Source organism: Vibrio sp. RW, from assembly GCF_027587105.1.
Taxonomy (GTDB): domain Bacteria; phylum Pseudomonadota; class Gammaproteobacteria; order Enterobacterales; family Vibrionaceae; genus Vibrio; species Vibrio toranzoniae.
In genome coordinates, this window is record NZ_JAPPTM010000001.1 from 288,357 (window position 1) to 346,027 (window position 57,671).

50 protein-coding genes (1 of these 50 only partly in view) are annotated in these 57,671 nt (G+C 43.0%); 18 read left to right on the forward strand and 32 right to left on the reverse strand.

Annotation, left to right across the window (positions count from 1 at the left end; translation table 11 throughout):
- Positions 1-171 precede the first annotated feature (171 nt).
- A complete protein-coding gene (gene nfsA, locus OCT63_RS01215) occupies positions 172-894 on the forward strand; it encodes an oxygen-insensitive NADPH nitroreductase (protein WP_269983043.1) in 723 nt (240 codons plus the stop codon).
- Between the two features lie 89 nt (positions 895-983).
- Here the strand turns inward: nfsA and OCT63_RS01220 are convergent, their stop codons facing one another.
- The 4 genes from OCT63_RS01220 to OCT63_RS01235 all read right to left on the reverse strand — a co-directional run bounded on the left by OCT63_RS01220 (position 984) and on the right by OCT63_RS01235 (position 5,996).
- Positions 984-2,516: a phospholipase D family protein gene (locus tag OCT63_RS01220; protein ID WP_161684970.1), complete on the reverse strand. Its 1,533-nt coding sequence runs from the start codon at positions 2,514-2,516 to the stop codon at positions 984-986.
- A gap of 203 nt (positions 2,517-2,719) precedes the next feature.
- Positions 2,720-3,271 (reverse strand): sugar O-acetyltransferase, encoded by a 552-nt coding sequence (locus OCT63_RS01225; protein WP_161684972.1) that lies wholly within the window; start codon positions 3,269-3,271, stop codon positions 2,720-2,722.
- A 176-nt stretch (positions 3,272-3,447) separates the two neighbouring features.
- A complete protein-coding gene (locus tag OCT63_RS01230) occupies positions 3,448-4,446 on the reverse strand; it encodes a LacI family DNA-binding transcriptional regulator (protein WP_161684974.1) in 999 nt (332 codons plus the stop codon).
- Between the two features lie 110 nt (positions 4,447-4,556).
- Positions 4,557-5,996 (reverse strand): 6-phospho-beta-glucosidase, encoded by a 1,440-nt coding sequence (locus OCT63_RS01235; protein WP_161684976.1) that lies wholly within the window; start codon positions 5,994-5,996, stop codon positions 4,557-4,559.
- A gap of 431 nt (positions 5,997-6,427) precedes the next feature.
- Here OCT63_RS01235 and OCT63_RS01240 point away from each other — a divergent pair, with 431 nt between their 5' ends.
- From OCT63_RS01240 to OCT63_RS01255, 4 genes are all read left to right on the forward strand, one after another.
- Positions 6,428-7,327 carry a homocysteine S-methyltransferase family protein gene (locus tag OCT63_RS01240; RefSeq protein WP_269983044.1) on the forward strand — a complete coding sequence of 300 codons (900 nt, stop codon included), beginning with the start codon at positions 6,428-6,430 and terminating at the stop codon, positions 7,325-7,327.
- A gap of 127 nt (positions 7,328-7,454) precedes the next feature.
- Positions 7,455-8,465 carry a Gfo/Idh/MocA family protein gene (locus OCT63_RS01245; protein WP_060469210.1) on the forward strand — a complete coding sequence of 337 codons (1,011 nt, stop codon included), beginning with the start codon at positions 7,455-7,457 and terminating at the stop codon, positions 8,463-8,465.
- Positions 8,466-8,474: 9 nt separating this feature from the next.
- Positions 8,475-9,980 carry an SgrR family transcriptional regulator gene (locus tag OCT63_RS01250; protein ID WP_161684980.1) on the forward strand — a complete coding sequence of 502 codons (1,506 nt, stop codon included), beginning with the start codon at positions 8,475-8,477 and terminating at the stop codon, positions 9,978-9,980.
- Positions 9,981-10,116: 136 nt separating this feature from the next.
- Positions 10,117-10,515 carry a DUF1090 domain-containing protein gene (locus OCT63_RS01255; RefSeq protein ID WP_060469208.1) on the forward strand — a complete coding sequence of 133 codons (399 nt, stop codon included), beginning with the start codon at positions 10,117-10,119 and terminating at the stop codon, positions 10,513-10,515.
- A gap of 156 nt (positions 10,516-10,671) precedes the next feature.
- Here OCT63_RS01255 and OCT63_RS01260 read toward each other — a convergent pair whose 3' ends face one another.
- Together OCT63_RS01260 and OCT63_RS01265 are read right to left on the reverse strand one after the other, a co-directional pair.
- Positions 10,672-11,799 carry an HDOD domain-containing protein gene (locus OCT63_RS01260; protein WP_161684982.1) on the reverse strand — a complete coding sequence of 376 codons (1,128 nt, stop codon included), beginning with the start codon at positions 11,797-11,799 and terminating at the stop codon, positions 10,672-10,674.
- A 272-nt stretch (positions 11,800-12,071) separates the two neighbouring features.
- Positions 12,072-13,193 (reverse strand): multidrug effflux MFS transporter, encoded by a 1,122-nt coding sequence (locus tag OCT63_RS01265; RefSeq protein WP_269983045.1) that lies wholly within the window; start codon positions 13,191-13,193, stop codon positions 12,072-12,074.
- A gap of 97 nt (positions 13,194-13,290) precedes the next feature.
- Between OCT63_RS01265 and OCT63_RS01270 the strand changes: the two genes are divergently transcribed.
- A complete protein-coding gene (locus OCT63_RS01270) occupies positions 13,291-14,064 on the forward strand; it encodes an AraC family transcriptional regulator (protein WP_161684986.1) in 774 nt (257 codons plus the stop codon).
- Positions 14,065-14,144: 80 nt separating this feature from the next.
- On the opposite strand, the gene OCT63_RS01275 is transcribed toward OCT63_RS01270, so the two are convergent.
- The gene (locus OCT63_RS01275) at positions 14,145-15,080 is read right to left on the reverse strand and encodes a LysR substrate-binding domain-containing protein (protein WP_161671840.1); all 936 of its coding nucleotides are present in this window, start codon (positions 15,078-15,080) and stop codon (positions 14,145-14,147) included.
- Between the two features lie 129 nt (positions 15,081-15,209).
- Between OCT63_RS01275 and add the strand changes: the two genes are divergently transcribed.
- Positions 15,210-16,208 (forward strand): adenosine deaminase, encoded by a 999-nt coding sequence (add, locus tag OCT63_RS01280; protein WP_060469203.1) that lies wholly within the window; start codon positions 15,210-15,212, stop codon positions 16,206-16,208.
- Positions 16,209-16,509: 301 nt separating this feature from the next.
- A complete protein-coding gene (locus OCT63_RS01285; RefSeq protein ID WP_269983046.1) occupies positions 16,510-17,085 on the forward strand; it encodes a sugar O-acetyltransferase in 576 nt (191 codons plus the stop codon).
- Between the two features lie 165 nt (positions 17,086-17,250).
- Here OCT63_RS01285 and OCT63_RS01290 read toward each other — a convergent pair whose 3' ends face one another.
- The 3 genes from OCT63_RS01290 to OCT63_RS01300 all read right to left on the reverse strand — a co-directional run bounded on the left by OCT63_RS01290 (position 17,251) and on the right by OCT63_RS01300 (position 19,391).
- Positions 17,251-18,309, reverse strand: a complete 1,059-nt coding sequence (locus OCT63_RS01290; RefSeq protein WP_161671842.1) for an AI-2E family transporter — start codon at positions 18,307-18,309, stop codon at positions 17,251-17,253.
- Between the two features lie 309 nt (positions 18,310-18,618).
- Entirely contained in the window at positions 18,619-19,107 is a 489-nt protein-coding gene (locus OCT63_RS01295; RefSeq protein ID WP_161671843.1) for a hypothetical protein, read from the reverse strand.
- A gap of 35 nt (positions 19,108-19,142) precedes the next feature.
- Positions 19,143-19,391 carry a hypothetical protein gene (locus OCT63_RS01300; RefSeq protein WP_017057779.1) on the reverse strand — a complete coding sequence of 83 codons (249 nt, stop codon included), beginning with the start codon at positions 19,389-19,391 and terminating at the stop codon, positions 19,143-19,145.
- Between the two features lie 290 nt (positions 19,392-19,681).
- Between OCT63_RS01300 and OCT63_RS01305 the strand changes: the two genes are divergently transcribed.
- Together OCT63_RS01305 and OCT63_RS01310 are read left to right on the forward strand one after the other, a co-directional pair.
- Positions 19,682-20,110, forward strand: coding sequence for a DUF2383 domain-containing protein (locus OCT63_RS01305; protein WP_161684990.1), 429 nt, complete (start codon positions 19,682-19,684; stop codon positions 20,108-20,110).
- A 120-nt stretch (positions 20,111-20,230) separates the two neighbouring features.
- Complete coding sequence (locus OCT63_RS01310; RefSeq protein ID WP_161678731.1) at positions 20,231-20,641, forward strand: hypothetical protein; 411 nt, start codon at positions 20,231-20,233, stop codon at positions 20,639-20,641.
- Between the two features lie 265 nt (positions 20,642-20,906).
- Here OCT63_RS01310 and OCT63_RS01315 read toward each other — a convergent pair whose 3' ends face one another.
- The 4 genes from OCT63_RS01315 to OCT63_RS01330 all read right to left on the reverse strand — a co-directional run bounded on the left by OCT63_RS01315 (position 20,907) and on the right by OCT63_RS01330 (position 24,023).
- The gene (locus OCT63_RS01315) at positions 20,907-22,520 is read right to left on the reverse strand and encodes a diacylglycerol kinase family protein (protein ID WP_161684992.1); all 1,614 of its coding nucleotides are present in this window, start codon (positions 22,518-22,520) and stop codon (positions 20,907-20,909) included.
- Positions 22,521-22,640: 120 nt separating this feature from the next.
- On the reverse strand, positions 22,641-23,069 hold the full coding sequence (locus OCT63_RS01320) for a hemerythrin domain-containing protein (protein WP_161679541.1): 429 nt from the start codon (positions 23,067-23,069) through the stop codon (positions 22,641-22,643).
- 71 nt (positions 23,070-23,140) lie between these two features.
- On the reverse strand, positions 23,141-23,338 hold the full coding sequence (locus OCT63_RS01325; protein WP_161671847.1) for a hypothetical protein: 198 nt from the start codon (positions 23,336-23,338) through the stop codon (positions 23,141-23,143).
- A 139-nt stretch (positions 23,339-23,477) separates the two neighbouring features.
- Positions 23,478-24,023 carry a BON domain-containing protein gene (locus OCT63_RS01330; RefSeq protein WP_161684994.1) on the reverse strand — a complete coding sequence of 182 codons (546 nt, stop codon included), beginning with the start codon at positions 24,021-24,023 and terminating at the stop codon, positions 23,478-23,480.
- A gap of 328 nt (positions 24,024-24,351) precedes the next feature.
- Here OCT63_RS01330 and OCT63_RS01335 point away from each other — a divergent pair, with 328 nt between their 5' ends.
- On the forward strand, positions 24,352-25,692 hold the full coding sequence (locus OCT63_RS01335; protein ID WP_269983047.1) for a sigma-54 interaction domain-containing protein: 1,341 nt from the start codon (positions 24,352-24,354) through the stop codon (positions 25,690-25,692).
- Positions 25,693-25,844: 152 nt separating this feature from the next.
- Here the strand turns inward: OCT63_RS01335 and OCT63_RS01340 are convergent, their stop codons facing one another.
- From OCT63_RS01340 to OCT63_RS01360, 5 genes are all read right to left on the reverse strand, one after another.
- Complete coding sequence (locus tag OCT63_RS01340; protein ID WP_017057771.1) at positions 25,845-27,269, reverse strand: aspartate kinase; 1,425 nt, start codon at positions 27,267-27,269, stop codon at positions 25,845-25,847.
- A gap of 77 nt (positions 27,270-27,346) precedes the next feature.
- A complete protein-coding gene (locus OCT63_RS01345) occupies positions 27,347-27,733 on the reverse strand; it encodes an ectoine synthase (RefSeq protein WP_017057770.1) in 387 nt (128 codons plus the stop codon).
- A 13-nt stretch (positions 27,734-27,746) separates the two neighbouring features.
- Positions 27,747-29,012, reverse strand: a complete 1,266-nt coding sequence (gene ectB / locus OCT63_RS01350; RefSeq protein WP_269983048.1) for a diaminobutyrate--2-oxoglutarate transaminase — start codon at positions 29,010-29,012, stop codon at positions 27,747-27,749.
- A 10-nt stretch (positions 29,013-29,022) separates the two neighbouring features.
- Positions 29,023-29,580, reverse strand: a complete 558-nt coding sequence (gene ectA, locus OCT63_RS01355; protein WP_161684998.1) for a diaminobutyrate acetyltransferase — start codon at positions 29,578-29,580, stop codon at positions 29,023-29,025.
- 531 nt (positions 29,581-30,111) lie between these two features.
- Complete coding sequence (locus tag OCT63_RS01360) at positions 30,112-30,372, reverse strand: DUF5062 family protein (RefSeq protein ID WP_010431978.1); 261 nt, start codon at positions 30,370-30,372, stop codon at positions 30,112-30,114.
- Positions 30,373-30,814: 442 nt separating this feature from the next.
- Here OCT63_RS01360 and OCT63_RS01365 point away from each other — a divergent pair, with 442 nt between their 5' ends.
- A complete protein-coding gene (locus OCT63_RS01365) occupies positions 30,815-31,030 on the forward strand; it encodes a hypothetical protein (protein WP_060469189.1) in 216 nt (71 codons plus the stop codon).
- A gap of 144 nt (positions 31,031-31,174) precedes the next feature.
- Here OCT63_RS01365 and OCT63_RS01370 read toward each other — a convergent pair whose 3' ends face one another.
- The 8 genes from OCT63_RS01370 to betI form a co-directional block, all read right to left on the reverse strand.
- Positions 31,175-31,831 carry a Qnr family pentapeptide repeat protein gene (locus OCT63_RS01370; protein WP_060469188.1) on the reverse strand — a complete coding sequence of 219 codons (657 nt, stop codon included), beginning with the start codon at positions 31,829-31,831 and terminating at the stop codon, positions 31,175-31,177.
- A 426-nt stretch (positions 31,832-32,257) separates the two neighbouring features.
- Positions 32,258-32,740: a MarR family winged helix-turn-helix transcriptional regulator gene (locus OCT63_RS01375; protein ID WP_060469187.1), complete on the reverse strand. Its 483-nt coding sequence runs from the start codon at positions 32,738-32,740 to the stop codon at positions 32,258-32,260.
- 363 nt (positions 32,741-33,103) lie between these two features.
- Positions 33,104-34,333 (reverse strand): choline ABC transporter ATP-binding protein, encoded by a 1,230-nt coding sequence (gene choV, locus OCT63_RS01380; protein ID WP_269983049.1) that lies wholly within the window; start codon positions 34,331-34,333, stop codon positions 33,104-33,106.
- A 2-nt stretch (positions 34,334-34,335) separates the two neighbouring features.
- Positions 34,336-35,178 (reverse strand): choline ABC transporter permease subunit, encoded by an 843-nt coding sequence (gene choW / locus OCT63_RS01385; protein ID WP_029627173.1) that lies wholly within the window; start codon positions 35,176-35,178, stop codon positions 34,336-34,338.
- A 65-nt stretch (positions 35,179-35,243) separates the two neighbouring features.
- Positions 35,244-36,245 carry a choline ABC transporter substrate-binding protein gene (locus tag OCT63_RS01390; protein WP_161679547.1) on the reverse strand — a complete coding sequence of 334 codons (1,002 nt, stop codon included), beginning with the start codon at positions 36,243-36,245 and terminating at the stop codon, positions 35,244-35,246.
- A gap of 120 nt (positions 36,246-36,365) precedes the next feature.
- Entirely contained in the window at positions 36,366-38,078 is a 1,713-nt protein-coding gene (gene betA / locus OCT63_RS01395) for a choline dehydrogenase (protein WP_060469184.1), read from the reverse strand.
- 31 nt (positions 38,079-38,109) lie between these two features.
- Entirely contained in the window at positions 38,110-39,570 is a 1,461-nt protein-coding gene (betB, locus tag OCT63_RS01400; RefSeq protein WP_269983050.1) for a betaine-aldehyde dehydrogenase, read from the reverse strand.
- Positions 39,571-39,644: 74 nt separating this feature from the next.
- Positions 39,645-40,253, reverse strand: a complete 609-nt coding sequence (betI, locus tag OCT63_RS01405; protein WP_017057752.1) for a transcriptional regulator BetI — start codon at positions 40,251-40,253, stop codon at positions 39,645-39,647.
- Between the two features lie 622 nt (positions 40,254-40,875).
- Here betI and OCT63_RS01410 point away from each other — a divergent pair.
- The 5 genes from OCT63_RS01410 to OCT63_RS01430 all read left to right on the forward strand — a co-directional run bounded on the left by OCT63_RS01410 (position 40,876) and on the right by OCT63_RS01430 (position 48,058).
- Entirely contained in the window at positions 40,876-41,580 is a 705-nt protein-coding gene (locus OCT63_RS01410) for a response regulator (RefSeq protein ID WP_060469182.1), read from the forward strand.
- 36 nt (positions 41,581-41,616) lie between these two features.
- Positions 41,617-42,936 carry a sensor histidine kinase gene (locus tag OCT63_RS01415; RefSeq protein ID WP_269983051.1) on the forward strand — a complete coding sequence of 440 codons (1,320 nt, stop codon included), beginning with the start codon at positions 41,617-41,619 and terminating at the stop codon, positions 42,934-42,936.
- A 221-nt stretch (positions 42,937-43,157) separates the two neighbouring features.
- Positions 43,158-43,433, forward strand: coding sequence for a hypothetical protein (locus OCT63_RS01420; protein WP_161671860.1), 276 nt, complete (start codon positions 43,158-43,160; stop codon positions 43,431-43,433).
- A 547-nt stretch (positions 43,434-43,980) separates the two neighbouring features.
- Positions 43,981-46,365 carry a M4 family metallopeptidase gene (locus tag OCT63_RS01425; RefSeq protein WP_269983052.1) on the forward strand — a complete coding sequence of 795 codons (2,385 nt, stop codon included), beginning with the start codon at positions 43,981-43,983 and terminating at the stop codon, positions 46,363-46,365.
- Between the two features lie 157 nt (positions 46,366-46,522).
- Positions 46,523-48,058, forward strand: coding sequence for a M28 family metallopeptidase (locus OCT63_RS01430; protein WP_269983053.1), 1,536 nt, complete (start codon positions 46,523-46,525; stop codon positions 48,056-48,058).
- Between the two features lie 182 nt (positions 48,059-48,240).
- Here the strand turns inward: OCT63_RS01430 and lhgO are convergent, their stop codons facing one another.
- The 4 genes from lhgO to OCT63_RS01450 form a co-directional block, all read right to left on the reverse strand.
- Positions 48,241-49,455 carry an L-2-hydroxyglutarate oxidase gene (gene lhgO, locus OCT63_RS01435; protein WP_161679552.1) on the reverse strand — a complete coding sequence of 405 codons (1,215 nt, stop codon included), beginning with the start codon at positions 49,453-49,455 and terminating at the stop codon, positions 48,241-48,243.
- 26 nt (positions 49,456-49,481) lie between these two features.
- The gene (locus OCT63_RS01440; RefSeq protein ID WP_161679553.1) at positions 49,482-51,659 is read right to left on the reverse strand and encodes a TRAP transporter permease; all 2,178 of its coding nucleotides are present in this window, start codon (positions 51,657-51,659) and stop codon (positions 49,482-49,484) included.
- Positions 51,660-51,854: 195 nt separating this feature from the next.
- Positions 51,855-52,868: a TAXI family TRAP transporter solute-binding subunit gene (locus OCT63_RS01445; RefSeq protein ID WP_017057743.1), complete on the reverse strand. Its 1,014-nt coding sequence runs from the start codon at positions 52,866-52,868 to the stop codon at positions 51,855-51,857.
- A gap of 322 nt (positions 52,869-53,190) precedes the next feature.
- Complete coding sequence (locus OCT63_RS01450) at positions 53,191-54,531, reverse strand: sigma-54-dependent transcriptional regulator (protein WP_269983054.1); 1,341 nt, start codon at positions 54,529-54,531, stop codon at positions 53,191-53,193.
- A 231-nt stretch (positions 54,532-54,762) separates the two neighbouring features.
- On the opposite strand from OCT63_RS01450, the gene OCT63_RS01455 reads away from it, so the two are divergent.
- The gene (locus OCT63_RS01455) at positions 54,763-56,829 is read left to right on the forward strand and encodes an ATP-binding protein (RefSeq protein WP_269983055.1); all 2,067 of its coding nucleotides are present in this window, start codon (positions 54,763-54,765) and stop codon (positions 56,827-56,829) included.
- A 199-nt stretch (positions 56,830-57,028) separates the two neighbouring features.
- Here OCT63_RS01455 and galM read toward each other — a convergent pair whose 3' ends face one another.
- Positions 57,029-57,671, reverse strand: partial view of a galactose-1-epimerase gene (galM, locus tag OCT63_RS01460; protein WP_269983056.1) — the 3' portion only. 446 nt of this gene lie beyond the right edge of the window; the window shows 643 of its 1,089 coding nt (coding positions 447-1,089); its start codon lies off the right edge, out of view; the stop codon is at positions 57,029-57,031.

Below are 57,671 nucleotides of genomic sequence, written 5' to 3' on the forward strand. Positions count from 1 at the left end.
TCTGATTTTCCACTTATAAACACTATAACCGATACTTATTTGTCAGTAGGGCCACAGAGATCCAACATTCAATCTTTCGCTCAAACATGATCGCGTTGAGGTTTACCCCAACCTCAAATGTCGTTATGGTGATTTGTAATACATCATAAAAACAAGGAAAGTCTGAGAGCTATGAATAGTACGATTGAGACCATTTTGGGGCACCGCTCCATTCGCCAATATACGGACCAACCAATAGAACAACAACACCTCGACTTAATTATTCAAGCAGGCCTTGCCGCCTCATCTTCTAGCTTACTGCAAGCTGTTTCTATCGTCAGAGTGACAGATAAAGAGAAGCGTAAGCTGCTAGCGGAATACGCAGGCAATCAAGCTTATGTAGAAAGTGCTGCTGAGTTTTTGGTGTTCTGTATCGACTATCAACGCCACGCTCAGATTAACCCAGAAGTAAAAACCGACTTTACTGAGCTAACCCTGATTGGCGCTGTTGATTCTGGAATCATGGCACAAAACTGTATGCTGGCTTCGGAATCTCTTGGTTTAGGTGGTGTGTACATTGGTGGCTTGCGTAACAACGCACAACAAGTCGATGAACTACTGGAACTTCCACAACACACGGCTGTGCTATTTGGTATGTGTTTAGGTCATCCAGCGCAGCAGCCTGAAATCAAACCTCGCCTTCCAGCTCATGTGGTCATGCACGAAAACCAATACCAACCGTTGAGCCTAGACGAAATTGCTCGCTACGATGATTCAATGCAGAGCTACTACGCAAACCGCTCAAGCAATCAAAAGCAAAGCAGCTGGTCACAGCAGATCACGCAAAAGCTGTCTGGTGAGTCTCGCCCGCATATCCTGCTTTACTTGAACAACAAGCAGCTGACCAAGCGTTAAGCCGTTAAGCGATTGCAGCAAACAACAGCACAAACAAAAATGTCAGCGTATATTACGCTGACATTTTTGTTTATCCGGAAGCGGCTAGCTTACAGATATTTCTCAATCGGTAGCAATTGTAAGAAGCCTGACTGCATTCGTTCCCACTTGCCGGTTTCTGGTTCGCTGTCCCAACTTTTCTCGCCTGAATACCAATACACATCACCGTCTTCAAGCTCTAATCGCCAGCTGTTTTCTTCGCTCATTGCTTGCTCAATGGTTTCTGCTAATGTTTCAGCAACCTCTTTATTCTCGATGATCAAAACCGATTCCGTGTTCAAGTAGGTAGAACGCAAGTTGAAGTTAAATGAGCCAATACTGGCAATGCGCTTATCAAATACGACCGACTTCGCATGCAAACCATAAGCTGTTGATGGTGCACATTTAGAAGCGTCTTTGGTCGATGTCTCACATAACTTAGATTCAGGCTTCAGCTCAAATAATTCAATGCCATGCTCTAGCATATCGCTACGCCTTCCTGCGTAAGCAGAGTGGTTGGTCACCAGATCATTCGAGGCCATTGAATTGGTGAGCGCTTTTATTTCAACATTGTTGTTACTTAATGAATGCCACTCATCAAGTTGGCCGTCGTCAAACACCAGGTAAGCGGATTCCAATAAGATTTCGTGTTTAGACTCGCGCGCTAAATCTGCCAGTAAAACTGCCGTAACTTTCGGTAAGTCGGTATTATCCGAGTCGATAGGCACTGGTGGATCGTATACAAAACGAGCATCGACCCAGGTCATTTGACTCAATGTACTTTTCAATAATTTAGCCGCTGATTTACCGTCTATTGGTAACTCAGGAAAATGTTGATAAGAAGGAGGTTCAGTGCCAATCAAAATAGAGATATCCGGCAACATCTCATCACCCAACATATCGATGGGATAAGACCAACGGCTATTCCAATACTCTATAAAGCTAGTTTGAATAGTGGTTACTACCGAGCCCATCACTAGCACATCGCGATCTCGGAAGTTGATTTCATCGGAAAGGTCGAAGTATTCATCCCCGATATTGCGCCCCCCCACCACAGACAAGGTGCCATCGACGGTAAACGATTTATTATGCATGCGGCGATTTAAGCGAGAAAAGTCACCAACAAAGCTCAACCATTTGCTGAAGCCACGGCGTGTTGGGGTTGGGTTAAAGATTCGGATCTCTACATTCGGGTGTGCATTCAGAGCCGACAACAGGCCTTCGCGCTCATTGAGATTAATATCATCAAGCATCACTCGCACTTTTACCCCACGATCCGCGGCTTCTAACAAACGACTGGCTAGATAACTGCCCGATTCGTCCGAGTTCCAGATGTAGTATTGAATATCGATGGTGTGCTCTGCACTTTCAACCAACGCTAATCGCTGTGCCAAGGCATCCCAACCCGATTCTTGTAAGTGAACAGCCGTCGTTCCTTGATCAATGGATTCATATTGATATTCTTCCGATAACACTGACAAAGAACTGGATGCAGGAGAGGTGTGCGGTTCTGCTGGGTGATCAATGCCTTCAGGGAGTGATGAACACCCACCTAAGATAGTCACTAAAAGTAGGGTTAAACTAATACGTTGGATAACGGGCATGCCTCTGACTTCCTCTCACGATGATGTCTTAAAACTTTTCCTTTAGCTTTGCGGTAAACAAGCCAATAGGTCTATTTATTAATTATTACTGCTAAAGCCTGATATTTATAGGTAATTATCCAGTATAAATGAAACATCACTACTCGATCGTTAGCAACACAGCACCAAAGTATCCCCTTCGCCTGTTAATCTTTGGTTCAAGATCACAACGATTTCAGCACTTTACACGGGTTACCGACTGCAACCACATTCTCTGGGATGTCTTTGGTCACCACACTGCCTGCGCCAATCACACTATTTTTGCCAATGTTCACGCCAGGGAAAATAATCACACCGCCGCCAAGCCAGACATTATCGCCAACGTTAATCGGAGTGCCAAATTCCACGCCGTCTTCAACACGGCCTTGCACATCTAGTGGGTGGCCCGCGGTCAGGATTTGAACGTTCGGACCAAGCAGCACATTATCGCCAATGGTCACTTCAGCTACATCCAAAATCACACAATTAAAGTTAGCGTAAAAGTTCTTGCCCAGCTTGATGTTCGAGCCGTAGTCACAACGAAATGGCGGTTCTAAATAGGCACCTTCCGAATCAGGGATCAGCGTATCAATCGCCGTGCGCCACTCTTCGGTATCTGGAATGCTGTTATTAAGTTTTTGCAATACCTTACGGCACTCGATTCGCTCGCCATACAGCTGCTCGTCCCATGCTAAATAAGGCTCACCAGCCAGCATTTTTTGTTTTTCTGTTTTCACGTTACTTACCTACTCTTTCACATTACTTACCTAATAATGGTCAACACATCGACCAAAAAACGCAATATCGCACATCTAATAAAACAGAGTAAGCAAGGCTTTATCACGATTTCAGAGATGTGTAGCCCATCACTTTTTGTAGGCTAACTATGAAATCGACTCTCTGTTAATTGAGCTTAAATACGCTGAGCAACTGAATCGCGAATCACTAAACTGCCCGTCGTACTCAAATCTTTCGCCTGCTCTGTTTCACCGACAATTTGCAGGATCGCCTTTTGCGTCATTTGCTCTAATGGCACACTCACAGACGTTAAGCTTGGCGTTAAAAACGCACCCACTTTGCTGTTATCAAAGCCGACGATAGAAACATCTTGAGGTAATGAGTACCCAAGTTCGGTTAACGCCTTAATCGCACCAATCGCCATGTCATCGTTTTCCGACAAGATAGCAGTGAATGTTACTTTGCTTTTTACCAGAGCCTGAGCCGCGTGATAACCGCTCTCCATCGTCCAATTACCTTGAACAACTTTGGACTCATCTAATGCAATATCCTGCTTAGTTAACACATCTTGATAGGCTTGGTAACGCAACTCATCTGTCGAAGAACCGGCTTTACCACGAATCACTGCAATATCGGTATGACCCTGCTCGATGATGTGTTCAACCATCAAACAAGCACTCTGATAGTGGTCGGTGGTAATGGCATGATTAGGCTTCGACGGCATTTCCCGGTTGAGTACCAGAATCGGTGTGTCAGTGCTTTCGATGATCTTTGCAATCTCGCTTTCGGTTAAGCATTGCGGATAGATGATGATGCCCGCGCACTTCATATCCAGCAGGAAGTTGATCGCCTTTATTTCGTCTTCAGCGCTGTGTTTGCCATCGGTGATCACCAGCTGATAATTCGACTTTTCGCTATAAGAAGCCGCGTGATACATCAAAGAAGAGAAGTAAGGGCCGTTGAACAACTCATTAGTGATAACAAAGCCGATGAAGTTGGTCTTCTTGGTCGCCAATTGCTGAGCTAACAGATTTGGTCGATAGCCCGTTTCTTGAATCGCATCAAAGACCTTTTTCACCACATCAGGGCGCACGATATTCTTGCCATTTAAGACACGAGAAACCGTCGACTTAGATACGCCTGCGCGGTTTGCAACATCAAGCATTGTGACCATTCGCTTCTTTTCCTCATATAAAAAATTAGCCGACATAAGCCGACTAATTTAATGCTAATTCATATTGCGCTTATCTTTATATTACGTAGAACGACGCAGCAAGAGGCATTCTAAATAGTGGCACCATTAGATGCAATCACGCCTTTGTACCACTCAAACGACTTCTTGCGTTTGCGCTCCAAAGAACCGGATTGATCGTTGTGCTTATCTACGTAAATGAATCCGTAGCGCTTTTTCATCTCACCAGTGGTGAACGACACCAAATCGATACAGCCCCAAGGGGTGTAACCCATCAGGTCAACGCCATCAATCGCAACCGCTTTTTTCATCTCTTTGATGTGATCGCCAAGGTAGGCAATGCGGTAGTCATCATTGATGCTGCCATCCTCTTCGATAGTATCAACTGCGCCAAAACCATTTTCAACAATGAACAGCGGCACTTCATAGCGCTCATAAAGAGATGCTAAACAGAAACGTAAACCTGTTGGATCAATCGGCCAGCCCCAATCGCTCGACTGGATGAACGGGTTATCAACCGAGTTTTCATGGCCGCCGTCCATCGCTTCATCTGTCGATTGGTGAGAAGACGAATCCAATGTGTTTGACATGTAGTAACTAAAGCCAAGGTAATCCGCTTTACCCTCTTTCAAGATCTGCTCATCTTCAGGCTGCATTTCAATATTGAAGCCTTTAAGTGCCCAATTGCGTTTTGCGTAGATTGGGTAGTGACCGCGAACCATCACATCCGAGAAGAAGTAACGATCACGCATCGCTTGTTGCGCCACCATAACGTCTTCAGGCTTTGAAGAACGAGGGTAGAAAGGCACCATCGCACACATTGCGCCGATTTGTAGATCTGGGTTGATCTCGTGACCTTTCTTAACCACCAAAGCACTTGCCACAAATTGGTGGTGAACCGCTTGATACATAGCCTCTTGCGGCTTTTCGCATTGCGGGAACTTCACGCCAGAGCACAGCCAACCAAAGATGTCTGCCGAGGTGTTCATTTGATTATTGATCTCGTTAAATGTCATCCAGTACTTCACTTTGTGCTGGTAACGCTCCATCACAATAGTCGAGTACTTAACAAAGAAGTCGATCACTTTACGGTTCATCCAGCCACCGTATTCTTTGGCTAGATGGTAAGGCATTTCGAAGTGACTCAGCGTCACCACGGGCTGAATATCATATTTCAACAGCTCATCAAACAAGTCATCGTAAAACGCTAAACCCGCTTCACATGGCTCGGATTCGTCGCCATTTGGGAAAATACGCGTCCACGCAATGCTGGTACGGAAACACTTAAAGCCCATCTCAGCGAATAACTTAATGTCTTCTTTGTAGCGATGGTAGAAATCAACCGCTACTTGGTTTGGGTAGTTTTCGCCATCAATCACCCCATCGGTGATTCGACGTTGAACACCATGAGCGCCTGCCGTTAACACATCGACCACACTCACACCTTTACCATTCGCATCCCAGCCGCCTTCTAACTGATGCGCTGCAACCGCACCACCCCATAAAAAATCGTTCGGAAATTCGTTGTTCATATTGTTACTCGCTAAGAAAAATATTCACTAAAAAGTAATTGGTTTCGGGTTAAAAATGAAAAACCGCAACTCTGAAACCGATTTCAACCAAAGAAAAGATATACGATGAAACCGATTTCAACAATACTTTAAAGATCTTTTTTGATCGAAATACTGACTCATTAACAATTGGCGTATCGACTTTACTTCAATCTAGTCTCTAAACTTGCCCCATTTTTAGTTGCTCAACAACGTCAGGGGCACGCCTTTGATCTAATACAACATCATAATCCAATGCGGTATTACATTAGTTTGGCTTAAAAAATTGGTTTGGATTGAAATATTGATAACCCATTTCGTTCTCAGTAACACATAGCTTGTAACTTCTGTCTAACTGGGTTGTCTGATATGGTGGCGTCAGAACTTCAGCAATTGTTTAGATAGTATTAAATATGAAAGCACTAACCATACTTGATGGCGGCATGGGCCGAGAACTCAAAGAAATTGGCGCGCCATTCTCACAGCCTCTTTGGAGCGCTCAAGCACTGATTGAAGCACCCAAATTTGTCAGCCAAGCGCATCAAAACTTTGTCGACGCAGGCGCTGAAATTCTGATCACAAACAGCTATGCGTGTGTACCTTTTCACTTGGGTGAAGCGCTCTTTGAACAGCGAGGTTTTGAGCTAGCGGCGCTTTCTGGCGAACTGGCTAAAGCGGTTGCTAACAATGCACCTCACACAGTACAAGTCGCAGGTGCGATTCCACCGCCATTTGGCAGCTACCGACCAGACCTGTTCAAGGTAGAAGAAGCAGCGCCAATCATTCAAACCCTTTACGATGCACAAGATCCAAACATCGACCTTTGGATCGCGGAAACCATCTGTAGTCTGCAAGAATTCGAGTCCATTCATGCGGTGCTTAAGCAATCAAACAAACCGTGTTATTACGCCTTTAGCTTGGAAGACACCAAGGGCGATGTTGCACACATTCGGTCTGGTGAGAGCGTAAATGACGCCATCAAACTAGCCTGCCAGTCCAATGCTACAGGCATTATGTTTAATTGCTCGGTACCTGAAGTGATGGATCAAGCCATTACCGATACTAAGAAAGTAATTGATGAGTTAGGCTGTGATCTAGACATCGGTGTCTACGCGAACAACTTTGCGCCGATCAGCAGCGAACATGAGGCGAATGACATTTTTCAAGAAATGCGAGAGCTGGATGGCCAAGGTTACTTAGCTTACGCAAAACGCTGGCACGCACTTGGTGCGAATATTGTCGGTGGGTGTTGTGGTATTGGGCCAAAACACATACAGGCCTTGGCAGACTGGAAGCGTTCGATACACAGCTAATCATGCACAGCGCAGCACAAACAAAACAAGCTAATTAAAAATAGAGAACAGGTTGAGAAATCTGTTCTCTATTTGTCTTGGGCAACTCTAAGTACACTTATTACAAAGCAAAGATTTGGAGTAAGTAATGAGCAACACGCAACGCAAGATCAAATGGGGCATCGCTGGATTAGGTAACATCGCTAACCGCTTTTCGACCGCACTCACCGAGCATTGCTCATATGGCGAACTCTACGTGGTGTCAGCACGAAATCACTCAAGAGCCTCTGTGTTTGCTGATAAATTTGGTTGCAACAAGGCTTATGGTTCTTATGAAGCCATGGCGCAAGATCCAGATGTTGAAGCGGTATACATCGCCACAGTTCATCCTTATCACAAGCCTTTAGCTGAACTGTTTCTAAGTCATAAAAAACACGTACTGGTAGAAAAGCCAGCCTTCACCAACCTTGGCGATTGGCTGGAGATGAAAGCCCTCGCAGAACAAAACGGTGTGATGCTGATAGAAGCGATGAAGACTGTCGTGTTTCCTGCTTATCGTGATCTCACGTCATTCTTAGCCAACAACAAGGTTAAGATTGATTCGATAGAAGCCAGCTTTGGTAACCATCACGCTTATGATCCAGATTTGTTTATCTTTAACCCGAACTTAGCAGGTGGGGCAACGCTCGATGTTGGCGTCTACGGACTGTGGTTTTTCTACGATTTGTGCCGCACGCTTGGAGTTACACCTTCCAGCCCTCAAGTAGAGATGTCGAGCCTTTATGAGGGTTCTAATGTCGATACCGATTCCTGCTTTCAGTTTTATGGCGAGATCAACGCCACCATATCGGCTTCAACGGTACATAACCTGCCACGCGCAGCGCGATTAACTGGCCCAAATATCACCATTACAATTCAAGAAAAATGGTGGAACCCAGCCTACATCGAGGTCGAATATCAGAATGAAACCTTCATCATCGAGCACCCAATTCAAGGTAATGGGTTCGAATATCAAATCGAACACTTCTCACAGCTGGTGCTAGAGGGAAAAACGCAATCTGATATCCTAAGCTCAGAGGTAAGTGCTCAGGTACTGGATACCATGGAGAAAGCACTCATTGATGCTGGCTACCAACATTTAACTCAACCTAACATTTAGGACTTCGAATTGGGCAACCTTAAGCGCAAGCTTGAACTGTACGAAAAGATATTTCAGGCTTTTGGACCTGGAGTATCACGCTGCCAAGTCAGCCAATTGGCAGCGTTACTGCATGTGAGTGAACGTCACGTTCAAACCTTACTCAAAGCGATGACAGCGCAATGCTGGATTGAGTGGCAAGCCAGTTCGGGACGCAACAAAAAGGCGCAGCTTACGTGTCTTATTGAGCCGATTGAAGCGTGTTACCAATACGCCCAAAGCCAAGCAGATTCAGGCAATATTGAGCAGGTATTTAACACCTTAAGCTTCAATGGCCGCAACGCTGGCGCTGAGCTACAAGCCTTTCTGAGCAGCAACAATCATTCAACACAGAGCGTAGCATTCATTCCCTTTCACCGAGAACTTGAAGCACTCCACCCTCAGCGTGTGCTAAGGCGTACTGAACGTTTCTTAGTGACGCAGATTTGCCAACGCCTGACCTCTATTCAACAAGGGAGGCTGAGCGGTGATTTGGCTTATCATTGGCAGCCTAATGAAGAGGCTACCGTTTGGTATTTCCAAGTTCGTAATGGTGTTCAATTCCATAACGGTCGAACGCTTGAAGTCCAAGACATAGTACGCTGTCTCTCCTTACTCACTAAGAGCAAACTCTGGCGTCGTTGCTATCAACATATTGTTGAAATGTCGGCTGTCACTGGCGATGTGATCAAAGTTACTCTGAGCGAGCCTGATTGGCATTTACCTCGATTACTGGCTAGAGCTGAGGCTTCGATATTTGAGCACACATCAGAAGATAAGCTAATTGGCTCAGGCGCTTTCGCGTTGGAGGTTTTCTCAAGCAAGATGCTGAGGTTAAACCGCAATAACGCATATTCACGCAGCGCACCTATTCTCAATCGAGTCGAGCTTTGGGTTTATCCTGAATGGTCACAAACTAAGGCATGTGCGCAAAACCAAGTGTGCGTAAAAATGCCAGAGAAAACGGTCAAGGCAAGTGGAGCGAGCTATTCAGATCTACAGAATTGCGGTTCAACCTTCTTTAAGGTTCAAAACCCGAAGTTGTCGAAAACTACTCGTGAGTTGACTGTTGAGGACACCTCTGAATGCCAAGCGCTTTTCGAGCAATTATCAGTATCTGGCGATCAAAAAACCAATGTCGAATATGGACACTATACAGCTGCCAAAGACATCGCGCTGTGCAGCATTATTGATGAAAACGACACCTTCTCCTCATGGTTAAGCTTCTTTACTCGTTTCCCTTTTGAGGCCTTATCTCTAGCCACAGAGAGGCTAAATACGATTGAGCAAAGGATAACTTCAATTCGACGCGAGCCCGACATCGTTCTGGCCATGAATAGGCTGTTAGAACTTAGACATTGGCTAGATGAAAACGGGATTGTGGTTGAGATCAAACAGGAGGCATTTAACTTGGAGGTATCAGAAAAGATACAGGGTGCACAAGTGAATGGTTTCGGTTGGTGCGATCTCGAGAAGGTATGGATTAGTCATATCTGAACCACTCCTTGATAGAGATAAATCATTAAGCACAAAGACTTATCTTTAACACTCCTCTGCCAATAACACACAACTAGAGTGATAGATTACGGTGGAAACTCGACTCAAATTCAATAGACCAATTAGAAGGTAAATCATGAATCGACATCTAAAAGGCTCAATACTGTTTCTCTATGCATTTTCATTCACCAGCATGGCAAGCACCGAATGCGACGCACTCACAGGCTGTGAGAAGAAGTTCTGTGAGATCGAATACCAAATAAAGAAAGCGGAACAGTACGACAATCAATACAAAGTCGAGCGATTGACCACCGCACTGAAAGCTGCGAAAGCTAACTGCACCAATGACGGCTTGAAAGACAAAATCGCTGAAAAAATAGAATCGAGTGAAGAAGATCTCGCTGAATACCGAGAAGATCTCAAAGAAGCGAAACAGTCTGGTAAGGCTCAGAAAGTGAAAAAGTATCAACGTAAAATTGAAGACGAGATTGAAGAGCGTGACCGTTTAGTAGAAGAGCTGGCTGAGATCCAATAAACATCGCAACGCTTCAGTGATGCATCGACTTTCTACTTGTCAGCCTAGCTTCACGCACCTGCTTCGCTTGTCTGCTGCTTGTCTGCTTAAGCAAACTTCAAATCCATCGCCTCTCAATTCGAGAGGCGATTTGCTTTATCTCTTAGAGAGATTCACCTAACCAAAAAGTGCTAACTCGGACTCTTTCAGTAAACGATTAGCCAAGAGGTTAGCGGCAGGCGTCGCTATTTGTTGGCATCTGGTTTCAAAAATTTCGGCCGTAATCATTTTTTCTTCCAATAAGTATTGCAGTTCACTCAAGTAGTTAGCCTCAAACACAGCTTGGCCAAGTGGTGTGCATTCGTATCGGCTAGACTCTTGGTAACCAATCGCGGTCAACACAGATTCTGGCAGCTCCCAGAACTTAGCAATGGTGTAAGTCAGACGAATAGAGTAGCTGTTCATCAGGCGCTTTAACGCTAATGAGTTAGGCGGAACAGAAGGGTCTACATGTTTAAAAGCTTCTACCATCATTTGGAAGATGATCATCTTGCCCAGGTTGCGAATCAACCCAACAAAGTACGCCGCCGCTTGATCTTCTTGGGATGAAGAGTCTTTCATCAACTCCTTAGAAAATGACGCCGTTTGAACGCTGTGATTCCAAATCTTCTCACCGAAATGACGCCAGTAAATGTTATTTCCCGGCGTAAAGTTCTTCATGTAAGAATTCACAACTCCTTCAATTAGCCCTTGAGAACCCATATTTAGGAATGCTGTTTTTAGGTCGGTTACCTGTTTTTCACTGCGTTTGTAGAAAGCACTGTTAGCCAACTTGATCACATCAGCTGCCATACTTGGCTCTCGCTCAATCACTTTCAGCAATGCATCGATATCAAATTCGTCGCTCTGTAGTTCTGCCATTAACGTAGTCACCGAGGCTGGCATCACTGGCAGTTCATTGAGTAAAGCTTTTGGAGAACGAATCAAACGTTCGATCTGACAAGCGACAAAATCGCTAAACGGGTCAGACTCTGTTCTTAGGCGTGATTCTCCAAACAGATAATCAAGAAACTCACCATCGTGAAGGCTTATCGTTTTATCGACAATTAATGATGATGGTTGAGCAGATGACGGCGGAACAAAGATTGAAGTGCGAGGAGTGACTTGCTCTGCTTTAACGTTTTCCTGCTCAGAGGTCGTTTGTTGGGAGGTAGCTTGTTGGGAGACACTTTCTGAAGAATGACTTTGCTTACTTTGATTAGTAACGAAAGGGGAAAATAGTGCCTGCAATACCCTTTTAAACATCAATACGGCTCCTAGATGAATACAACATAGATCGGGATAGTTAACGGCGGTGATTATCGCACAGGCAACTCATAAACCATACAGTGATAAATGAATCCTTAACTTTTCACCGATATAGGGTCTGTTACTCAACAACTTGTTAGGCCAAGCCCTCGATATTCGCCAGAAAAAAAAACGAGTAAATAAAGCTTGCTCGCTCTTACGTAGATTAGATGTATGACACTATCTAAAGTTAGCTCTGGGGTACTTCCAACACGATCTTACCGTTAAATCTAGAGTCGACAACGTATCGTCACCAACACAGATAACGCGCCACAAAGTACCAGCACCACGCCTAGGTCTTGAATCATTCCCGCTAAAGCGAGCCCTGAACCAATCAAGGTGTAATACATCAAACCAAACAGTGCGCCTGCACTTCCTGCTTGAGATTGGTAACGCACCAACGCACGGCTCAATACATTAGGGATCGCAATGCCAAACGCCATAACCACCAACATCACCGGAAGCAAGAACCAGATCGTGTGTTGTGAAAAATACACACCCACCGCACCTAATGTTTGAAGCCCTGCCGCTAAGCCAATCAAAGAGATAGATGACACTTGTCGTTTCAATAGTGCCTTATTAACCAAGCTTCCCAACAAGGTTCCGAACCCAAGCACGACGCCGCTATAACCAAACTGCTCGATACTGAATCCAAGCTGTAAGAATGTGAATGAACCCAGTTGATAATACGAAAACAACGCAATGTTGAATGACGCAACAAGCAGTGCCGATACCCAAATACCGCCGTCTTTGATCATGTGACGACTGAGTGATTTTAATTGCAACGGCTGCTTAGATTGTTGTGTTTCAGGCAGCGACCATAAGCTATGTAACAACAATGCTAATACCATAATAAATAAGGCAATAAACACATATTGATGCCCGCCAGCTTGGCTTAATTGACCACCAAGTAGCAACCCGATGATTGGGCTAATCGACAACCCCATACCCATGTAACCAAATACCTTGGCTAGCTCTGTTCCGCTAAAAGCATCTCGAAGCATGGTTTGAGTGACGACAGAGCCAACTGCAAGTCCAAAAGCACCCATCGCTCTTGCTATCATCAACCACGTGAAACTGTCGGTTTGCATAGCAATGAGTGCTGAACAAGCGAATAATCCCATCCCCAATAACATGGTAGGACGACGTCCCCATTTATCCGCTAACACGCCCCATACCACCACACCCACCGCAAATGCAGAAAAGTAAATCGATAGGGTTTGAGCAGCTTGTGTGTAGCTAACATCGAAGGATTTCGATATTGAATTCAAAGTCGGGCTATAGATGGTTTCTGCGATTTGAGGGAACATCAACAGCAGCACCATTTGCCATAAAGAAGGTTTTGTTTTCATCATTTTTCCAAGACCAGTGAACTTGACGCGAAGTCTAGAGGAAACTAACCTTGGCTCGTTAACAACATTAAAACCAAAAACAACAAGATTGGGACAAATGGCATTAATTAGGGAGACTATCGAGTTTGATGCAGACAGCTTATCCGCGCCTGTCATTGGCATTGCCGCAGAGCTAGGCAAACATGACTCGGGAATACATCACCACGTTAAGGGGCAACTTCTGTATGCTCCGCAAGGCTGTATCACCTTGACCTTAGAAAACGCCCTTTGCATTTTACCGCCGACCAAAGCCGTGTGGATCCCGCCCTATACCAAGCACCGAGCGCAGATGACTAATGTGGTTGCCTATCGCTCGCTCTATTTCGATAGCAGTATTTATACCTGCCCAGAAGCGATTGAAATTATTGAAGTGAATGAGCTTTTAAAGGCGCTGATTAATAAAATGGCCTTTTGGGATTGGAACATTGCACCAGAGCAAATCACCAATACCGCCAACCTATTCTGGGAAGAGTTTTACAGCGCCAATCAGTATTCATTCATCTTACCGATACCGACAGATCGCCGCTTTAAAAGCTTTTGTAAACGAGTTCGAACCGCTTCCTTTCTTGCACCTGCCCTCTCGACATTAGCGAACTCAGTTGGCGCAAGCCCCAAAACGATTACCCGATTATTCAAAGCAGAAACAGGCATGACCTATCAAGAATGGCGACAACAGTGGCGCTTGTTTAAAGCAATTGAATTGTTATCAGAGAGCCGACAAGTCGGTGATGTGGCACACCAATTAGAGTTTTCATCCAATAGCGCTTTTATTGCTTTTTTCAAACAGCAAACCGGACAAACACCACTGGCTTTCGTAAGACAGCAAAACTAACGCAATTTGCCTAACATCCAAATAGGAATATCAATAATAGTATCAATGACATATTTGAGCATCGATGAGACTCTCAGCCATTAACGTGTTTGATCGACAATTAACTCCCTCAACCATTTGTGACTTGGTTCAGAGTCAAAGTAACGGTGCCACAGCAAGAACAAACCACCCGGTACTAATTCTATTGGAATCGGTTTCATCACCAGCTCGCCACTCTCGATATAATCTCGTACTGAGTTATAGGGATAGCACATCAACAAATCACTTTGCTTACACAGTTTTACTGCGCTGGTGATATCCGACACGTTCGCCGCTTTATTAATTTGTAACTGCTTGGCTTGCAAGACTTCAAGTAATAACCAGTCACCTACTCCACCCGTCACAAGCTGGATATGACGATGTTTTAGAAACGCTTGTAAATTCCACTCTTCTTGAAGTACAGGGTGGTCATTACGCATTAAACACACTGAGTAATCTTGTAGCAATTCAACATAATTTAGTTCAAAAGGGATATTCTGAATATGGGTACTCGCGCGCTCATCATGCTCAAAAATCCCAATCCCAAAATCAACTTCACGCTTTAGTAAGCGCTTAAAGGTTTCACTACTCCAAGTTGTACTGTTTACCGTGATGTTCGGCGCTTCTGCCAACGCATTAGGCATAAATTTGGGGTAAATCGCGGTATAAGCGGTTTCAACAAGATCGATATTAAAAGTGCGCTCGCTGTATTTTGGCTCAAAAATGTCCGGCACGGTTAGCTGTTCAACTTGCAAAAGGATCTGATGAATTTTTGGTGCCAGAGAGGTCGCTTTCGGAGTTGGGAACAGACCTTTTGACTCACGTTCAAACAGCGGGTCATCAAACAAGGATCGTAGCTTAGTTAGTTGCTTACTTACCGCCGACTGACTAAGAAACAACCGCTCTGCTGTTTTACTCACGCTACGCTCTTCAATCAACACATGTAAACACAGCAGTAAATTCATATCACATTTGAGTAAGCTCTTAACATCTACCATGATATTCCTTGAATTCAGATTAATGATGACTTTATGTCACTTTAAATCATATCACAAACTTGTTAATTTAAGTCCATGTAACCTATGAGTTAATAACTCAAAAAAAAATAATAGACCTAAGGAATACTCATGAACTTTCTAGCACTCCCGAAGATTGATCTGCACTGCCACCTAGACGGAAGTGTTCGCCCAGATACGATTATTGACCTAGCAAAACAGTACAATATCGAACTACCTGAAGATCGCGATGCGGTTGTTCAATCTCTAACTGTGCCAGAAGATTGCAAAAACTTAGATGAGTACCTGGCTTGTTTCAGCCTGCCACTGCAAGTCATGCAAACTGAAGAGGCGATTGAGCGTATCTCTTTCGAGCTTTACGAAGACGCTGCACTAGAAAACGTTAAGTACCTAGAAGTTCGCTTTGCACCAATCCTGCACGTAAACAAAGGCCTGTCTCTTGATACGATCATTGCAAGCGCAGTAAAAGGCATGAAGCGTGCTGAAGAGAAATATGACATCAAGGGCAACTACATCATGTCTGTACTTCGTATGTTCCCTAAAGATTCTATCAAAGATGTGATCGACGCAGGTAAACCATACCTTGATAAAGGTGTTGTTGCGTTTGATATCGCTGGCGGCGAAAAGCCAGGTTTCTGTGCGGAATTCCCTGAGTACACGCAATACGCTATCGAACAAGGCTACCGTGTGACAGTTCACGCTGGTGAGCAATGGCATGGTCAAAACGTTTACGACGCAGTCACTATGCTAGACGCTGAGCGCATCGGCCACGGTGTCCACATCCAAGGCAACGAAGATGCGTACAATATCGTTAAAGATAAGCAGGTAGCGCTTGAAACCTGCCCAACGAGTAACGTTCAGACTAAATGTATTCATCAATTTAGCGACCACCCCATTGCTGAGTTCAAGAAAGATGGCATCGTTGTTACCATCAACACAGATAATCGAACGGTGTCGAACACAACCATGACTAACGAAGTGAAACGTGTGTGTGAAACGTTCGGCCTAACGAAAGAAGATTACGTAGAAATCTATAAGTACTCTGTAGAAAGCGCTTTTGCTTCAGACGAAGTGAAACAGCACCTAATGAGTTTCGTAGAGCAGATCTAATTAACTTGTATTCCTAATCTCGTTTAGTGATGAAAACCGGAAGAGAAAGGCTGAGGCTTTTCTCTTTTTTTATGTCTAAAAATCGCTAATCTTGCAGTATTCGTCATTTATACCAATCACAGTAAGTAAGTGATCATAAATAGCGCAGGAAAAAGGCTTAAGAACAAGGCAGAAATTTTCGATAAGTAGTTATTCTACAATCAAAATTTCTAACGCAGTTATTGAGCGTTTTAACCAGCTAGGATGACCAGTTATTTACTACGATTGGTATTAAACCGAGACTCTCGGAAAGTGGGCAAGCATGAGCAAAACTAACACTCAAACTGAATTAGAAAAGATGCTATCTGGACAAGTGTATGATGGCGCCGACCCAAAAATTGACATCATACGTACCAATGCAAAAAAATCGTTAATGGCCTTCAACAACCACCAAGACCCATACCAACAACACGCATTGCAAGAGCGACTATTCGGGAAGGTCGGTAGTAACAGCTTAATCCAACCTCCTTTTCATTGTGAGTTTGGTAAAACCATTGAGATCGGTAACGACACCTTCATCAACATGAACGTGGTAATGCTCGACGGTGCTAATATCAAAGTCGGTAATAATGTTTTAATTGGACCAAGCGCTCAATTCTATACGCCATCACACTCCCTTGATTATCGTAGCCGCCGTAAATGGGAAACCTTTTGTTTACCAATAACAATCGAAGATGATGTGTGGGTTGGCGGGAACTCGGTGATCAATCAAGGCGTAACTATTGGCGCTCGCTCAGTCATCGCGGCTAACTCCGTAGTCAACAGTGATATACCGCCAGATTGCCTGTATGGAGGCACACCTGCCAAGCTGATTCGAAACTTAAATACCGATAAGTAAAATAACTAACATGGTTACAAGCTCTAGAACAATGGCATATAAAAAGCATGTCCCTGATCAAACCAATAAGCCCAGTAGATGTAAATGGTGTCTTTAGAGACATGCTGTTTTTAAAGACATGGTATTTTTAAAGACTAAGTTAAAAAGGCTAATCGTGTGGGGGGGTTACCCAGTCTTTCTTTTGTCTATTTTAGTATCATATAAACTCGATTTTGGGTGGCTTAACTGATCAAAAAGTACATTTACACAAACAAGTAACGGTACGCCTATCAGCATCCCCATTGACCCCCACAGCCAACCCCAAAATACCAGCCATACAAACAAAACCAATGGGTTGAGACTAAATCTTTTTCCCAACAAAGTAGGCGTCACTAGCTGGCTCTCAATCAAGTTGATGGTTAAGAAAATCGCCGCAACGGTCAAGGCGTAACTGAATGACTCAAATTGTATAAATGAGACTAATGCGAAACACGTTACTGAAACCATTGGACCAAGGTAAGGGATGTAATTCATCAAGCCTGCAAATGCCCCCCAAAGAAAAGGGTCTTGCAGTCCCATCATATAAAAAACACAACCGACAATAAGCCCTAGGCAAACATTAACGATGGTGATCGAACCTATATAACGAGACAAATCCTTTTGCAGGACTTTAACCAACTCAACAGCCTTGCGCTTGTCTGAAAATCGTTCAAACAAAGATAAGCTTTTGGCATAAATTCTTCGGCCATAATTCATCATGAAATATGCCATAAGAAATGCCACCATTAACTGCGTGACAATAGTAGGCGTTGTTGTGAGCACCGATTTTATGATGGAAAAAGCCGTATTATTGGTAAGCCCATCATTAGCCACAGTACTACTCATAGACAACCCAGTCGCATCAGTCAGGCTACTACTTTGAGCCGCTTCACTCACTTCATTGGATACATTTTCAAGCAACATCGGCAATTTCGACCACCATTGCTGAGCAGGTTCACTTAGCATATTTAGGCTAATCACAACAAAGCCGACAAGGCCAATCAATACTGCACTTACGTTAACGACACGAGGAATTCCGAAACGAATTAGATAATTGACCAATGGGCTACATAATAAAGAAATAAAGGCGCCACAAATGATAGGCAGCAAAAGTGGCTTGGCTATATATAATGTGAAAATAGACATCATTAAGATCGCAAAGAACATAAAGCTAGCTGTCAAAAGCTCATATTTTTTTGTTGTCATTATATTCCTATATGGTAGTCGACTTGCGATTTCAGAAGTAACGAGTAAAGGCTAAATCAGATATTTAACTAAAAACTTGGGCCCAACCAGGATTAAATTAATACTTATTGTTATTTGAGCAAACCAAGTATTAATGACACGGGTTGGTAGCCAAAAATAGATGACTTAAAGTGCCTCGTTTGGCTAAGAAACGCGATCCCAAGTGTTGTTACACCTAATGCATATAAGGGGCGATTTTCAATAAACTCTTTTCCTTTATGGCGAATGAGCCCGATACAGAGTGCCGCTTGACGAGCCCTACTTTTCCCCTCAAGCCTTTTCATCTGTATTTCTCTTTGTCGTTTTCTGAGTACTGACATGTAACCCCTCCTTCAATTGTTCTTTGGTATATTCAAAGCCGACAAACTGCCTTAAGTACTTATGACAAAACACTAGGCTTATAAGAATAAAACTGAGCATCAACATGAACGCGCCGTAACCCGCCAACAGGTTTAAAGTGAAGTAGTAGATCACAACCCCAGCACCGACAGCGACACCAAGAAGAAACATCGGTAACAACACAATAAAGATAAATTGGAACACAAAAATCTTTTTACAAGCCGTAACACTATTGCGTAACTCTAATAAAAACAGTTCAAAGGTCGACTTAGACCATTGCTCTGTGTGTGCTTGCAGTAGGGTTAAGTCCTTCCATAGTCCATTTAATTCAGAAGCTGCACGTTTAAGATCATCCGCCTCTCTATCATGCGATTTACTATCGACGAAGTTCGACGAATCATTTTGACTATTTCCCTGCATAACTGTGCTCTCTCAATTGCGTTGTTAATATGTGGCTATTTGATTAACTTCGACACAGCCCAACCAGCAAGAAACGCACACCCAACACTTAACAGCGGACGCTCTTTAATTACATTTTCAGCCTTTTCTGTCGTATTTTTCATACTTTCAGAACTAGCCTCGAGCGTTTCGTGAACCGTATCTTTGATACTTCCGATTGCTTCTACCGCAGCTTCTTCAGCCTTCTCATAAGTCTCTTCAATTTGCTGTTTAGACTCTGAACTTTTAGCATTTGACCTTGGCATAAAATCTCTCCTTATTTGACTAAAAAGACCAGCAACAATATAAATTACTGGTCGCTGTAGTAATATAAGCGAACTTCATGCCAACTTTATTAATCCCGTAATTATTAGTATTAAACACCGCAATAGTTAAATCACGACCGTGAAGGTGTAATAATTTCATTGAAAATCACTTATTAATGTATTTTTTACAAAAACCATATAAAAACTAATCTAAATTACCAAATATGACAACTCATTATCTGGCATATAAAGTGCATATATAAGATACACATTAAAATAAATGAGGAATCATGAGTAACCAAAACATATTATCGATCGTTAGCTTAATAAAAAGTGGGAACATTATTTATGAAAGAGCAATATCAAACATAAAAAGTGACAAGATGAAAAATAACCTTTTCGATATATACACAGTAAAAAAATGTGCAGAATTGAAGTTGAGATCTTTAACCTACTACGCAAAAAACCAGCAAGATGAGATACCAGCTAGCTACACAATAAACGCTAGAGAGCGTTGCATTGAAGCAGAAGAGATAAATGGAACAAGCAATGAAGATCTCTATTTAATGCACTTAGAAGGTGTAGAGAAGAAGATCATCTCCGACATTGAATCACTGTTAACAACAACCCCTAACTTAGAAGGGAAAAACAAGTTACAAAAGGTGAAAAATGAAATGGAAAACTGCCGAGATCAAATACACAGAATGCGTGAACACTAGCTCTTACTAGTGATAAATAAAGAGAGCAGGAAATACTACCTGCACAAAATACATCGATCGTAGTAAGTATAAACTGTTCCAAAAGTATAAGAATGCTACTGAGATAAAAGGAGTAATAACATGTTACTTAACAAGGACAATGACTCACTTGAGGTAATTCAGTATAAAGGCATAGATAAGATCCTATGCACATTGAAAGAGCATTATTTTTCATGTGTTGATCTAGTCGAACAAAAAACCAATGGAAACATATCAAGGGCTGCTAATCGATTTATAAAAATAGAACGTTCAATGATCAAAGAAGTAAACACTAAGTTCTGCGTTAACGAAACGGATAGTGATCATTCAATCTTAAGCCAACAGTCTACTTCCATCGTTGACTATAATGATATGTACAGAAGTAACCTAAGCTTAATTTCCTACTTAAAAAATATTATCCGGAAGTTTAACAACCAACATATGTCCTCATTTTTTTCTTATTGGGTTGCAGCATTGCAAGTTGAAAATGATGAAATGGCAAAACACCTATAATTGGCATAGTTGAAAATTAATCTAGTTAAACTTATCGGAATTACATTAAACATCACTGATATCATCCTGCATAAAAAAGCGTCAAAGTGTAGAGCCTTGACGCTTTTTTATGGGATAACATCACGACTTTTTTATTCGGTTCTTGCGATATTATCCGCACAAATATGGAGGATTCTTACCACCATTAGCGACAAACCCAGCGTTCTTCTAATAAGGCTTTTGGTCTATGGTTACTTACCATTTAATAGTCACCATTATTCACTTCTTATGGGGCGCAAACTGTTAAGGCCTGCTTTTTAATGCTGATCTCCAGTGACTCAGCCGAATACATTTCCCCATCAATGACGTAGTCAATCGGGAGGTCAGAATCAATTTTAACGTGCTGCGCTGACAAATAATTAAAGTAGCTTGCTTGCTCTTTCATTCCAAAACTAGAAAGCAATAGATCAGATAAAGCGATAACTCGTTCACCAAGTGAAGTAGTGTTTTCCAGGTAGGTGATATGTAACTTCCCATCATCCGGCTTGGGAGTCTGCCCACCTTGAGCAAGTACAGTACTAAAAGGAGAAGTATTCGCTACCACCAAACTTTGTAATCTCACATCTTGTAGCGGCTGTCCATCGGCTGACATTCTAAAACGCTGACTACCTTCAGCGACAACAGCATTAAAGAAGCCCATCAAGTACGCGAACTGTCCATTTTCATTTTTTTGCTGTCGATGTGCGTAATCGATCATCTGCTCTTCAAACCCAATACCAAGAAGCAGTAATATTGGTTGCTCATTGCAGAAAGCCAAATCCATTTTCTTTGAGTTATCAGATAGAATCACTTCGCACGCTTTTTCAACAGGGGAAACTTTCGTCGCAAAACCATAAAGCATATGACATAGCGCATTCGCTGTCCCTAACGGTACAATTCCTAACAACGTGTCGGTATCCATAACCTGTCTTACCACTTCACTAACCGTCCCATCGCCTCCGGAAACGATAATATGAGAAGCATTTCGTTCTTTGGCCTGTTTAGCTAAAGTTTCTGCAGAGACATCTTGACTGGTGATAGAAATCTCTAAATTGTATTTCCTAGTAAGTCGACGTATAACCTGTTGTTCATTTGCATGCCATTTACCGCCACCTGCGACAGGGTTGACAATAAGACAAGCCGTACGCTGAAGGGTAAGTAAACCTTTATCACTGATTGCATGAAGAGCCTTTAATTGGAGGTTATTTAATCGAGCCGTACTTCGAACATCGTTGATACTTTTCAAAGCCTGCTCCACTGTGAGTGAAGGGTTTTTAGCTAATAGGTATGCAGCAACTACAAAGACTGAACGGCCACGACCTAGCGCACAATGAACAACAACCGATCTCGATTGGTTAATTTGAGTGTCAATCCAATTTATCGCATGCTTAAGCTTATGTAACTTAGGGGCTTTATGGTCAAGAACTGGTGTATTTAGGTAGTTAAATTGGTCACCCGTCATTGCACTTTCTAAACCAGAAAATTCAGCCGTAACGTCAACAATACAGTTGATATTTTGAGACTCTAAGAACGATAAATCGGATGGAAATAAGCGACGTGATACATATAAGTTCTGACCAACTTGCTGTATTGGATCAACTTGATCTCTTTTAATAGCCCATGCATTGTATAATCGAACACCTAGAAAAAATGGAATAAATACCCATCGAGTCCACCACACGATTTTCCCATCGCTATTTTTTCTAAATATTGACGGCATATCGAAAATATAAGCGACACTGACGATTAGCATAGATAAGCCGCACCAGGCAAAAACTCCACGGAGCATTAACTGTGGTATAAAAACAGCAGCAAAAAAGCAAGCAGTAGCAATAAGTATATAATACTTAACAATAAACATAATGGCGCCTTAATTTATCTGTGCATAATTTTTCTATAGAGTAATCAAAAAGGGACTCTGATATGAGTCCCTATCTTACTTAACAACAATTTTAGTGCTTAATTCCTAGTGCATCGCGAATCAAGCCATCTCTTTTTCGTATTTTCGAGCCAATGTTTCTTTTTGTTCTGCATCTAAAACTCGTCCTGCCGTTTGAAAGAAACGCTGTTCCTCTTCTTCTAAATGATGTTCGACTTTGTGTTTTAATGTCTTCATTAAAACAAGCCAAGTGGGTGAAGACATGTCCGTATCATCTAGTTGAGAGAGTACTTTATCAATGCCGTGATGCTCAGCTATCCCGTGCCTTGTCATATCAATCGATTGGTCACTCTCGATCAAGGGCGCATAAAAATGACGCTCCTCCGCAATCGCATGTTTGGTTAGCTCATCTTTAAGGCTGATATAAAACTCTTGCCTAGCCTGAGTGTCACCCGAAGTTTGGAGTAACGCATCCATCAAGAGTCGCTGCTTTTCATGGCTGTCTTTGAGTACATCAAATATATTTTTCATGTCTAATTCCTACTTCAGTTGATTGTTTTTTATGAGGATTGGAGTATCTCATTGCACTCTAGACGACCGTTCTAGCAATCTTCGTCTTCCGCACCTAGGTGCTCTTTAACATTTTCACAGCTATCTTCTATTGTATTTTGAGTCTCTTCTACCGCCTCATCTACATTTTCTCCCGCTTGTTCCATTGGACCATCGTCACTACATGCAGCAAGAGCAAGAGTAATACCCATAACGGTAAGAAAACGGTAAACAATTGATCTGATTTTCATATAAACTCCTAGTGTTTATTTTTTATTCATTAGAATCATTACCATCGAAACCAGTAATGAAATTGCAAAAAATGTTAAGGAACAACGAATCGTAATAGTTCCTCTATTTTTTAGATAAAATTGATTAGGAATAGATAAATTAGATAATATCCAATTTATCAATCACTTCCTCTACATTCGGTGTATTGTTCGCTATAGATAAAGCAAGATCGTGTTCTCCGTCAGATACAACAGAACCTTTCAATATGACAACGCTATTTTCGGTTTCGACTTCAATATCGGTACCACTAACATTGGTATTCATTAACAAACGAGTGATAACAAGTGTCTTTATATGAGAATCTGTTAAGGCTTGTACGGCTTCTTGCGTTTTTTCACCATCTTTTTCTATAACCGTAAGATTATTTTTCACAGCCTTAACATCCTTTAAACTTAACACTAGTTCTTCAGCAAGCATCTTCTCAGTTTTATTTCTAACCGAACCAGTCAAAGTAACAACTTGATCTTTAACATAGGTATTAATATCAAATGAATTCAAATTATAATTCAATAATAAAGTGGTCTCTGCTTTTCCATCAACCCACGCGTCGAGCGTTTCTTTCTTCCACATGCTATCAGCGACAGCTGCAGAAGAAGAAGTAGCAATCAAAGTAGCTAATAATATTTTACTTATAGTAATTTTCATTAATTATCTCCTTTAGTTCACTTACACCTATAACATAAGCAATCAGCATGCCAGATATATAACCCATTGATATTAAATGATTTACCACCTTTCCTTCTGGATTTCCCACTACTAAAATAAAAGTCGTATGTATTAATTACATGAGAGAGTTGTAAAAATTATCACCAAAATCAGACCAATATTAATTAATATCACCCCTTACTCTGGTTAATAACATTATTACTATTTCACTTATTTGGCTGGCGTATAGTAAATGATAGATTCGTCTTTGAAGGGTATCGTGGTATTATCGATATCACTTCTTGTCGTATAAAAAGAGAGTTAAATCATGTCATTACCGACACTGTTCTTAGAGCTAAGAGACGAACAATTACTGTCTCAAGTAAACTCTCTAAATGAATCGTCAAACTTTGAAATCATACAGAGTACAACGGATGTTCATTGGATTGACAAGCTACAACAACTCCAACCAAATACTGCTATTGTGGAAGTATCTCGGTTCACTAACGATGATTTTAAAGCTCTATCTAGTGTTAAAAGTTTGGACGAAACTGACCTAATTATTATTAGTTCCGGTTCGCCAAATAAAAACTTAGAAAAAATGATGAGCCATGGTGCAATTTTCCACTATAGAAAACCCGTTGATATACAGATTTTAGAAGATACTCTAGCTGACTTTAGTCAGTACTTCCTACAAAAACAGGAAGAAGGACGTAAAGTTTCCACAAGCGACTTGGATCAATTTGGGATGTTAATTGGTTCTTCTAAGCCAATGCATAAGCTGTATCGAACGTTAAGAAGAGTCGCTAAAACGGACGCCAATGTACTAATAGTCGGAGAAAGTGGTGCGGGTAAAGAGCTTGTAGCACAAACTGTCCATCTCGCTAGCGATCGCAAGAACCAACCTTTTATCGCGATTAACTGCGGTGCAATCAGCCCAGAATTAGTAGATAGTGAACTATTTGGTCATGAAAAAGGAGCCTTCACAGGCGCAAATCGAGCACACCAAGGTGTATTTAGACAAGCAGAAGGTGGCACACTATTTCTCGATGAAATCACTGAGATGCCACTTGAACATCAAGTTAAATTATTGCGAGTTTTAGAGACTGGAGAATACCGCCCAGTGGGAAGTAACACATTTAGCATCGCTAATACTCGGGTCATTGCAGCTACAAACCGAGATCCACAAGTTGCGATTGAAGAGCTGTTTTTGAGAGAAGACTTATACTTTAGGTTAGCTCACTTCCCCATACATATTCCCCCTTTGCGTGAACGAGGCGACGATATCGTCGGCTTGGCTAAACATTTCATTGCTCATCGCAATGCAAATGAAGCTACAGCAAAAACTATTTTTACCTCAACGCTTCAAAAGATCTCAGCTCATGCATGGCCAGGGAATGTAAGGGAATTAAAACACTGTATTGAACGGGCATTTATATTAGCTGACGACACGATTAAAGATGAGCACTTAATTTTTGACACTCCACCTTTGGAAACTGGAACAACGGTTGAAGAGATGGTTCCAGCTGGTGTGTCTCTCGAAAAAATAGAGAAAGCTGCAATAATCAATACACTCGAAGAGAACGAAGGCAACAAAAAAGAAACAGCTCAAGACTTAGGGATTAGTATTAAAACGCTTTATAACAAGCTTGATAAGTATCAGGAGTAATTCTGTTGATACCTTTATAGAGAACGATAAAGAGCCCCAAAATAAACTAAAGGTTACTTTAGGGCTCTAATCACTTTCTTCTGTATTCTATAAAAATATAGTCATTCTACAAAAATATAGTAGTGGAGATGCCTCATCCCCACTACTATATTTTAGGCAGCACTCACCGATTTTTTAGCTTTTTTATTTTGATCAAAAAACTCTTTATGTAGTGCACAAATCGCTTGTTGATACTTGTCATCATTCACGACAAATTGCACATTGACATTTCTCATCGACGAGTGTAAAGCAATAGGAGTTACGCTATTATTCATCAATGACAGTACGCCATTAGCAAGTGTTTTGTTGGTATCAATCTGAGAACCAATCGCTGAAATTATGGCTACCATACGGCCAGCAATTGATGCCTTTGGATACCGCTTCTCAGCTTTATAAAGCACCTGATTTAAGCTTTCAGGGTTACCACCAAGATAATAAGTAATAGAGTTGGCATTCATCTCCTTGCCTATCAGGCTAACTCTTGCATCCGCAATAATTTCCATTAACTCATAACTCACATTATCTATCTTACCAACCATTCCTTGGTCAAAGATGTGCAACGCGTAAACTTTCTGTTTTCCAGCAATGATCTCCACATGATCCGTATCTGGTCGATAATTCGAAGAGATCAGTGTACCTTCATGCTCGGGTTCAAAAGTGTTCTTAATTTGCAGCTCAATCCCGCATTCACGTAAACCTGCAGCCGCATTTGAGTGGATAGCTTCCATACCAAGATTGGCTAACTGGTCGGCAACATCATAGTTAGTTAATCCAATGGGATTCACTGAACCAACACCGACGACTCTAGGGTCTGCCGAGCTGAAATGATACTCTTTATGGATAACCGCAAGCGATGCTTGAGTTATTGTTGCGATGCGACTGAATGTCATCTCGCTGTAGCCACGGTCATAAGTATGCATTAACCCTTCTTTGCAATAGGCATAACCGGTAACAATAGGTAATTCTTTAGTCACGTCTATTTTAGAGAAAGCTTCTTTAATTGTCTCATCCAAACTTAGGGGTTGTTGGTTATCCCAACCAGACAAATCGACAAAAGTTGAATTTATACCGATATTTTTCAGTTTAAGAGCTGTGTTATATGCACTATGTGATTCGCCAATAGAAGCAAGAAACTCTCGAATTTGCGGTAAGTAATGTCGTAGTGAAAACTGCCCGTATTGACATGTTTCAAGAATATTAGCGATACAGTTTTTTGCTTCTGAAATGCGAGACCGGATAAACTTATCCGCTCTAATACGATTCATTGGATCAGCGAAGATATGTTCATTAGTCAACAACATACGACTTTCAATATAAGACAGAGAGTCTTTCCATGAGTCGTCACGCTTAGCGATAAGTTGATAAACGCCTGGTTTACCAGTTTTTTTACATTCCAGTAATGCATCTGTCATACCGCCATACGCAGATACAACAAAGATTCGGTTATATGGATTTTTAGGGCGGAGAATAATATTGTCTAGCACAGCATCAAATGCTGTCATTGATGTACCGCCGATTTTTTCTACGGTAAATGTCATAAAAGACCTTAATAATTAAGAAATTTGAAGGCTAAGTAAATAAAGAATAGGGGGGATGTTCCCCCCTCCCAAAAACGCTAGTCAACCAGTGGATAGACACCGTTTTCGTCGTGAACTTCAGCCCCAGTAATTGGCGGGTTAAACACACAAGCCATGACCATCTCTTTGTTTTTATATGCGCGTAAATAGTGCTCGTCATGCTTATCAAGGATATAAAGCGTTCCAGGTTTAATTGGATAGGTTTTACCACCAACCACTTCGATCTCCCCTTCTCCACTCATACAAAAAACTGATTCTAAATGATTTTGGTAATGGATATGTGTTTCTGTCGATTCGTAGATTGTCGTGATATGGAATGAAAAACCCATATTGTCCTCTTTCAACAGCATACGAGTACTTTCCCAGTTATCTGAGACGATACGTCTTTCGCTATTACGACATTCATCAAGTGTTCTAACAATCATTTTATTATCCTTATTACGATGCTTTCTTGAAATACTTGGTTGCTATAACTTCAACTGAGTTTTCGAAAATAGTTAGGCCTTGTATTAGCTCCGACTCCGATATAGTTAGCGGGCAAAAGAACTTCAATATTTCATCGTTTGGACCTGCTGTCTCAATGACCATGCCGTTGTTAAAACATGTTTTAGCAATATCGTCAGCAGTGTTTCCATCTTTACATTCAATACCAATCATCATTCCGCGCCCTTTACGTTGAACAAACAACTCAGGGTAGCGTTTGATATTACGTTGAATAACTTCGTCAACCAAGCCTGAACAGTGTTGGACATGAGTTTCAAAATCATCATTTGCCCAATAGATTTCCAGCACTTTAGCCGCAGTGATAAAGGCATGATTATTACCTCGAAAGGTACCGTTATGCTCTCCCGGCTCCCACTTATCTAATTCAGGTTTTAATAAAACGATGGCCATCGGTAAGCCATAACCACTAATAGATTTAGACAGTGTTACAATATCAGGCTTAATACCTGAAGGCTCAAAGCTGAAAAAGGTACCCGTTCGCCCACAGCCAGCTTGAATGTCATCCACAATTAACAATATATCGTGGGCCTTACAAATTTTACTTAATCGTTGTAACCATTCATTTGAAGCGACATTAAGCCCGCCTTCACCTTGAACCGTTTCCAATAAAACGGCTGCTGGTTTATCCATACCGGCTGAATTATCGGTTAACATCGTTTCGAACAATTTTAATCCATCAATGTCAGCGTAACCTTCAAACGGCAAACGCGTAACGTTGTTGAGATCCGAACCTGCACCTTGCCTGTGATGTTGATTACCAGTCGCAGCCAGTGCACCAGCAGTACAGCCATGAAAGCCATTAGTAAACGCAACAATGCTGCTTCGGCCTTTCACTTTTTTAGCTAACTTGATTGCAGCTTCCACTGCATTTGTTCCTGTAGGGCCGGTAAATTGAACTTTGTAATCTAAGGCTCTTGGTTCCAAAATGAAGCGACTCAGTGCTTCTAGGAATTCAGCTTTGGCTTCTGAATGCATATCTAAGCCATGTGTAATTCCATCCATTTCAATGTACTCAAGCAGTGCTTGCTTAAGGATTGGGTTATTGTGACCGTAATTTAGAGATCCTGCTCCAGCAAGAAAATCGAGGTAACGATCACCTTGTTTTGTTTCAAGCCAGCAACCTTTTGATTTGCTAAAGGTGACTGGAAAACTATTCGAGTATGAACGTACGTTAGATTCCTGCTTTTTAAAAATATCCATGATAAGGCCGTTATTTAATTCCTATTAGTTTGTGATTATTTAAGGGAATTCGATATAAATATTCAGTATCGTGCTGACCGTTGAAGTGAACATTCTCATCTAAGAATGTTGTCACCTCTCCGGAACTACCATTTTTAGCGTCTAGCTTTTTGAATAGTGCCCAAGATGCTTGGTTTGATTTGGTAATGGTGGTTTCAATAGCATCGATCCCCTCCATCAATTCTCGCTTAAGTAAAGCATCAATCATCTTGTAAGCTAATGCATTACCTCTAAACCGAGGGTCAACGGCTACTTGCCAAATAAATAGTACATTAGGCTCACTCGGCTTCTGGTAACTAGAAATAAAACCGGCAAGGTCCCCTTTGTGCTCAACCAAGATACAAGTTTTACTAAAGTGAGTAGACTGCAAAAAATTGCAATATGAAGAATTAACATCTAATGGTGGGCATTCTGAAATTAAGCGGTAGATATCGTTGCCATCAGAAACTTCGGGCTCACGAAAAATCCATTTCTCATTGCTTTTTTCTACAATCTCCGAATATAGCCCCCAAGGCGCTGATGTAATCATATCTAACTTTTTCCTTCGAACTCTAATTAAATTCCTTTCCATTATGAGCATTTTCACAGCATAAAGATCAACAAATTAACGCCACAAAGCTAAATTATGTGATATAGATCACATAATTTAGCTTATTGCATGAATCAAACAATACTTTGAGTTCTAATGTATTTATTGAGGTGAAGTTATCGAGACGTATTTTTAAAGGAACAGACACAAAAAGTAGTTAGACAGAGATTGAGGATAGGAGCTTTTTGAGCATGGCGTTAAGTAGCCGAGTAGCCCATGTTTAATAGGTAGTAAGCCATTTACTGAGTCAAACCTAGAATCTAATTGATAAGTAATTTCTAGCTAAAGAGATGGCAGTCAGCGTCCAATAAGTCGCTAACTGAAAGCACTCCAAACAGTGGTATCTATAAGTCACTATTGGAAATGTTAGCCAAAAAAAAACCTAGCGACGAATCGTTAGGTTTCTAGTATAAAAGCAGTAATAACGAGCTGAAAAAGAAACGGATTCAGATACACCCGTTTAACTTTTACTTACTTTAGAGGGTCATTGTCAGGTAATGCTTTGTGTATCCATAACGCTAAGCGCTTTTTAATGTTTGCTCCATCAAGCTTACTTTCGGGTAACGGCGTTATCTGGTTCACTTCAACAAGAAACAAATACACCGCTTTGACCTTTATTGGTTGAGATGAATGTGGCAAATCAAAGCCCTGCAATTTTGCCATCTTAAAACCGACCTCGACTGCTTTTTTCACCAGCTTATCTTCATTAATGATCTTCGCGGTTTTCGACATATTATCTCCATCACCTTTACCGAGCGAACAATAAGTATATCAAACAGATATCGCTCACAAGATTACCATGCTCCCAAATCGAACACTCTTTCTGATAAATACCATAAACGAATCACCGTTTGGGAAAAGGTTCTAGTTTGAATTTCATGTACAACGCTTAATGGTCAAAAAATCCACCTTTTTACAAAAAACCAATAAATGAGACTTTCAGCCAAAAAACTAAAAATCGAACAAAATTTGACTTATCATTATAAAGAATACGGCATATTATTATCATTCAGACAATAAGCGCTCTCTCTAAAATCAATAACCCTCTGTTATTTAATCAGTTTTATACTAAAACGACTTAGATCATACTTACCGTTTCCTGTAACGAAAATTACTTACAAAACACTCAATAATAAAATAGAATAAACCCACTAATTTTATACTGGTGTTAAAAATGCGTTACCTGTGGGCTTCATTCTGTCATAAAAATCCAATTCTCGGACGAATCGTTCATATCCTTGTTATGTTGGTAGCGTTAGCTTCTATCGTTGTTCCACTGCTCTCGACAGATGCGACAACAATCCTTGTGGCACTGGGTACAGCCCTTGTGTGTATTGTTCTATTCGTTTTCTTTGCGCTCAGTGACAAAATGCGTTCAGGCATGCACTAAACTCCACTTTTCATAACTTGCCGTCTCTTTTCGAGCATCGATATTAAACTGACCGTTTCAAGAGAAACAAAAACGCCCAAAGTTATTCGCTTTCGGGCGCTTTTAGTTTCGGAGCGCATTACTCGCTCAACTTCACCGAACCTATCAATCTGGCATGACAACAATACCCATGCTTTCAAGCAGTTGCTCTTGCTGCCAAGCGACGATTTTAATCCCCGATGTGTCTACCTTGCGAGGATCTAACCCTTCTAATTCAGCATGGCATAAGTTGGCACCTTGCATACTGAATTGCCCCCATACGTCTTCCGAGAACACACCGCGACTGAGATCCGACTCTTTCAGTGACGCGCCGCCAAGGTAAGTACCAATCCAACGGTTTTCAAACAGCTCGCACTTCTCTAAACAAGCTTGTTCAAAATTGGCGTATGACAGGTTACAGCCCGTAATATACGCTGAGCAAAAATACATTCTATTACTTACCTGATTGGCAAAGTTAGCACGAGTAAAGTTCGCCCCTTTCAAGTCACAATCACGTAGCTCAATACCATAACAATTCGCGTTACTAAAATTCGCCATTGCCAACTGGCAATTTTGGAAGCTTGCATCTCGTAAGTCGGCAATATCAAAGCGGCATCCCTCAATATCGCCTTGCTCAATAAACTTACAGTTAATAAAGGTTGCGTCACGTAAGTTCGAACGTCTGAAATCACAACAAATAAACGTACAGGCTGTAAATGTCATTTCAGACAGGTCTTGCTGAACAAAACTGTGGTGATGATAAGTGCTGTTATTGGTGTCCATTTAGCCCCCTAAAGAAATTAAGCTAAGACTACCATTGCGATCTTAAGAAAACACCAAATTAAAAACCAACAAAAACAGCAACTTAAAACACCCTAATTTAGCCATTTTAAGACACCAAACAAGCCCTTTAAGGTTGTTATTTTCGATTTATAGGATGTGCTTATCTTGAAAAAAGTTTTGTCGCTTAGAAGGAGCATATAAGATGAGACACAACGAGAAGATAATCATCATATGTCAGTATGAACTTGATGCAATACCCTATACAGATACACTCGCTGATAATCGGTCTTTCTCAGGCCCAATTTGTATCGACAGGCCACAACTAAAAGGTGATTTGTACCAGTAAAATCTGAGGAGTAAGGAGGCCAAGATCAAAAATGGCCGCTAAAAGCGACCATTTGAAATCTATTAAAATTAATTCAAACCCTAGCTCTTAGCTACGTTTGCAATTCCTTCAAGCTGAAGAACGGGAGCGGCGTCGATGTCTTCTGCGTTCATCATTGCTGATACTCGCTGCATTGAAGAAAGCAGTAAGCTTTGCTCCCACGGTTCTAAATTTTGGAACTTCTTAACAAAGTTATCTTGCAGTGGTGGGGGCGCGTTATTAAGCAACTCTTGCCCTTTTTCAGTCAAGTTCGCGTGAACTTTGCGGCGGTCAGACGAACTGCGCACTCGTTGTACATAACCATTTAACTCTAGACGGTCGATGATCGTCGTCGTCGTTGCTTGGCTTACATTGGTCTGATTAGACAATTCTTTGATTGTCACATTACCCATTTCTTGGATTGCTCTCATTAAGATTAATTGAGGGCCAGTCATACCATATTCTTTACTCAGCTTCTTCGAGTGTAAATCGATAGCGCGAATAATTTGTCGAATAGCGACCAGGATTTCGTCATGTTTGTCCAAGATGCAGACCTTTGTACTAATATATTGTGAGTGGCTTTACAGCGTCGAAGTGATTAGATGTCCTAAGTGATTAAGTCAGGCACGTTCGAATTACACTGTAAATTGATAAATTAATTCATTGATTTTTTCCGCATTGTACTTATGTTCATAGTATTCTCAATCTTTTCTATGCTTCTGAATTTGCGCAGACCAACATTTTTGTTTAACGAGTGCCGATATTTGGCCTTAAAGAGACGAACAGGGTAAGAAAAGGCGAGAAGTTGTTGGTAAATAAAAAGACGATTTAGTCAAATAGGTAGTGAGATCTCGCGACCTCACTACCTATTTTATCCGTTAGAAAACGAGTTAACTCAGCTCAAACCATTAAGCGGCACTGTTGAGTTGAAAATTCCCTATTAGCGCGTTGTAAAACTCACTGTTATCCAAAATACCAACCAATTGATTGTTTTCAACCAACAGAATTGGGTTATTACTTATCTGTTTCAATTTAATCGCATCACGCATTCCAATCTCAGGGCTCGCCACTACAACACTCGACTCGCTAATCGCGGTTAGATCGTCAGATTCATTCCACTCAACAAGCGCCAAAGTTGGCTCACCTTTTACCGATAATGACCCTTCAGTCTGTTCTATCCATAAATCTTTTGAATCACAAATCTTCCAACTCTCATTATCTTTCCTCAGTGAATCAAGAGGCTGCATGAGTGAACGACCTTTCAATACGTTCAACGGGTTAGTGTGGGCAACAAAGTCCTTCACATATTCCGTTTTTGGCGTTAACACGATTTCTTCAGGTTTGCCGTGTTGAATCAGTTTTCCCGATTCCATGATAGCGATGTTATTACCAATCTTTAGCGCTTCATCAAGGTCATGACTCACAAACAAAATCGTTTTGTTAAGTTTATTTTGTAGCGCAATCAGTTCATCTTGAAGTTGCGCACGAATCAAAGGATCAAGCGCAGAAAAGGGTTCATCCATCAATAGAATGTCAGTATCCATCGCAAAAGCACGCGCCAAACCCACACGTTGCTGCATACCACCAGAAAGCTCATGAGGGAATTTTGTTTCCCACTCTGATAAGCCAACCATCTCCAGTTGCTCACGCGCTTTAGCACGGCGAGCATCTTTAGCGACACCCTGCATTTCAAGGCCAAACGCGACATTATCTAATACAGTTAACCACGGCATTAAAGCAAATTTTTGGAACACCATAGAAACACGGTGTGTACGTAAGTGGCGCAATGTCGCTTCGTCGCACTGTTCGCCTAAATCAACCAGCTTATCGCCATCTTTGATTGCCAATGAACCACGGCTAATTTCATTCAAACCGTTAACAGCGCGAAGCAGTGAAGATTTACCCGAGCCAGACAACCCCATGAGTACGCAGATTTCGCCTTCTTTAACGGTCAGTGAAACATTATCGACACCCACTACTTGGCCCGCTTCATCGATGATCTCTTGGCGAGTTTTGCCTTGGTCGAGTAGTTCAAGCGCTTGATTAGCTTTGTCACCAAACACAACATCGAGATTCTTAATAGTAATAGCATCCATAGCTTTACTTTCTTCAAGCACACTTTTGTTTACTAGAGACATAATTAAGCTTCCTTCTGGTTTGGTGTTTTGCACAAGCGATCAAGAATAATTGCTACTAAAACAATCGCTAATCCGGCTTCAAAGCCTTGTGAAATGTTTACTGTGTTTAGAGCTCGAACGACTGGCTTGCCAAGGCCATCAGCCCCTACCAGTGCCGCAATAACTACCATTGAAAGCGATAACATAATGCACTGTGTGATACCTGCCATGATGCTGGGTAAAGCCGCCGGCAATTCAACTTTGAGTAGCAACTTCATACGGCTAGCACCAAAAGCTTTACCTGCTTCAATCAATTCTTCTGGTACTTTTGTGACACCCAGATAGGTCAAACGAATCGGCGATGCTATCGCGAAGATGATCGTCGAGATTAAGCCAGGAACGATACCTAAACCAAATAGCACTAAGGTCGGAATCAAGTACACAAACGTTGGGACTGTCTGCATTAAATCAAGCACTGGACGCAGCAGCGTATAGAGCCAAGGACGATGAGCTGCCATGATGCCAACTGGAACACCAATTAATACGGAAATCGTTGTCGCCGCAAAGACGAGAACAAAGGTTTCCAGCATTTCTTGCCAATAGCCAAGGTTGAGGATAGTGAGAAGCGCTGCGACAACAAAGATCACCAACGACAGTTTACGGTGTAAATACCATGCGATTGCCGCCGTGATCACGATTGGCAGCGCAGGTGGCATCCATTTAAATACATCGACTAAAAAAAGAATAACGGTTTCCAAGAAGATAGAAATAGCATCAAAAAAACCTGCTGCGTTAATTGTTAACCAGTCAACACCAGTTTCCATCCATTGTCCGACAGGGATTTTGTTTTCCGTAATAAAATTCACAATATTGCCTTTGATTATTGGTGAGCCGAAGCTCACCTTTGTTATTTATGTAACTGGGTAGAGAACTAAGCTTTTACCTGCTTTAGGTAGTCAGTAACGGCTTGAGTTGCTGATTCACCTTTATGTGTTTTTACGTTGTCTAACCAAGCTTCCACTTGCTGTGGGTTACTATTTAGCCATTGTTGAGCCGCTTTTTCAGGCTTAACGTTTTGGTTAAGGATTTCTTCCATCAACTGGTTTTCCATCTCTAGAGTAAACTCTAGGTTCTGTAAAAGTTGACCGACGTTTGCGCACTCAGACAGGTAGTTTGAACGAACATTGGTGTAAACATTTGCGCCGCCGTAGTTAGGACCAAAGAATTCATCACCACCTGATAGGTATTCCATTTCAACATTGCTGTTCATTGGGTGAGGTGCCCAACCAAGGTAAACAATCCATTGGCTACGGCGTGCGGCGCGTGATACTTGAGATACCATGCCTGCTTCGCTTGATTCCACTAGGCTAAAATCTTTTAAGCCAAATGCGTCAGAATCAATCATTGATTGGATTAAACGGTTACCATCGTTGCCCGGTTCGATGCCGTAGATACGGTCTTTAAACTTGTCGGCATGTTTTGCGAGATCAGTGAAACTTTTCACACCAGAGTCGTACACATATTTTGGTACGGCTAGTGTGTATTTAGCGCCTTCAAGGTTGGCACGAACGGTTTCCACAGTGCCCGCTTCACGGTACTTAGCAATATCGCCTTCCATAGTTGGCATCCAGTTACCTAAAAAGACATCAATATCACCGTTGGCCATTGAAGAATAAGTTACCGGTACTGAAAGTAGGTCGGTTTTGGTTTTGTAACCAAGGCCTTTTAATAGTTCAGATGTAACAGCAGTTGTTGCAGTAATGTCTGTCCAGCCAACATCAGCGAAACGCACGTTTTCACATTGCTGTGGTTCAATAGAAGCATTAGCACCAAATGCAAATGAGCTGATGGCTAATGTTGCGAACGCCTTCGTTTTTAACGCATTGCTTGCTAAAGGCTTTTTTGTTGCGGTTTGTTTATGTTGAGTCGTCATAATGATTCCTTTTTATCTTTCCTTTTACTGCCCTAACTCATACAAGTAAGGGAAGTTCTGCTAACTTTTTACTAATTTTTGTTATTACTGATTTTCTTATTTTTATTCAGTAACAGAGACTTACGCCTCTCTTACTGGTTTATTTATTCTTTGTTTCTCTTCCCATTCAGGCGCAATCCACACTGGAACGTCTTGTTCTTTAAGTGCAGGCTTGCCCAGAATCAAATCAGAAGCACGCTCAGCCACCATAATGGTTGGTGCGTTTAAGTTGCCATTTGGAATGGTTGGGAAAACAGATGAATCCACCACGCGTAAGTTGTCGATGCCGCGGACTCGACACTCTTCATCAAGCACCGCCATTGGGTCGTTGTCTGAACCCATTTTGCAGCCGCATGAAGGGTGGTAGGCGCTTTCAACGTTCTGCTTAACCCATTCATCAATCGCTTCATCAGAAGTAATGTTGAGACCAGGCTGAATCTCTTCACCTCGGTACACATCCATTGCAGGTTGAGACAGAATCTCACGCGTCAGGCGAATACAGTCACGCCAATCTTGGCGGTCTTGTTCGGTCGAGATGTAGTTGAAAATGATCTCTGGCTTTGCATGTGGATCAGCAGAAGTGATCGCCACCGTACCGCGGCTTTCTGGCTTATTGGGACCAACGTGTACTTGGAAGCCATGACCATCAAAGGCCGCTTGCCCGTCGTAACGCATTGCTGCTGGTAGGAAGTGGTATTGAATATTCGGCCACTTCAATCCTTTGCGTGAACGAATGAACGCGCATGATTCAAAGTGATTAGTAGCACCCAAACCTTTACGAGTCAGAATCCACTCTGCTCCAATCATGCCCTTGCTCACCAAGCCAAGTTTGCTGTTGAGAGTAATAGGCTCGTTGCAGTGATATTGGAAGTACACTTCTAAGTGGTCTTGCAGGTTCTCACCCACGCCATTCAGCTCGTGTTTCAGCTCAACGCCTGCCTTTTCAAGTACGGATTTCGGACCGATACCAGAAAGCTGCAGCAATTGAACAGAACCAATAGAGCCCGCTGACGAAATCACTTCTTTGTTCGCCACAGCAACTTGAGTATTGCCTGACTTTTCAAACTCGACACCAACGGCTTTCAAGCCTGATTGACCTTTTGAATCTTGTGCTTCAAGCAAGAAACGACGAGCCACGATGCCTTTTTTCAAGGTAAGGTTTGAACGCTTCAATGCACGGCGCAGATAAGCATTAGAGGTTGAGGCTCTAACACCCTTGTCTACTGTCATGTGCATGGTACCGAAGCCTTCTTGCTGGTAGCCGTTGTAGTCTTGTGTTTCTGGGTAACCGGCGTCTTTACCTGCATCAATAAATGCTTGATAAAGCGGGTTAAGCTCCATATCGTTGCCGTTACAAGTGCCTACTGGACCATTGTCGCCACGGTATTCATCACCACCTTTGCTCCATGATTCAGCACGGCGGAAGTAAGGCAGACAGGCTTGGTAGTTCCAGCCCGCCGCACCCTCTTCTTCCCATTGATCAAAATCGCACGCATGGCCACGCACATAAACCATACCGTTAATTGATGAGCTACCGCCTAATACTTTGCCACGTGGACAATGCAGTTCACGTCCATCAAGGCCCGGCTCTTGCTCTGTTTCAAATTGCCACGCATACTTTTCAGTATTCATTGGGTAAGAAAGCGCCGTTGGCATTTGGATAAAAATGCTCTTATCCGTACCACCAGCTTCCAATAATAAAACGCTATGTTCACCGCTCTCTGTTAGTCTATCCGCTAACACACAGCCGGCCGAACCCGCGCCGACGATAATATAATCGTAGCGTTGTTCCATTTTGTTTCTCCGTTGAGTTGAGTGTTACGCGTTAGGCATATGGGCTGGCGAAATCGCCTAGCTCAATAAGAATGCTCTTGGTTTGCGTATAGTGAAGTAGAGTTTCTGGTCCATTTTCACGGCCAATACCCGAAAGTTTGTAGCCACCGACAGGCATTTCTGCAGGTGAGTCACCCCATGTGTTAACCCAGCAAATACCGGCTTGCATTTGATGAATAACTCGGTGAGCGCGAGAAAGGTTTTGCGTGAATACGCCAGCAGCAAGGCCATATTTAGTGTCATTAGCACGGCGAATAACGTCGTCTTCGTCAGTAAACTTCATTACCGACATCACTGGACCAAAGATCTCTTGTTGGACATGTGGCATGCTGTCTTCGCAATCCACAAACACGGTTGGAGCAACAAAGTTGCCGTTCGCTAGGCCGTTGGCCGTTACTTGATAACCACCAGTTAACAGGGTTGCACCAGACTGTTTAGCTAGCTCAATCGCTTCAAGAACTTTTGCAAGGTGTTCTTTAGAAATCAACGCGCCAACCTGAGTATCCATCTTCATTGGATCACCAATGATCAGCTTTTCAGTGCGTGTTTTAAGTTGAGCAATAAATGCGTTATAGATGTTTTCGTGTACATAAACACGAGTACCATTAGTACATACTTCGCCTTGGGTATAGAAGTTTGCGACCATGGAAGCGGAGACCGCATCATCCAATTTCGCGTCATCAAACACGATCATTGGTGATTTGCCACCAAGCTCCATAGTGACCGATTTAAGCGTTTTGGCGCTATCGCCCATCACGGCTTTACCTGTACCAATTTCACCGGTGAATGACACTTTTGCGATGTCTGGGTGTGCGGTCAGCATCTGGCCAACGCGATAATCTCCCTGAACCACGTTAAACACACCATCAGGAAGCCCCGCTTCGGTAAAAATTTCAGCGAGCTTAAGTGCCGTTAGCGGCGTTTCTTCTGACGGCTTGAAAATCATGGCGTTACCCGCCGCGAGTGCCGGCGCTGATTTCCACATTGCGATTTGAATTGGATAGTTCCACGCACCGATACCTGCACAGATACCTAACGGTTCACGACGTGTGTAGAAGAATTGAGATTCACTAAGCGGTTGTTGGTCGCCTTGAAGAGTAGGAGCAAGGCCTGCGAAATATTCAATAACATCCGCGCCAGACGCCACATCCACTTCAATTGCTTCTTGCAACGGTTTGCCCGTATCAACAACCTCAAGGCTAGCAAGCTCATCATTTCGAGCTCTAAGTATCTCTACAGCTTTTAAAAGAATACGGCTACGTTCAACGGCTGACATTGCTGACCATACCGCAAATCCACGTTTTGCCGATTCGATAGCACTATCCACATCCGCTGAAGATGCTTGGCCCAAAGTTGCGATAGATTCACCGTTTGCCGGATTAATACTATCAAAGGTTTCACCAGACGTTGCTTTAACTGCTTCGCCATCGATATATAATGAGTTCATTTCCATTTGAGATTCTGACTTAATTATTGTTTTAGACTCTACAGGTCTATATGTGAGTGTTTGTAATTCGAATGCTATGACTAGGTTTTATTCGAGTGACACGAGTAAAACGTCAGTTGCTTATCAAGGTAGTCATTGATAATAGCGCGCGCCTTTTGGGCATCGATACCTTCAGGGTTTAACGTGCCTCTCAGCCATAAACCATCAATCAAAGAAGCAATACCGTGAGCAACGAGCTCCGCCTGTTCATGATTAAGAATACCTTTCAACTCAAGGCGTAAATGCGAAAGTAAACGTCTTTCATTCACGCGCTGAAGTCTTTTCAATTGTTGGTCATGCATCGAATATGACCAAAATGCCAACCACGTTTTTGCGACCTTGTTTTCGGCTTGGTAGCCTTCGAAGTTCCCTTCAATGATCGCATTAATCCTCTGCTGGTGAGCATCAACAGGGAGTGCTTTTAATGCCGTGGTAATGGTGTTGGATAATTGGCGAAGAATTTCACGCATAGTCTCTTCAAGCAGGCCATGCTTTCCACCAAAATAGTGATTAATGATGCCCGTTGAAACTCCCGCTTCCTTACTGATCAAAGCAATACTTGCGGCATGTAAACCCACTCGATCAATCACGGTCATCGTGGCTTGTACGAGCTGTGGTTTACGTATATCAGGCATCCCAACCTTCGGCATTTTTTAGTCCTTTTATTTTTTATTGAACGTTTAGTTAAATATAAAATGACAGAAATTTAGTTAGGGTTCAAATTATTATTTGAAACAAACCCATAACAACAAACCGTCAATACATAAATAAATTAAATAAAAACAATCACTTAAATATCATTTAGCCCCCTAATTAAATTAATTAAAGATTTGAGGTGTGATGGTTATTGGTCGAATGTTTTCACTTAAAAAGTACAAAATTCAATCAAATTAATATTCTGTAAAAATTAGGCAGATCGTCTTAAAAGCAGATTCTAACGCTGAAAGTTAGAGGTAAAGGTAATGTCAGTAATGTATTTCGATAGTAGTGCATACCGTTATTAACTCCTGTGTAAAAGGTAAACTCTATTGATTAAGACTGTGACTATCGTCCTTACGAAGGTAATAGAATAAGTGCGCTTTCTGAACATTGTTTTTTATTTTGCTCACTAATTCAAAATCAGCATTGAACTACCGTAGAAAGTGTTTAATCATTTACGTCAGATATTGTTCGCGAAGCATTTGAATTCAATATGCAACAATAGATCACCATAGAATCAAACTCGTTCAAAAAATCTCAATAAGTTAAACACCCAATAAGGCTGAAAATGGAATGACAAAACCTAAAATGATCATCGTGGAAGACGATTTGAAACTTCAGAAGATGTTGCAAGACTACTTTGTCGCGCAAGATTTTGATGTATTGGTTCTGGACGATGGCAGTAATGCCGCGCAAACCATTCTTGCCGAACAACCCGACATCGTATTGCTGGATTTAATGCTTCCTGTAACCGATGGGCTTACAATCTGCCGACAGACGCGTACGCTTTATAAAGGTAAAATCTTGATGTTGACCGCCAGTGATGACGATTTTGACCACGTCGCTGGTTTAGAAATAGGGGCCGATGACTATGTGACCAAACCAATCAAGCCAAGAGTTCTGCTGGCAAGGGTTCGCTCGCTCATGCGCCGTCAAGAAGCCTACGCTCCTTCTGTCGATGACTCAGACACCCTTCAGTTTGATCAGCTCGTGTTAAGAAACATCTACAAAAAATGTGAACTTGCAGGTTCAGTTTTATCACTCACGGACAGTGAGTTTGACCTGCTATGGTTATTAGCAAATAACCCTGATACTCCGTTATCACGAGACTATTTAACCCAAACACTGCGCGGGATTGAGTATGACGGGATCGATAGGACCATTGATAACAAGGTCGTACGCCTAAGAAAGATACTCGGTGACGATCACACACCAGCAGAGAAAATTCAGACCATTCGCGGGAAAGGTTACTTATTTGTTTCGACCGCCTGGCGTTAACCTCGCTCAATACGAGCGTAATGAAAGAGAGCGATTATGCGACGTATCTATTTGGAGTCCCTACTTGGGCTGTTAGTTTGCTTTATGACTGGCCTTTTTGCCTACGAGATTTCTGTCTACCAGCTCAATACCGACTACGAATATGTAATGGAAGATTACGAAGCGACGGCCCACCAACAACTCATAGCAAACATCGCAAAAAATCAAGGCCTTGAAGCGGCTCACCAAGCGATAAATCAGTTTGCAGAAACCACACGAAATAAACTGGTCACGCTCAGCTCAGAAGATGAAATACCAGGCCCTGTTTCAGAGTTCTTTAGTACCAACCCGAATGCCTTTATCTTTCACGATGATGAACGTGATCTATGGTTTCGCCTAACAGACAGTGACAATACCTATCATTACCTACCTGACAATGAAGCATTCGTTCGGCAAAAAATCGAGCTAGAAGATGACCTTATTTGGTTATTCTTCCTTGAAAGTTTTATCTTATACGGCTTATGTCATCTAGTTATTATCTTCCGCCGCGTCAAAAAGCTTGAATACGCCACCCTATGCTTTGCAGAAGGGGATCTCTCTTCACGAGCAGAGACTTCAAGCGGCATTGCCATCGGCTCACTGAATAAGTCTTTCAACCTGATGGCTGACCGCATTCATCGCTTAATTGAGAGTAATCGCTCGCTCACCAACGCAGTGGCTCATGAGCTACGCACGCCAATATTTCGTATCCAGTGGCAAGCTGAAATGCTCAAAGACACGCCACTCAACGAAGCTCAACAAGACACCGTAGAAAGTATTGTCGAAGATACGGAAGAGATGGAAAAGATGGTCGATGAACTGTTGTGCTACGCCAAACTCGATAGCATTGATCTCGAAAACCGACAACAACCATTAGAGATAAGAGGCTTTCTCAATCACGCGATTATTCGTTGGAACAAAGAGACGGAGCTCAATATAGACTTATCACTGCCTGAACAAGCTCAATTGATAAAGGCGGATGAAACACTACTGAACCGCGCCTTAGATAACCTCGTCCGCAACGCCATGAAATTCGCACGCTCTCAAGTCTCAATTGAAACCAGCGTGCATCAAGATCAGCTACAAATCGCAGTACATGATGATGGTGATGGTGTCGCACAAGAGCATCAAGCCCGCCTGTTTGAACCGTTTTACGTTGGCGACAAAGCGCGTAACAAAGCCAAGAGCGGCCATGGTTTGGGACTTTCTATCGTCGATAAGATCTGTGCTCAACACAACGCAACCGTGGAAGTTGGCCAAAGCCAAACCTTAAAGGGTGCGGTATTCACTATTACCATTCAGATATGTAATGATTCAGATGACAAACCCATACAGTAACTACAAAACACCTCTGGAATAATGTTCAACATCGGTCGGGAGATGCTGTCTCCCAATGAACTTATTGAGTCTAGGTAATCATGACACTGTCGTTTATGGCTTGTCATTACAGCACTGCTAAGTAGTAGCAAAGTAAACCGTTACTCGTTAACTCGTACTTTGTTAGCAGTTGAAGCCATAAGCTTACTATCTAAACTCCCAATCATTCTTAAGGTGTTTTTATGAAAAAGTTATTGTGTGTTTTAGGCGTTATCTCTCTAGCAGGTTGTTCAGGTATTAATCACAACGATGAAGTTTACACAGCGCACGCTGAAAGCTTCAATATTGTGGGTTTCCAAGTTCCTGGTAACACTCAAGATCGTGCAATGGAATTAGTACCAGAAGGTGCAACAGTTGAGACAATTCGCTCAACAAACTCTGATACAAGCTCTGTTGTGGGTATCATCAACCGTATTATCGGCATCGACTACGTTCAAGTGGGCGGTAAGAAGCAGTAATTCGTTACGAACCTTAGTTGCGTACCTTTAATTGGTAATCTGTATAAACTAAGCTCATCTAAGCCAGTGACCTCGTCACTGGCTTTTTTCATCCAGCAGATTTTGTGCTCTGTGCCAAGATAAGTGGTTAATTCCCCCTGCTTCCTGTAACAAATAACTCGAGACATAAGCCTAAAAATCTTCAATTCCTTATCAAGATTGCTTGTAAATTCGCTGAATAACCTTCTGCTTAAAATCACATTTTGAAATCGTTGATCCTTCTATCAACCCAAAAACCATTAATTGAGGCACGGATCAATTTGTACTAAAGACTTAATTATCAATGAAAATTAACACTTAATAAAAGTATCATGATTGTATAAATAAAAGACGCGGGTTCGTTCAAAAATAAACAGAAACAATAACTATCTGTAAATATGACAAATATAAATTTCATGAATAAAAGAGATCACTGCCATGCTACTAAATAATCAGACCGAATGATGTAAATACATTGTATTAGTTTTGTTACTTTTTCTTTGAATTTACATAGAAAGAGAAAATAACAATGAAAATAAGAAAGCGTTTAGTTGCCGTTGCTATAGCCAGTGCTATGTCTTTGTCAGTTCATGCAAATGAATCCGTTAAAATCGATCAACCGATCAACTTTACCAACTTCTCAGGGTTGAACGCCCAGTTAGGTGTCAGTAACGCCTCTAACTTCAAAATGGTAAAAGAAGTTAGCCTCAAAAAGCGTGGTACCTACAAAGTTAAGATTCAACAGAACATTTGGGGCACACCAGTTTGGGGGCATTATCTAAATGCGACCCAAAGTGTGAAAGGTGGGGCGCTTAAGTCGGTTCAAGGCCTCTACCTTAGAACTACAACCCTAGAACGATCGTTTGTGAAACCATCCATCAATAGCTCTCAAGCCGTTGCTCTTGCGAGTAAAGACCTCAAGACTCAAGGCTTAACCAGCCAATCTCTAGACAATGTCCAACATGAGTTGTTTATTTATCAGGGCGCATCCACCCAAAGATCCGGTAAACAAGGCATTGGCACACAAGGAGCGGATAAAACACGCCTAGTGTACGTTGTCTCTTATCTTGTCGAAGGCAGCGAGCACCCTACTCGACCATTCACCATGTTAGACGCACATACGGGCGAAGTTATTGATCGCTGGGAAGGTATTGCTCACGCACAGGTTGGCACTGGCCCCGGTGGTAACGAAAAAACAGGCATGTACGAATACGGTACTGATTACCACTACCTAGATGTGTTGGAAAATGGCACAGAGTGTGTGATGGAGTCGGAAAATGTTGTCACCGTTGACCTCAATGGTGCTACCGATGGCGACACCACTTACCGCTATGAATGCCCTCGTAACGAACACAAAACCGTAAATGGTGCCTTCTCACCACTCAACGATGCCCACTACTTCGGTAACATTGTGTTCGACATGTATAAGAACTGGTTTGACACCGCTCCGCTCTCTTTCAAACTTATGATGCGTGTTCACTACGGTTCCAACTATGAGAATGCTTTCTGGGACGGCAAAGCAATGACCTTTGGCGACGGTGAAAGCTTCTTCTATCCACTTGTCAGCTTAGATGTATCAGCGCACGAAGTGAGCCATGGCTTCACGGAACAAAACTCAGGCTTAGTCTATGCAAATCAATCTGGTGGTATGAATGAGGCTTTCTCTGATATGGCTGGTGAAGCCGCTGAATACTACATGAAAGGCACTAATGACTGGATGGTCGGCCGTGATATCTTTAAAGAAGAAGGAGCTTTGCGTTACATGGACGATCCATCACGCGATGGCTCATCAATCAACAACGCCTCCGAATACTACGATGGCTTGAACGTGCACTACAGCTCTGGTGTGTTCAATAAAGCATTCTACCACCTAGCAACCACACAAGGTTGGGACACCAAGAAAGCGTTTGAATTGTTCGTGCTAGCCAACCAAATCTACTGGTCAGAAAACAGTGACTTCTGGCAAGGTGCTTGTGGCGTGAAAAACTCAGCAACCGACCTTGGCTACAGTGCCGATGACGTTGTTGCTGCGTTCAACCTAGTCGGTGTCAGTCCATGTGGCGAGCCACCATTGCCGCCAGAACCGGAATATCAAAATCTAATCAATGGCCAAGCTCAAACCGTGACTGGCGAAACAGGTTCGAAAACTTACTTCGATATCGAAGTACCAGAAGGCCAAGACAAGCTGACGATTGATCTGGCTGTCTCTACTGGTGACCCAGATATGTATGTCGGCCTGGACTATGCACCAAGCTCTCAAGAGAATATTTGTAAGAGTGAAACCGTGACCGATGAAGTCTGTGTCATTGAAAGCCCAGTAGCAGGTCGCTATACCATTAACGTTCTGGGTTACTCAGATTATGCAGATGCAAACCTAAAAGCATCATACGAAGCAGGCAATGCTAACGTACCGCCAATCTCTTCATTCGAACACACCATTGTTGGTAAAGAAGTAGAGCTACGCAGTACAAGTTCGGACAGCGATGGCCAGATCGTTTCTTACCAATGGAACCTAGGCGATGGCAACATGCTGAATGGTGAAATGACTCGTCATACTTACGCAGCAGCTGGCGATTATGTGGTAACACTTTCCGTGACAGACGATGCTGGCGTTACTACGTCTACCAGCAAATCCATCAACATTGAAAGCAGTTCAAACGATGCCTTCCCACTAAAACTGAAGTTTGGTAACAAAAATCCGAACGGCAAAGCTCGCGTTAAGCTGGCATGGGATTACGACACCAACGACTACTTTGTGATTAAACGTAATGGCAAAAATGTTGGTGCTACAGACTACAACTCATACGTCGACAAGTTCCGTCACAACGGTACGATTGATGTGGAGTACCAAGTGTGTACCTCAAGCGATATTTGTTCAGAAACCAAGCACTACCGTTTCATTAAAGCACAATAATCGATAATAAATTCAGGGCTCCTAAAGGGGCCCTGTTTCTCTATTTGGATAGTGAAAATATCCAATAGCAGCACCAGAAAGACAACGTCAGACAAACGACGGTAAATAGAAACAATACCAATCAGAACAATGATATTAACCATAAAAAGGACGACAAATGGCTATCAAAAAAAGCATCCTGGCATTCGCTATATTCGGGAGTGTCTCGGCTTACGCATCACTCGGCATTACGCCACCAGAGGGCTCAGAAGTTTGGATCACAACCGATGCAGATGCCCAGCACCTTGTGACTCAACACGGCGCAACAGTTTATTCAGGGCTGGTTGCGAACAAGAACTCCATTGTGGCTAAAATAAACGAGAAACAACTGGCTAAACTCTCTAGCCATATGCACGAAGAAACCCACCGCTGTGGTGGTTACATGGTGCATGAAGATCAAGCAAGTGCACTCAAAGCGGCAGCTATGCCACTGACGATGAGCACGTTCGAAAAGCCAGTGATCAGCCACCAAGATACCGTGAACGACTTACTCGCTCAGGTTGAACCCAATAACATGGTCACAACCATAGAAAATCTGACCACTTTCACCAACCGTTTTTATACGACTTCTACTGGTGTTGCTGCTTCAGATTGGCTTTTAGAGCGTTGGGAAGCGGAAATTAAAGATGTGCCCTATGCGTCCGCGCGCCAAATCACACACGCTGAATATCCGCAAAAATCGGTTGAAGTGACGCTACTTGGTGCTAAATACCCAGAAGAGATCGTCGTTGTTGGCGGGCACCTTGATTCCACAGTCGGTTCTTGGACAAGTGAAGGCACCATCTCCCCGGGCGCGGATGACGATGCTTCAGGTATCGCTACCGTGACAGAGTCGCTGCGCCTTATGGTTGCCAGTGGGATTCAGCCCGATAAAACCATCAAATTCTATGGCTATGCGGCAGAAGAAGTGGGATTGCGCGGTTCGCAAGATGTCGCTAACGCTTTAAGAGATGAGCAAGCAAACGTTGTCTCGGTACTGCAATTAGACATGACTAACTACAACGGTTCAGCGCACGATATCACCTTCATTACGGATTATACCGACAGCAATCTCACCGCCTATTTGAGTGAACTTATCGATACTTACGCCAGTGAGATCAGCTACGGCTTTGATGATTGTGGCTACGCCTGTTCTGACCACGCCTCATGGCACAATGTTGGCTATCCAGCAGCAATGCCGTTTGAGAGCATGTTCAACGATTACAACCCGAACATCCATACGGAACACGATACACTCAATAACTCCGACCCTACGGCAACACACGCAACAAAATTCGCCAAACTGGCGATTGCTTACCTCGTTGAAACCAGCCTTGATTCGCCAGTTTCAGGCCCTAAAGAGCTGCAAAATGGTGTCCCTGTTGAAGGCCTTACGGCGGGATATGGTGAAGAGCAATTCTTCACCTTTACGACTCAAGATGCCGGTCAGTTAACCGTAACAATGACCGGACCTCGCAGTGGTGATGCCGACCTATACGTCAAACACAACGGTCTGGTTTCGAAAGCTAGCTACGATTGTCGTCCATACACAAATGGCAGTAACGAACAGTGTGTATTGAATAAACCTGCGGGTGAATTCAACATCATGGTGCGCGGTTACCGTAACTTTAACGATGTATCTATCGTCGCCAACTTTGTTCCTCAGTCGCTATGAGCCTTGTAAACCATCACTCATACGAGTTCCACCGAGCATCAGGCATATTTGTTAGGTAGAAATATTCTCTAGGTTAAATGGACAAAGTTAAAAAAATCCACGAGTTCGATCCTAAATAGAATTGAGCTCGCGGATTTTTTATTGTCTGCGGAAAAAGTTCGGTCAATGATCTTCCGTTATCATCAAGCCGTCTTTTTCATCACCTTGGTGCAAATATATTCACCAATCGGCATTGCAGAGGTCGCGGCTGGTGATGGCGCATTGCACACATGCAAACTTCTTGGGCTTTCGGCAAACAGAAAATCATGAACTAAGGTGCCATCTTTGAGCACCGCTTGAGCGCGAATGCCTGCAGGGTAAGGCTTAAAATCATCAACCGTAATGCTCGGGCAGTACTTGTTGACCAATTTTAGGTAACCCGGCTTCCACCACGAGTTCTTAAATTCCACCAATCCTGTTTTCAGGTTATTCGCGGTGACTTTCCAAAAGCCCGCAAAGCTCAGCATCTGACAAGTGTCCTTAAAGCTAAAGTTAAGCTTGCCATAACCTTCTCGCTTCCAGCCTTGAACTGCATTTGGCCCTACTGTTACCGAGCCATCAATCATGCGTGTTAAGTGCACACCCAAGAAAGGCAGTTCAGGGTCTGGAATAGGATAAATAAGATGATTCACCACTTGGTTGTGTTTCGCGTCCAACTGATAGTACTCACCTCGATATGGGACAATCTGGAAGTCAGTTTCAATGCCTAGCATGCTGGTCATTCTGTCAGCCATCAAACCTGAGCACGTGATCAAGAATCGGCTATTGAGTTGAAGAGTCTGACCATCGACTTTGCACGTTAACTGCACCTCATCTGCTTGTTCATCCGCCATGACCACTTCGGTGCCTAAACTGAGCTTGCCACCCGCTTCAACAAATTCTTGAGCCATCACTTCGGTCACTTTTTTATAATCCACAATACTGGTGGTTTTGACATAAATCGCGCCTAAGCCCGTTATGTTCGGCTCAGCAAGCTTTAGCTGTGCTTGATCCAAGAGATCGACATCAATATCGTTGTCCTGACAACGCTGATAGAGCGCGTTCATTCGCTCCACTTCTTGTTGACTGGTTGCAACCAACAGCTTGCCACAATTCTCAACAGGGATATCGTGCTGACTACAAAAAGCAATGGTGCGCTCTACACCACGCTTACAAAAATCGGCTTTTAAGCTGCCGGGGGCATAATAAACACCTGCGTGAATCACCCCACTGTTATGACCCGTTTGGTGGAGCGCAAACCCACGCTCCTTCTCAACTAAAAGTACGGTTTTATCAGGGTGAGCTTGTTGCAATTGCCACGCGGTCGACACACCAACAATGCCGCCACCTACAATAATATAGTCGTATATTGAATTCATAATATTCCTACATTCAATCCTTTTAATTATAGGGAGGAAGCGACCGTTCTAGACTCGATTTGAGGTTCAGTTTCTTCCTCGCTTTTCGATTCTCTTTGCGCTTTATTAGCATCGTATTTGCGACCACTGTGAATAAAAATACCGACAAACAAAGCAACACACACTAAGCGAATTACGACTGAAACATCAGGCCACACCAAGGCCACGCCAAGCACGACTAACACGACTCGAGTCATCACATTGATTTCACTTTCTAGGTAACCCTCAATTGCCGCGATAAACGCATAAGTGCCAACAATAGCAAAACCACCCGTTACCAGTACCGAGACAATATCCCAGCTCACTAAATTAGTGTAGGCAATCAGCAACGGTACTAGGTATAAGCCTTTGGCGATCTTCCAAGCCATTAAACCTGTTCTCATTGGCGGTGTTTTAGCGATAGTCGCTGCCGCAAATGCAGTCAAACAAACTGGCGGTGTCACGTTGCTGTCTTGCGATAGCCAGAAGATGATCAAGTGTGCAGAAAGCAGTGAAAGGCTGATCGCTTCTAGGCCGAGGCTTTGCTCAAGCAGCGTTTCCACAAAATCAGCAGGCACTAAAGCAATCATCTCTTTGGCTGTTTCAAGTGCCATTGGTGCATTCAATAAATCTAACTTGTCTGGTGCCGCCAACATAAAGATGGCTTTCGCCTGTTCAGGTAACTGGCCCGATACCAACAGGTCAAGCAACTGGCTTTCAGCAATCAGTTTATATAAAGCCGGAGCCGACAAAGTGCCCAGCACGATATAAGCCGCCGTTACTGGTAAGCCCATACCCAGAATCAAAGAAGCGAGTGCGATCAAAGCAATCATGATGAGCAAGTCGCCATTCGCCCAACTGTTGATCATCAACGAGAAAGTGTTACCAATTCCGGTGGTGCTGATCACGTTGATAACGAGACCAATACCCACCAACAATACTGCCGTCGTCGCCATGTTTTTCGCGCCTTGAGAAAGCGCTTCGATGATCGCTTTTGGACCCATTTTGTGATTCTTAGAGAACCATGAAGCCACTACGACAGACAGGATAGAGATACCCGCCGCGTAAGTCGGCGTAAAGCCTTTCACCAACAAGGTTACCAACACCGCTAGTGGGATCAGGTTGTGCCATCCTGAAAGTAGCACCTTCAACAACGGTTCACACCCTGAAACCACCTTCTGTACACCACTACGCTTCGCTTCAATACGCACGAAAAAAGCCACAGACAAAAAGTAGATAAGCGCAGGTAAGAAGGAAACCGCAATGATATCGACATAAGGGATTTGCGTGTAAGACGCCATGATAAACGCACCAGCGCCCATCACTGGTGGCATCAACTGCCCGCCCGTCGATGCCGCGGCTTCAACCCCTGCTGCAAAACGCGAAGGGAAGCCTGCTTTTTGCATCAGGGGAATGCTGATTACGCCAGTGGATACCGTATTTGCCACGCTAGAGCCCGACACCGAGCCCATCAAGCCAGAGCCAATCACCGCAATGAAACCGGGGCCACCAATCACTTTGCCCGCCGCCGCGCGAGACACATCAATGATGTAATCACCGACACCAGAGCGTACTAAGAATGCGCCAAATAGGATGAACATGAACACGAAGGTCCAACTGATTCTTGAGATAGAGCCGAACATCCCTTCCGAAGAATAAAAGCTTCGATAAAGTAGAGTCTCAAGGCTCAACCCCGGGAAGTGGAAGATGCCGCTGGTCCATTGCCCCCAAAGCACCACATAGCTCAAACACACCAAGATAAGCACCGGAATAAACCAGCCCATAGTACGGCGAATCAGCTCAATAACAATCGCAATCGCCAAGATAGAGAAGAACCAATCACTGGCGATAAACTTCACGCCTCGCTCATAAAGCGCATCTTCGGCAAAGGGAATATAGATAAGGCAAGCCAGAGCCGCCAAAGCGATTCCGATATCGACCGCTAAAGCTACTTTGCTCTTTTTAAGCGAGATATGAGCCGGATACCAAAGCGCACAGATGATCGCAAAACCCGCGAAGTGAGTCGCTGAAACCCAAAGCTCTGGTAAGGTGGATAGCGTGTTAAACCAAATGTGCAATAAAGAGAGAATCACACCCATTGTTGTTATCGCTTTGCCCACCCACGGGAAATCCGTCCGGGTCGGCAGTTCAAATTTTTTCAGTTCCTGCTGCAGCGAATCGCTCATAGAAAACTCCTGCTCTCCGCAGCAAACACGAAGAGAAAATCCATAAAGTGAGGAGGCGCACGAACACATTCTTTAGCGAACGCGCACCAACAATTAAGTCACGAAGGGGGTAGTTGATGGAAAACCGTTAGTTCACAGACCAATAGTTCATAAACCAATGGCTCATAAACTAATAGTTACCTGACAACAGGTAAGCTAGTTGACGATCAACTCAGAAGGGATCTCGATGCCCACTTCTTGGTAGTAACGTGCAGCGCCCGGGTGAAGCGGAACAGGAAGACCTGCGATCCCTTTCTCGAGAGCCATTGCTTTGGTTGCTTTGTGGATACCTTGTAAGAAAGGTAGGTTTTCATAGATAGCTTTGGTGAGCTGATAAACATCCTCTTCAGAGATGTCTTCACGAACCGCTAGAAAGTTAGGTTGTGCGATAGTGGTAATCGGCTGATCGACACCTGGATAAGTGTTTGCTGGGATCTCATATTTTGTCCAGATATTGTAATCACCGTTCGCTTGTTTGATTTGCGCATCGGTAAACGACAAGATTTGAATGTCTTCACCTAAGGCCGCAAATGCTTGAGTAACCGCCCCGACAGGAACACCAGCGGGCGTATTCATGCCATCAATCGTGCCATTTTGTAATGCGCTCGCACTGCCACCGTAACCCATAAAGGCGAGTTTAAATTGTTCTGGGTCTATGGAAAGGCCTCGCATAATTTGACGACCTGAATTCTCTGTTCCTGAGTTTTTCTTACCAATAGAGAACTTTTTGCCATTCAAGTTCTTCAAATCAGTCATGGTGCCCGTTTCTGTCAGATCAGAACGAACGATGAAATGCTCAACATTTTGCCATAGCATAGAGACTGAACGCAGTTGCTTTTGACTGCCTGACTTCTCATATGGACCAAGCCCTTGCCACGCCCACGCGCCATACAAGCCTTGTAAAATGGCAAACTGAGCTTCGTTCTCATTTAACAACTTTACGTTCTCACCGGATCCAGCAGAGCTGATAGCCGCCAAAGAAAAGTGCTGCTTAGGCGCAAGCTTAACTTTACTCAAAGTTGCTAAGGCCACACCAACCGGATAGTAAGTCCCACCCGTTGAGGCCGTTGCTAAAATGTAGCTGCGCTCTTCTTGTGCTGAAGCGTTGCCGATAAGGCCAATAGAGGCCATTGCGATCGCTAAAGTTTTAACTAGCTTGTTGTATTTCATTGTTACTCTCCATGTAGAGTTATTCACGTTATATTTTTGTTAACAACAAAAGCTAGATAGCAAGCACAATGCCAATAAGGTAAGTTATTGATATGGCTTACATTAAATGAAAAAATCATTTGAAATAGGCAAAATATTGCTTATTTAACAGCGATTACATGAGCTGTTTTTTGCTTATCCAAAGCCGTAATTAACACCCTCATAAAGGTGGTTACATCACACTGCGTTACATTTGCGTGATCAATGTTAATAAATTGATAAATAAACAATGAGCCATTTATTGCTCATCAGTCATCATTAATAATGACAGTTAAACGGTTCACTAAGAGTCGACATAGTCACTTCGGTTCAATGCATAACGGACCATTTTTTGGTTTAGTGTTCGACGTGGTAAATCTAAATCTTGCATCACATCGTTGATACGCCCTTGATAACGCACTAACGCGTCGTGAATCACTTTTCGCTCAAAACTCTGAACCTGGACAGCCAAAGGGATACCCGCCGTGGTGGACTCCGTAACAGAGTTAGGACGACACGCCAAAATATCACCGACTGTCAGGCTTTCATCCAATGCAAAACGAATCGCGACATTGCGCAGCTCACGCACATTACCTGGCCACGAGTACGACAACAAAGCATAGCGATCAGCCTCACTAGCAATTCGTGTTTCAATATTGGCTTCCTGGGTGAAATGTTCGAAAAGAATAAGAGCATCGTCTTCTCGCTCACTGAGCGGCGGTAAATGCAGCTGCGCGACATTCAAACGGTAGAAAAGATCTTGGCGAAAGTCGGGGTGATTGAGCAAATCGCTTTTCGAAGCAGATACCACACGCAAGTCAACATGTTGTTGCTGATTACCACCAACACGCTCAACGACATTATCTTGCAAGGTCCGCAGTACTTTGACCTGCATAGATAGCGGCATACTCTCTATTTCATCAAGAAACACCGTCCCCTTGTCGGCAAACTCTAGCTTACCAATACGTCGTTTGGCGGCTCCAGTAAACGCACCAGCTTCATGGCCAAACAGCTCACTTTCAAATAGGTTTTCTGGAATCGCACCACAGTTTAGTGGCACAAAAGGATGAGGTTTTCGCTGACTAAACTCATGCAAACAAGAGGCGACCAGCTCTTTACCACAGCCGGTTTCACCATAAATAATCACATTGGTATCAATCGAGGCAACCTTGTGTATTTGCTCTCTCAATTCACACATCACTTTACTGCGACCAATCAGAACCTGTTCAATGCCCTTCAAGTTATCTAAATAGCTTTGGCGACTGATCCTGTCTTGGCCACTTTGAAATTTATCTACCGCTTCAGAGACCGTTTGAGAGAGGCGTTCTGGATCAAACGGCTTCTCGATGAAGTCATAGGCACCTTGCTGTAAAGCCTTAACCGCCATATCGACATCACCGTGACCTGTAATCAAGATAACAGGCACGTCTGGCACAAGATTTTTGAACCGCCCTAATAGCTCAACGCCATCAATATCAGGCAAACGCACGTCACTAATGATGGTTTGGAAATCACCCTGCTCTACCGCGTTTAACGCATCTTGCCCAACCTCAAATGCGGTGACATCGAAGCCCGCTAATTGTAACCACTGACTGGTTGCTTGACGCACTATCGCATCATCTTCAATCAAAGCTATACGTTGCATAGTTTGGTTCCGCTGCTTACATCAGAATAATGTCGCCCACGGTATGTAAAAACACCGCAGACTAAAAGGAGCTAGCTCCCACTTTGGATAACACTCCTTTAACCGTTTTGTAATGTTTGTTAGCTTCAATTTGTCCCACACTTCATCTTCCCAGTCATAAAACCGTGAAGCTTCGCACTCACTCATTTAAAGAGACAGACAGCTAACTAATTTAAAAGGATTTAATCAAGAATGGTTAAAAATAATCGATATTGGCTGTTCGTGTTCGCCTGTTTGTTAATTGGTTTGGTTCAGCTAGCCACTAAAAATGGGATAAGCCAGTGGAAGCTTGAGCAAGCTCAGCGTTATGCAGAACAACGCTTTCTTGGGTACATTGCTGAAGCAAGACGCACACTCAAACGTTTTTACTATTTGCCTTACCTGGTCACGAACGATGAAACCAGCGTTCGTTTTATTGATGGTGAAAGTCGCCTCCAAAAACACATTAAAAAACAACTAATTCAATTAGACAAAGCGGCCAACACCAAGGGGTGGTATCTACTTTCCGCTGAAGGTGAGTTGTTGGTTTCCAGTGTCGAAAGAAGCAAGCTGAGTAAAAAGAACGCCAATACGATTGTGTCTAAGATCCACCAGCAAGGTGGCGCTATCTCAGTGGTCACCAAAAATAAAGGCGTGACACCCGATTACTTCATTGCGGCACCGGTTTATCGAGCATCCGATGTGGTGGGTATTGTTGCGGTACAAATCGACTTATCGCTTCTTATCGATCAATGGTTTGCCGATGGTGAAGCGATACTGTTTCAAAACCCTCGAGAGCAGTTCTTCCTCTCCAGTGATAATCGATTGAGTGCCGATTGGTTCAACGACACCTTCAATTCTCAGCCCAGAGCCACAAAACGCGAGTTGTACGATCAAACCCATATTCAAGTGTGGCAACTACAAGGTAAGGACTACCTGATTCAATCGATCAAGTTGGACGATCTAAATTGGCGATTAACCTATTTGACCCCATTAACTAGCCTCAACCAAACCACTAACTGGATAAGTTGGAGCGTGGCTGTGGGCTGTCTTTTCGTTCTGTTATTGTTGGTTATCCTCTATCAAAGACGCCAGAAAAAGCTCAGCAATTTGCGAATCCAAAAGCTTATCGAAGAGTCGGAGAAACGACTGTCTAGGATGATCAATAAGACGCATGTTGGGTTAGTATTGATCGATAAATACGGCCATATCCACGATATCAACCTGATGGCAAAGAAATACTTTTCCCTGTCCGACTCAATGATAAGCAACATCAAAGCGTGGCAACTTTTTGAAGCGGGTAATCCAAATTCAACCACACTCCAACTGCTCAAGAATTTAGAACAACACCAAGAACTGGCCGAGATCACCAGTGTCGAAACCATGGCAAGACGCAGTGATGGTAGCTACTTTCCTGTGTTGTTCTCTATTAGCGCTTTCCCTTGGCATGACACCACTTATTACCTGTGTACGGTGATCGATATAAGTAAACGCAAGAAAGCGGAAATTGCGGTGCAAAACGCCAATAAAACGCTGAAACTGCGGGTAGAAGAGCGAACACAAGATCTAAAAGATGCACAGCAAGAGCTGGTTGAATCAAGCAAGCTCGCAGCGCTAGGTCGCATGTCGAGTGCAATCACTCATGAGCTTAATCAGCCGCTTACCGGCCTAAAAACTCTGCTTTCTAGCAATCAATTATTGATGGAAAGAGGCGAGACCAAACTGTTGAAAGCGAACATGGACTTAGTCATGAGCCTCATCGACCGAATGGCTAACATGACCAGTCAGTTGAAGTCGTTCGCCTTTAAAAGGCTGGAAAGCCCCTACCCAGTTTCTCTCACAGAGGCGCTACAAGAAACCCTGAGAATTCACCAAGCCGAGTTAAAAAATATTGATATGCGAGTACGTATCGCGTCCAATGTTTCGATGGTAATGGGAGAAGAGGCACGACTTCGCCAAGTGCTTGGCAACCTGATCAGAAACGCCGTTGACGCCACCAACCATCAAACGCCTGCCACCATTATTGTCAGTGCACACACCGAACAGCAACGCGTGGTGATCAAGGTTCAAGACAATGGCTGCGGCGTCTCAGAAGACCAACTCGAAACTATTTTCGAACCCTTCCATACCAACAAAAAGATGGGCGAAGGTTTGGGGCTCGGGCTGGCAATCACCGCCAACAACGTGCGTGATATGCAGGGCACCTTGATAGCAAAGAACAACCCAGACCAAGGCATGACTTTCATCCTAACGCTGCACAATGTAAGTAGTCAGAAATAACCGGTACGCTCCGTTGAAAGTAATCATTGAATACAGGCAGTTGAACACAAGCAGTTGAAAATAAAGGCTCACTCTGAACCACTCTACTTTCGTCGCGGTTTCAAGAATAAAGTGGGGTTAAGCCCGAAGCTTGATCGTGAGAAAGTGATGTAAGCACCATGTTGGGCTAGAACCCCCTACCAGCCCAAATCGTTTGTGATCACTGACTATGATGGGTCATAAACTGATAACTGGTTTGATGCTGATAGAATGACTTTTTAGTAATGAAACGTTTGTTCGCTTCCGGCCATGTTGGATGATTTGGACAGTCAGGTAGGAACTGAGTCTCAAGCGCAAGCCCTTGATAGTTTTGATACTCCCCAGTACGAGATGGTGTTCCTGACAAGAAGTTCCCGCTATAGAATTGAATCGCTGGTTTGTCGGTAAACACAGACATCACCACCTGTTTATCGGAGCTGGTTAGGCGAGCGATAGTGCTCACACCGTCAGTCAATTCTTCAGGCAAAGTAAAAGCGTGGTCATAACCTTTGGCCAAATTTTGGTCTTCATCTTGTAGTAAACGGGCTCCGATTCTCTGAGCTGTACTAAAATCAAAATTGGTCCCTTGCACCGCTTTCAGTTCACCCGTCGGAATGAGTTTATCATCGGTGGGCAGGTATTCGTTGGCACGCAGTTGTAATTCATGATCGAGAATGGTTTTGCCAGATTCCGCACCGTCTAAATTAAAGTAGGCGTGGTTAGTTAGGTTGATAGGGCAATCTTTGTCACAAATAGCCGAATATTCGATACACAGCTGGTTGTTTTCCGTCAACGTATACGCGACTTCAGCGGAAAGGTTTCCC

Coding starts and splice junctions, on each gene's coding strand:
- OCT63_RS01240 (WP_269983044.1), top strand. CDS start 6,428: ATGAAAGCACTAACCATACTTGATGGCGGCATGGGCCGAGAACTCAAA.
- OCT63_RS01295 (WP_161671843.1), bottom strand. CDS start 19,107: ATGCAGGGAAATAGTCAAAATGATTCGTCGAACTTCGTCGATAGTAAA.
- OCT63_RS01420 (WP_161671860.1), top strand. CDS start 43,158: ATGAAAAAGTTATTGTGTGTTTTAGGCGTTATCTCTCTAGCAGGTTGT.
- OCT63_RS01230 (WP_161684974.1), bottom strand. CDS start 4,446: ATGGTCACAATGCTTGATGTTGCAAACCGCGCAGGCGTATCTAAGTCG.
- OCT63_RS01345 (WP_017057770.1), bottom strand. CDS start 27,733: ATGATTGTTAGAACACTTGATGAATGTCGTAATAGCGAAAGACGTATC.
- OCT63_RS01220 (WP_161684970.1), bottom strand. CDS start 2,516: ATGCCCGTTATCCAACGTATTAGTTTAACCCTACTTTTAGTGACTATC.
- OCT63_RS01235 (WP_161684976.1), bottom strand. CDS start 5,996: ATGAACAACGAATTTCCGAACGATTTTTTATGGGGTGGTGCGGTTGCA.
- OCT63_RS01340 (WP_017057771.1), bottom strand. CDS start 27,269: ATGACATTTACCGTAGAAAAAATCGGCGGTACATCAATGACAGCATTT.
- OCT63_RS01415 (WP_269983051.1), top strand. CDS start 41,617: ATGCGACGTATCTATTTGGAGTCCCTACTTGGGCTGTTAGTTTGCTTT.
- OCT63_RS01315 (WP_161684992.1), bottom strand. CDS start 22,520: ATGTTTATTGTTAAGTATTATATACTTATTGCTACTGCTTGCTTTTTT.
- OCT63_RS01370 (WP_060469188.1), bottom strand. CDS start 31,831: ATGGACACCAATAACAGCACTTATCATCACCACAGTTTTGTTCAGCAA.
- OCT63_RS01450 (WP_269983054.1), bottom strand. CDS start 54,531: ATGCAACGTATAGCTTTGATTGAAGATGATGCGATAGTGCGTCAAGCA.
- OCT63_RS01245 (WP_060469210.1), top strand. CDS start 7,455: ATGAGCAACACGCAACGCAAGATCAAATGGGGCATCGCTGGATTAGGT.
- OCT63_RS01290 (WP_161671842.1), bottom strand. CDS start 18,309: ATGACAACAAAAAAATATGAGCTTTTGACAGCTAGCTTTATGTTCTTT.
- OCT63_RS01455 (WP_269983055.1), top strand. CDS start 54,763: ATGGTTAAAAATAATCGATATTGGCTGTTCGTGTTCGCCTGTTTGTTA.
- OCT63_RS01260 (WP_161684982.1), bottom strand. CDS start 11,799: ATGTTTAAAAGGGTATTGCAGGCACTATTTTCCCCTTTCGTTACTAAT.
- OCT63_RS01330 (WP_161684994.1), bottom strand. CDS start 24,023: ATGAAAATTACTATAAGTAAAATATTATTAGCTACTTTGATTGCTACT.
- OCT63_RS01270 (WP_161684986.1), top strand. CDS start 13,291: ATGGCATTAATTAGGGAGACTATCGAGTTTGATGCAGACAGCTTATCC.
- OCT63_RS01300 (WP_017057779.1), bottom strand. CDS start 19,391: ATGCCAAGGTCAAATGCTAAAAGTTCAGAGTCTAAACAGCAAATTGAA.
- OCT63_RS01410 (WP_060469182.1), top strand. CDS start 40,876: ATGACAAAACCTAAAATGATCATCGTGGAAGACGATTTGAAACTTCAG.
- ectA (WP_161684998.1), bottom strand. CDS start 29,580: ATGATTACATCAGCGCCTTGGGGGCTATATTCGGAGATTGTAGAAAAA.
- OCT63_RS01285 (WP_269983046.1), top strand. CDS start 16,510: ATGAGCAAAACTAACACTCAAACTGAATTAGAAAAGATGCTATCTGGA.
- OCT63_RS01265 (WP_269983045.1), bottom strand. CDS start 13,193: ATGAAAACAAAACCTTCTTTATGGCAAATGGTGCTGCTGTTGATGTTC.
- OCT63_RS01365 (WP_060469189.1), top strand. CDS start 30,815: ATGCGTTACCTGTGGGCTTCATTCTGTCATAAAAATCCAATTCTCGGA.
- OCT63_RS01320 (WP_161679541.1), bottom strand. CDS start 23,069: ATGAAAAATATATTTGATGTACTCAAAGACAGCCATGAAAAGCAGCGA.
- OCT63_RS01390 (WP_161679547.1), bottom strand. CDS start 36,245: ATGACGACTCAACATAAACAAACCGCAACAAAAAAGCCTTTAGCAAGC.
- OCT63_RS01430 (WP_269983053.1), top strand. CDS start 46,523: ATGGCTATCAAAAAAAGCATCCTGGCATTCGCTATATTCGGGAGTGTC.
- ectB (WP_269983048.1), bottom strand. CDS start 29,012: ATGGATATTTTTAAAAAGCAGGAATCTAACGTACGTTCATACTCGAAT.
- nfsA (WP_269983043.1), top strand. CDS start 172: ATGAATAGTACGATTGAGACCATTTTGGGGCACCGCTCCATTCGCCAA.
- lhgO (WP_161679552.1), bottom strand. CDS start 49,455: ATGAATTCAATATACGACTATATTATTGTAGGTGGCGGCATTGTTGGT.
- OCT63_RS01425 (WP_269983052.1), top strand. CDS start 43,981: ATGAAAATAAGAAAGCGTTTAGTTGCCGTTGCTATAGCCAGTGCTATG.
- OCT63_RS01255 (WP_060469208.1), top strand. CDS start 10,117: ATGAATCGACATCTAAAAGGCTCAATACTGTTTCTCTATGCATTTTCA.
- OCT63_RS01360 (WP_010431978.1), bottom strand. CDS start 30,372: ATGTCGAAAACCGCGAAGATCATTAATGAAGATAAGCTGGTGAAAAAA.
- betA (WP_060469184.1), bottom strand. CDS start 38,078: ATGGAACAACGCTACGATTATATTATCGTCGGCGCGGGTTCGGCCGGC.
- choV (WP_269983049.1), bottom strand. CDS start 34,333: ATGTCTCTAGTAAACAAAAGTGTGCTTGAAGAAAGTAAAGCTATGGAT.
- OCT63_RS01325 (WP_161671847.1), bottom strand. CDS start 23,338: ATGAAAATCAGATCAATTGTTTACCGTTTTCTTACCGTTATGGGTATT.
- OCT63_RS01275 (WP_161671840.1), bottom strand. CDS start 15,080: ATGGTAGATGTTAAGAGCTTACTCAAATGTGATATGAATTTACTGCTG.
- add (WP_060469203.1), top strand. CDS start 15,210: ATGAACTTTCTAGCACTCCCGAAGATTGATCTGCACTGCCACCTAGAC.
- OCT63_RS01335 (WP_269983047.1), top strand. CDS start 24,352: ATGTCATTACCGACACTGTTCTTAGAGCTAAGAGACGAACAATTACTG.
- OCT63_RS01305 (WP_161684990.1), top strand. CDS start 19,682: ATGAGTAACCAAAACATATTATCGATCGTTAGCTTAATAAAAAGTGGG.
- betB (WP_269983050.1), bottom strand. CDS start 39,570: ATGGAAATGAACTCATTATATATCGATGGCGAAGCAGTTAAAGCAACG.
- betI (WP_017057752.1), bottom strand. CDS start 40,253: ATGCCGAAGGTTGGGATGCCTGATATACGTAAACCACAGCTCGTACAA.
- OCT63_RS01445 (WP_017057743.1), bottom strand. CDS start 52,868: ATGAAATACAACAAGCTAGTTAAAACTTTAGCGATCGCAATGGCCTCT.
- OCT63_RS01440 (WP_161679553.1), bottom strand. CDS start 51,659: ATGAGCGATTCGCTGCAGCAGGAACTGAAAAAATTTGAACTGCCGACC.
- OCT63_RS01310 (WP_161678731.1), top strand. CDS start 20,231: ATGTTACTTAACAAGGACAATGACTCACTTGAGGTAATTCAGTATAAA.